The sequence below is a fragment of the Amycolatopsis solani genome (assembly GCF_033441515.1).
Taxonomy (GTDB): Bacteria; Actinomycetota; Actinomycetes; order Mycobacteriales; family Pseudonocardiaceae; genus Amycolatopsis; species Amycolatopsis solani.
This window is the reverse complement of record NZ_JAWQJT010000001.1, coordinates 3,631,949-3,688,449: the sequence shown is the minus strand read 5'-3', so window position 1 is coordinate 3,688,449 and position 56,501 is coordinate 3,631,949. Positions and strand designations below refer to the sequence as shown.

54 protein-coding genes (1 of these 54 cut by a window edge) are annotated in these 56,501 nt (G+C 71.3%); 36 read left to right on the top strand and 18 right to left on the bottom strand.

Going from position 1 to position 56,501, the window contains the following annotated elements; translation table 11 throughout:
• The first annotated feature begins 200 nt into the window (after window positions 1–200).
• Window positions 201–1,889, top strand: coding sequence for a bifunctional 3'-5' exonuclease/DNA polymerase (locus tag SD460_RS17580; protein WP_290057531.1), 1,689 nt, complete (start codon window positions 201–203; stop codon window positions 1,887–1,889).
• A 17-nt stretch (window positions 1,890–1,906) separates the two neighbouring features.
• Complete coding sequence (locus SD460_RS17575) at window positions 1,907–2,656, top strand: TIGR03084 family metal-binding protein (protein WP_290057530.1); 750 nt, start codon at window positions 1,907–1,909, stop codon at window positions 2,654–2,656.
• Window positions 2,657–2,659: 3 nt separating this feature from the next.
• Here the strand turns inward: SD460_RS17575 and hrpA are convergent, their stop codons facing one another.
• Together hrpA and SD460_RS17565 are read right to left on the bottom strand one after the other, a co-directional pair.
• Window positions 2,660–6,547, bottom strand: coding sequence for an ATP-dependent RNA helicase HrpA (hrpA, locus tag SD460_RS17570; protein ID WP_290057529.1), 3,888 nt, complete (start codon window positions 6,545–6,547; stop codon window positions 2,660–2,662).
• Window positions 6,548–6,675: 128 nt separating this feature from the next.
• Window positions 6,676–7,839, bottom strand: a complete 1,164-nt coding sequence (locus tag SD460_RS17565) for a lactate 2-monooxygenase (RefSeq protein WP_290057528.1) — start codon at window positions 7,837–7,839, stop codon at window positions 6,676–6,678.
• A 110-nt stretch (window positions 7,840–7,949) separates the two neighbouring features.
• Between SD460_RS17565 and SD460_RS17560 the strand changes: the two genes are divergently transcribed.
• From SD460_RS17560 to SD460_RS17550, 3 genes are all read left to right on the top strand, one after another.
• Window positions 7,950–9,110 carry a saccharopine dehydrogenase family protein gene (locus tag SD460_RS17560; protein ID WP_318306384.1) on the top strand — a complete coding sequence of 387 codons (1,161 nt, stop codon included), beginning with the start codon at window positions 7,950–7,952 and terminating at the stop codon, window positions 9,108–9,110.
• Window positions 9,111–9,294: 184 nt separating this feature from the next.
• Complete coding sequence (locus SD460_RS17555) at window positions 9,295–11,391, top strand: M4 family metallopeptidase (protein ID WP_290052741.1); 2,097 nt, start codon at window positions 9,295–9,297, stop codon at window positions 11,389–11,391.
• Between the two features lie 77 nt (window positions 11,392–11,468).
• The gene (locus tag SD460_RS17550; protein WP_290052738.1) at window positions 11,469–12,389 is read left to right on the top strand and encodes a hypothetical protein; all 921 of its coding nucleotides are present in this window, start codon (window positions 11,469–11,471) and stop codon (window positions 12,387–12,389) included.
• Between the two features lie 76 nt (window positions 12,390–12,465).
• Here SD460_RS17550 and SD460_RS17545 read toward each other — a convergent pair whose 3' ends face one another.
• Window positions 12,466–13,296 carry an SDR family oxidoreductase gene (locus SD460_RS17545; RefSeq protein ID WP_290052736.1) on the bottom strand — a complete coding sequence of 277 codons (831 nt, stop codon included), beginning with the start codon at window positions 13,294–13,296 and terminating at the stop codon, window positions 12,466–12,468.
• Window positions 13,283–14,755 carry a flavin-containing monooxygenase gene (locus tag SD460_RS17540; RefSeq protein ID WP_290052735.1) on the bottom strand — a complete coding sequence of 491 codons (1,473 nt, stop codon included), beginning with the start codon at window positions 14,753–14,755 and terminating at the stop codon, window positions 13,283–13,285. The genes SD460_RS17545 and SD460_RS17540 overlap by 14 nt, the downstream gene beginning before the upstream one ends.
• Window positions 14,756–14,821: 66 nt before the next feature.
• Here SD460_RS17540 and SD460_RS17535 point away from each other — a divergent pair, with 66 nt between their 5' ends.
• From SD460_RS17535 to SD460_RS17525, 3 genes are all read left to right on the top strand, one after another.
• Window positions 14,822–15,412, top strand: a complete 591-nt coding sequence (locus SD460_RS17535) for a TetR/AcrR family transcriptional regulator (protein ID WP_290052734.1) — start codon at window positions 14,822–14,824, stop codon at window positions 15,410–15,412.
• A gap of 426 nt (window positions 15,413–15,838) precedes the next feature.
• Complete coding sequence (locus SD460_RS17530) at window positions 15,839–16,678, top strand: chitosanase (RefSeq protein WP_290052733.1); 840 nt, start codon at window positions 15,839–15,841, stop codon at window positions 16,676–16,678.
• 39 nt (window positions 16,679–16,717) lie between these two features.
• The gene (locus SD460_RS17525) at window positions 16,718–17,359 is read left to right on the top strand and encodes a L,D-transpeptidase family protein (RefSeq protein WP_290052731.1); all 642 of its coding nucleotides are present in this window, start codon (window positions 16,718–16,720) and stop codon (window positions 17,357–17,359) included.
• Here SD460_RS17525 and SD460_RS17520 read toward each other — a convergent pair.
• The 3 genes from SD460_RS17520 to SD460_RS17510 are packed head-to-tail and all read right to left on the bottom strand — an operon-like array spanning window position 17,349 to window position 19,498.
• On the bottom strand, window positions 17,349–18,335 hold the full coding sequence (locus tag SD460_RS17520; RefSeq protein ID WP_290052729.1) for a PHP domain-containing protein: 987 nt from the start codon (window positions 18,333–18,335) through the stop codon (window positions 17,349–17,351). The genes SD460_RS17525 and SD460_RS17520 overlap by 11 nt on opposite strands.
• A 9-nt stretch (window positions 18,336–18,344) precedes the next feature.
• On the bottom strand, window positions 18,345–18,848 hold the full coding sequence (locus SD460_RS17515) for a metallophosphoesterase family protein (RefSeq protein WP_290052727.1): 504 nt from the start codon (window positions 18,846–18,848) through the stop codon (window positions 18,345–18,347).
• Window positions 18,845–19,498: a GntR family transcriptional regulator gene (locus SD460_RS17510; protein WP_318306383.1), complete on the bottom strand. Its 654-nt coding sequence runs from the start codon at window positions 19,496–19,498 to the stop codon at window positions 18,845–18,847. Before SD460_RS17510 ends, SD460_RS17515 begins: the two co-directional genes overlap by 4 nt.
• A 77-nt stretch (window positions 19,499–19,575) precedes the next feature.
• On the opposite strand from SD460_RS17510, the gene araD reads away from it, so the two are divergent.
• From araD to SD460_RS17495, 3 genes are all read left to right on the top strand, one after another.
• Window positions 19,576–21,288, top strand: a complete 1,713-nt coding sequence (gene araD / locus SD460_RS17505; RefSeq protein WP_290052725.1) for an L-arabinonate dehydratase — start codon at window positions 19,576–19,578, stop codon at window positions 21,286–21,288.
• 129 nt (window positions 21,289–21,417) lie between these two features.
• On the top strand, window positions 21,418–23,199 hold the full coding sequence (locus SD460_RS17500) for a VanW family protein (protein ID WP_290052723.1): 1,782 nt from the start codon (window positions 21,418–21,420) through the stop codon (window positions 23,197–23,199).
• Window positions 23,200–23,250: 51 nt separating this feature from the next.
• Window positions 23,251–24,441: an MFS transporter gene (locus SD460_RS17495; RefSeq protein WP_290052720.1), complete on the top strand. Its 1,191-nt coding sequence runs from the start codon at window positions 23,251–23,253 to the stop codon at window positions 24,439–24,441.
• Between the two features lie 32 nt (window positions 24,442–24,473).
• On the opposite strand, the gene SD460_RS17490 is transcribed toward SD460_RS17495, so the two are convergent.
• Window positions 24,474–24,731: a hypothetical protein gene (locus tag SD460_RS17490; RefSeq protein WP_290052718.1), complete on the bottom strand. Its 258-nt coding sequence runs from the start codon at window positions 24,729–24,731 to the stop codon at window positions 24,474–24,476.
• Window positions 24,732–24,941: 210 nt separating this feature from the next.
• Between SD460_RS17490 and SD460_RS17485 the strand changes: the two genes are divergently transcribed.
• Window positions 24,942–26,216 carry a diguanylate cyclase gene (locus tag SD460_RS17485; protein ID WP_290052715.1) on the top strand — a complete coding sequence of 425 codons (1,275 nt, stop codon included), beginning with the start codon at window positions 24,942–24,944 and terminating at the stop codon, window positions 26,214–26,216.
• 4 nt (window positions 26,217–26,220) lie between these two features.
• On the opposite strand, the gene SD460_RS17480 is transcribed toward SD460_RS17485, so the two are convergent.
• Window positions 26,221–27,573: a TrpB-like pyridoxal phosphate-dependent enzyme gene (locus tag SD460_RS17480; protein WP_290052713.1), complete on the bottom strand. Its 1,353-nt coding sequence runs from the start codon at window positions 27,571–27,573 to the stop codon at window positions 26,221–26,223.
• Window positions 27,574–27,638: 65 nt separating this feature from the next.
• Here SD460_RS17480 and SD460_RS17475 point away from each other — a divergent pair, with 65 nt between their 5' ends.
• The 4 genes from SD460_RS17475 (at window position 27,639) to SD460_RS17460 (ending at window position 29,971) form a co-directional block, all read left to right on the top strand.
• Complete coding sequence (locus SD460_RS17475) at window positions 27,639–28,499, top strand: arginase family protein (RefSeq protein ID WP_290052709.1); 861 nt, start codon at window positions 27,639–27,641, stop codon at window positions 28,497–28,499.
• Window positions 28,496–29,158, top strand: a complete 663-nt coding sequence (locus SD460_RS17470) for a dienelactone hydrolase family protein (RefSeq protein ID WP_290052700.1) — start codon at window positions 28,496–28,498, stop codon at window positions 29,156–29,158. The genes SD460_RS17475 and SD460_RS17470 overlap by 4 nt, the downstream gene beginning before the upstream one ends.
• A gap of 53 nt (window positions 29,159–29,211) precedes the next feature.
• Complete coding sequence (locus tag SD460_RS17465) at window positions 29,212–29,673, top strand: DUF8821 family protein (protein WP_290052697.1); 462 nt, start codon at window positions 29,212–29,214, stop codon at window positions 29,671–29,673.
• Window positions 29,674–29,794: 121 nt separating this feature from the next.
• Complete coding sequence (locus SD460_RS17460; RefSeq protein WP_318306382.1) at window positions 29,795–29,971, top strand: hypothetical protein; 177 nt, start codon at window positions 29,795–29,797, stop codon at window positions 29,969–29,971.
• Window positions 29,972–30,021: 50 nt separating this feature from the next.
• Here SD460_RS17460 and infA read toward each other — a convergent pair whose 3' ends face one another.
• Both infA and SD460_RS17450 read right to left on the bottom strand, forming a co-directional pair.
• Window positions 30,022–30,243, bottom strand: coding sequence for a translation initiation factor IF-1 (gene infA / locus SD460_RS17455; protein WP_086862560.1), 222 nt, complete (start codon window positions 30,241–30,243; stop codon window positions 30,022–30,024).
• Window positions 30,243–30,959 (bottom strand): GNAT family N-acetyltransferase, encoded by a 717-nt coding sequence (locus tag SD460_RS17450; protein WP_318306381.1) that lies wholly within the window; start codon window positions 30,957–30,959, stop codon window positions 30,243–30,245. Before SD460_RS17450 ends, infA begins: the two co-directional genes overlap by 1 nt.
• 426 nt (window positions 30,960–31,385) lie before the next feature.
• On the opposite strand from SD460_RS17450, the gene SD460_RS17445 reads away from it, so the two are divergent.
• Window positions 31,386–32,012, top strand: coding sequence for a VOC family protein (locus SD460_RS17445; protein WP_290052691.1), 627 nt, complete (start codon window positions 31,386–31,388; stop codon window positions 32,010–32,012).
• A 161-nt stretch (window positions 32,013–32,173) separates the two neighbouring features.
• Entirely contained in the window at window positions 32,174–32,968 is a 795-nt protein-coding gene (locus tag SD460_RS17440; protein ID WP_290052688.1) for an Fpg/Nei family DNA glycosylase, read from the top strand.
• Here the strand turns inward: SD460_RS17440 and SD460_RS17435 are convergent.
• Complete coding sequence (locus SD460_RS17435) at window positions 32,965–33,447, bottom strand: DinB family protein (protein WP_290052687.1); 483 nt, start codon at window positions 33,445–33,447, stop codon at window positions 32,965–32,967. The two genes, SD460_RS17440 and SD460_RS17435, sit on opposite strands and share 4 nt — an antisense overlap.
• Window positions 33,448–33,532: 85 nt before the next feature.
• Between SD460_RS17435 and SD460_RS17430 the strand changes: the two genes are divergently transcribed.
• Window positions 33,533–34,327, top strand: coding sequence for a PIG-L family deacetylase (locus SD460_RS17430; RefSeq protein ID WP_290052686.1), 795 nt, complete (start codon window positions 33,533–33,535; stop codon window positions 34,325–34,327).
• A 6-nt stretch (window positions 34,328–34,333) separates the two neighbouring features.
• Here SD460_RS17430 and SD460_RS17425 read toward each other — a convergent pair whose 3' ends face one another.
• Window positions 34,334–34,732: a RidA family protein gene (locus tag SD460_RS17425; RefSeq protein ID WP_290052684.1), complete on the bottom strand. Its 399-nt coding sequence runs from the start codon at window positions 34,730–34,732 to the stop codon at window positions 34,334–34,336.
• Between the two features lie 46 nt (window positions 34,733–34,778).
• Here SD460_RS17425 and mtnA point away from each other — a divergent pair, with 46 nt between their 5' ends.
• Entirely contained in the window at window positions 34,779–35,783 is a 1,005-nt protein-coding gene (gene mtnA, locus SD460_RS17420) for an S-methyl-5-thioribose-1-phosphate isomerase (RefSeq protein WP_290052682.1), read from the top strand.
• Here mtnA and SD460_RS17415 read toward each other — a convergent pair.
• Window positions 35,740–35,964, bottom strand: coding sequence for a ferredoxin (locus tag SD460_RS17415; RefSeq protein ID WP_438860830.1), 225 nt, complete (start codon window positions 35,962–35,964; stop codon window positions 35,740–35,742). The genes mtnA and SD460_RS17415 overlap by 44 nt on opposite strands.
• Window positions 35,958–37,148 carry a cytochrome P450 gene (locus SD460_RS17410; RefSeq protein WP_290052679.1) on the bottom strand — a complete coding sequence of 397 codons (1,191 nt, stop codon included), beginning with the start codon at window positions 37,146–37,148 and terminating at the stop codon, window positions 35,958–35,960. Before SD460_RS17410 ends, SD460_RS17415 begins: the two co-directional genes overlap by 7 nt.
• A gap of 175 nt (window positions 37,149–37,323) precedes the next feature.
• Between SD460_RS17410 and SD460_RS17405 the strand changes: the two genes are divergently transcribed.
• From SD460_RS17405 to SD460_RS17385, 5 genes are read left to right on the top strand one after another with little or no spacing between them, the layout of a single operon-like run.
• Window positions 37,324–37,833, top strand: coding sequence for a PadR family transcriptional regulator (locus SD460_RS17405; RefSeq protein ID WP_290052677.1), 510 nt, complete (start codon window positions 37,324–37,326; stop codon window positions 37,831–37,833).
• The gene (locus tag SD460_RS17400; protein WP_318306379.1) at window positions 37,830–39,044 is read left to right on the top strand and encodes a cytochrome P450; all 1,215 of its coding nucleotides are present in this window, start codon (window positions 37,830–37,832) and stop codon (window positions 39,042–39,044) included. The genes SD460_RS17405 and SD460_RS17400 overlap by 4 nt, the downstream gene beginning before the upstream one ends.
• Window positions 39,045–39,049: 5 nt before the next feature.
• Window positions 39,050–39,247, top strand: a complete 198-nt coding sequence (locus SD460_RS17395; RefSeq protein ID WP_318306378.1) for a ferredoxin — start codon at window positions 39,050–39,052, stop codon at window positions 39,245–39,247.
• 42 nt (window positions 39,248–39,289) lie between these two features.
• A complete protein-coding gene (locus SD460_RS17390; protein WP_318306377.1) occupies window positions 39,290–39,853 on the top strand; it encodes a TetR/AcrR family transcriptional regulator in 564 nt (187 codons plus the stop codon).
• A gap of 30 nt (window positions 39,854–39,883) precedes the next feature.
• Window positions 39,884–40,762, top strand: coding sequence for a phosphotransferase family protein (locus SD460_RS17385; protein WP_290052666.1), 879 nt, complete (start codon window positions 39,884–39,886; stop codon window positions 40,760–40,762).
• Window positions 40,763–40,794: 32 nt separating this feature from the next.
• On the opposite strand, the gene SD460_RS17380 is transcribed toward SD460_RS17385, so the two are convergent.
• Complete coding sequence (locus SD460_RS17380; RefSeq protein ID WP_318306376.1) at window positions 40,795–43,536, bottom strand: FAD-binding and (Fe-S)-binding domain-containing protein; 2,742 nt, start codon at window positions 43,534–43,536, stop codon at window positions 40,795–40,797.
• Between the two features lie 84 nt (window positions 43,537–43,620).
• On the opposite strand from SD460_RS17380, the gene SD460_RS17375 reads away from it, so the two are divergent.
• From SD460_RS17375 to SD460_RS17340, 8 genes are all read left to right on the top strand, one after another.
• Window positions 43,621–44,760, top strand: coding sequence for a GAF domain-containing sensor histidine kinase (locus SD460_RS17375; protein WP_290052662.1), 1,140 nt, complete (start codon window positions 43,621–43,623; stop codon window positions 44,758–44,760).
• Entirely contained in the window at window positions 44,757–45,380 is a 624-nt protein-coding gene (locus SD460_RS17370) for a response regulator (RefSeq protein WP_318306375.1), read from the top strand. The genes SD460_RS17375 and SD460_RS17370 overlap by 4 nt, the downstream gene beginning before the upstream one ends.
• Before the next feature lie 13 nt (window positions 45,381–45,393).
• Window positions 45,394–46,200 (top strand): PHP domain-containing protein, encoded by an 807-nt coding sequence (locus SD460_RS17365; protein WP_290052658.1) that lies wholly within the window; start codon window positions 45,394–45,396, stop codon window positions 46,198–46,200.
• A gap of 194 nt (window positions 46,201–46,394) precedes the next feature.
• Window positions 46,395–47,204 (top strand): ABC transporter ATP-binding protein, encoded by an 810-nt coding sequence (locus tag SD460_RS17360; RefSeq protein ID WP_290052657.1) that lies wholly within the window; start codon window positions 46,395–46,397, stop codon window positions 47,202–47,204.
• Window positions 47,201–47,974, top strand: coding sequence for an ABC transporter ATP-binding protein (locus tag SD460_RS17355; RefSeq protein ID WP_290052654.1), 774 nt, complete (start codon window positions 47,201–47,203; stop codon window positions 47,972–47,974). Before SD460_RS17360 ends, SD460_RS17355 begins: the two co-directional genes overlap by 4 nt.
• Window positions 47,971–48,849, top strand: a complete 879-nt coding sequence (locus SD460_RS17350) for a branched-chain amino acid ABC transporter permease (protein WP_290052652.1) — start codon at window positions 47,971–47,973, stop codon at window positions 48,847–48,849. Before SD460_RS17355 ends, SD460_RS17350 begins: the two co-directional genes overlap by 4 nt.
• A complete protein-coding gene (locus tag SD460_RS17345; RefSeq protein ID WP_438860567.1) occupies window positions 48,842–49,990 on the top strand; it encodes a branched-chain amino acid ABC transporter permease in 1,149 nt (382 codons plus the stop codon). Before SD460_RS17350 ends, SD460_RS17345 begins: the two co-directional genes overlap by 8 nt.
• A complete protein-coding gene (locus tag SD460_RS17340) occupies window positions 49,987–51,237 on the top strand; it encodes an ABC transporter substrate-binding protein (RefSeq protein ID WP_290052651.1) in 1,251 nt (416 codons plus the stop codon). Before SD460_RS17345 ends, SD460_RS17340 begins: the two co-directional genes overlap by 4 nt.
• Here the strand turns inward: SD460_RS17340 and SD460_RS17335 are convergent.
• Window positions 51,206–52,237: a Glu/Leu/Phe/Val dehydrogenase dimerization domain-containing protein gene (locus tag SD460_RS17335; RefSeq protein ID WP_290052649.1), complete on the bottom strand. Its 1,032-nt coding sequence runs from the start codon at window positions 52,235–52,237 to the stop codon at window positions 51,206–51,208. The two genes, SD460_RS17340 and SD460_RS17335, sit on opposite strands and share 32 nt — an antisense overlap.
• A 77-nt stretch (window positions 52,238–52,314) precedes the next feature.
• On the opposite strand from SD460_RS17335, the gene SD460_RS17330 reads away from it, so the two are divergent.
• From SD460_RS17330 to SD460_RS17320, 3 genes are all read left to right on the top strand, one after another.
• The gene (locus SD460_RS17330) at window positions 52,315–52,773 is read left to right on the top strand and encodes an Lrp/AsnC family transcriptional regulator (RefSeq protein WP_290052648.1); all 459 of its coding nucleotides are present in this window, start codon (window positions 52,315–52,317) and stop codon (window positions 52,771–52,773) included.
• A gap of 138 nt (window positions 52,774–52,911) precedes the next feature.
• Window positions 52,912–53,169: a hypothetical protein gene (locus tag SD460_RS17325; protein WP_290052646.1), complete on the top strand. Its 258-nt coding sequence runs from the start codon at window positions 52,912–52,914 to the stop codon at window positions 53,167–53,169.
• A 40-nt stretch (window positions 53,170–53,209) separates the two neighbouring features.
• Entirely contained in the window at window positions 53,210–53,776 is a 567-nt protein-coding gene (locus SD460_RS17320; protein ID WP_290052644.1) for a GNAT family N-acetyltransferase, read from the top strand.
• A 45-nt stretch (window positions 53,777–53,821) separates the two neighbouring features.
• Here SD460_RS17320 and SD460_RS17315 read toward each other — a convergent pair whose 3' ends face one another.
• Window positions 53,822–56,501, bottom strand: partial view of a GH92 family glycosyl hydrolase gene (locus SD460_RS17315; protein ID WP_290052643.1) — the 3' portion only. 32 nt of this gene lie beyond the right edge of the window; the window shows 2,680 of its 2,712 coding nt (coding positions 33–2,712); the start codon falls outside the window, past its right edge; it ends in the stop codon at window positions 53,822–53,824.

The window sequence follows — 56,501 nt, the reverse complement described above, 5'->3', positions numbered from 1 at the left end:
TTGCTGCGGGGAAGAGAGCCCACGCCGACGGCGGCGTACCGGCGGTATGGGAGCTACTGGAGAGTAAACCAACCCTAGGCCGAACGCACCACCCGCGAGCGCGCGGAAACTGTCGGTGTCATCTGGGGCTTCGCCCCAGGACGGGGGCTCCGCCACCCGAACCCCCGAAAAATGTCGGTGGTGGTCGGCACAATGTCTACGTGCAGGTGATCGCGGGGCGTGAGGAGGACGGGAGCTTCACCGTGCACACGCCGTCTTCGACGTCGACAGGGCTGGACGAAGCGGGTTTCGCCAGGTCGGCGCGGGAACTGGAGGCGTCGGCCGAGCCGCGGTGGGTGTTCGCGTCGGCGGAGTCGACGTACCCGGTGCTCGTCGCGGCCGGGGTGCGGGTGCGCCGCTGCTACGACGTCGCGCTGGCGGAGGGGCTGCTGCTGGCGTACGAGGGCACGGAGGAGCAGTCGCGGAGCCTGCGCGCGGCCTGGGCCAGGGCGAACGGCGAAGAACCACCCCCGGATTCGGCGGCCGTCGAGCTGGCGCAGCCGACGCTGTTCGAGACCAGGGTGCCGACGCTGCCCGAGGGCGTGACGGTCGTCACGGCGATCCGGCGCGTGCTGGCCGAGCAGGAGCGGCGGGTGGCCGCGACCGAGCACCCCGACCGGATGCGGCTGCTGCTGGCCGCCGAGTCGGCGAGCGCGCTGGCCGCGGCGGAGATGTCGGCCGACGGGCTGCCCTGGCGGGCCGACCTGCACGAGGCGCTGCTGGTTTCCCGGCTCGGCCCGCGGGTGCGCCCCGGCGAGCGGCCGAAGGCGCTCGTGGAGCTGGCCGCGAAGATCAGCGAGGCGTTCGGCGGACGGCCGGTCAACCCGGACTCGCCACCGAGCGTGGTCCGCGCGCTGGCGCGTGCCGGGATCGAGGTGCCGGCGGCGCGGAAGTACCTGCTGAAGGGCATCGACCACCCGGCCGTGGCGCCGCTGCTGGAGTACAAGGAGCTCTCGCGGCTGTTCACGGCGAACGGGTGGGCGTGGCTCGACGAGTGGGTCGCCGACGGGCGCTTCCGCCCGCACTACGTCGTGGGCGGGGTGGTGTCCGGCCGCTGGGCCAGCCGCGGCGGCGGGGCGCTGCAGATCCCGAAGGTGCTGCGCACGTGCGTCCGGGCGGATCCGGGCTGGAAGCTGGTGGTGGCCGACGCGGCCCAGCTCGAACCGCGGGTGCTCACGGCGTTGTCGGGCGACCGGCGCCTGGCCGACGTCGCGGCGGCGACGGACCTGTACGCGCGGCTCGGCGAGGCGCTGTTCTCGGGCGCCCGCTGGGTCCCGCCCGCGGGCGACGACCGCGACGACCGGGCGCGCGCGAAGATCGCGATGCTGTCGGCGATGTACGGCGGCACGTCCGGCGAGGCGGGCCCCCTGCTCGGGCTGCTGCGCCAGCGGTTCCCGGACGCGGTGTCCTATGTGGAGCACGCCGCCCAGGCGGGCGAGCGCGGCGAGCGCGTTCGCTCCCGGTTGGGCCGAACGTCCCCGGCGCCATCGGCCGCGTGGCGCGCACTGACCGGCGGGCTGGCTTCGGACGAGGCCGCGGAGCTGAAAGCCCGCCGTGCGTCGCGCGGCTGGGGCCGCTTCACGCGCAACTTCGTGGTCCAGGCCAGCGCGGCCGACATGACAGCGGTCATGCTGGCCACGCTGCGGCAGCGCCTCCCGGCCCCCGCGCACCTGGTGTTCTTCCAGCACGACGAGGTCATCGTCCACACGCCGGACAAGCTGGCGGAGGAGGTGACGACGGCGATCACGGACAGCGTGACCGAGGCGGCCCGCATGCTGTTCGGCCCGGCCTGCCCGGTGCGGTTCCCGCTGCACATCGCCCCGGTGGAGACGTACGCCGACGCGAAGTGATTCCGGTAGCCTGAATCGTGATCGACTACGGGCTCGACCTCTCCACGGTCCCGCGCGAACGCGCCCTCCCCGGCCTGATCGCCGAAGGCGACGAGCTCGACGCCTTCGTGAGCGCGGCACCCGACTGGTCCCGGCCGACCCCGGCCGCGGGCTGGACGATCGCCCACCAGATCGCGCACCTCGCCGCGGCCGACGCGAACGTGCTCACCGCCATCCGGACGCCGGAAGCGTTCGACGCCGTGCCCAAGGACGCCGACCTCGACGCCGCCGCGGGGGCCGCTGAACCGCGCTCGGATTTGCTGGAACGCTGGCGCACCGGCCGGGCTGAGCTGGCGGCCGCGCTCGGCGACGTGCCGCTGGACCACGCCTTCCCCTGGTTCGGTTCCCAGGCGACCGCCGTCCTGATGGTGCCGCTCCGGCTGATGGAAACGTGGGCGCACGGCCAGGACGTCTTCGACGCACTGGGCGCCACGCGCCGGCCGACCCCGCGGCTCCGGCACATCGCCGCTCTCGGCGTGGCCGGACGGCCGCTGTCGTTCTCCGCGGCGCAGTCGCCGATGCCGGCCGAGGAGTTCCGCGTCGAGCTGACCGGGCCCGAAGGCGAACTCTGGACGTGGGGTCCCGAAGCCGCCGCACAACGCGTGCGAGGCACGGCGCTCGACTTCTGCCTCCGGGTCACCCACCGCCGGTCCCGCGCCGAAACCGCCCTCACTGCAACCGGCGAGGACGCCGGCCGGTGGCTGGACATCGCCCGCGTCTTCCTCTGAGCGTCACGCCAAAGCGTCGTCGATCGCCTTCGTGATCCGCTTCAGCGACACCGGATGAGCCGTCCCCAGCGTCTGCGCGAAGAACGACACCCGCAGCTCCTCGATCATCCACCGCACCTCGCGCAACGCCGGGGACGACGTGCCCGGGGGGAGCGAAGCCAGCGCGTCGGCGTACTCGGCCTGGATCCACGCGATGTCCGCGGTGCGCTGCAGGTCGCGTGTCGGCTCCGTCGGCAGCTTCTCCAGCCGGCGGGAGATCCCCTGCAGGTACCGCACGACGTTCCGCAGCCGCGAAGCGCCCGTCTCCGTCACGAAACCCGGGTAGACCAGCGCGGCGAGCTGCGCTCGGATGTCGGCGAGCGACTCCGCGGGACCGCGGGTGGCCGGCAGCTGGACCTCGACGTCGTTCGCCGCGCGGAGGATCTTCTCCACTTCGGTCAGCACCCCGAGGACCTCCGGGTGCAGGCCCGCGCGGACCTTCTCCAACAGCACCTTGAACCCCGTCTCGTCCCAGACCGGGCCGCCGCCTGCCGCCATCAGGGCGTCGACCGCGCAGTCGACGCAGTCCTCGAGCAGGGCCGCGACGCTGCCGTGCGGGTTCCGGTTCAGCACCAGCTTCGACGAGTTCGTCAGCGACCTCGTGATGAACTTCATCGGCGAGTTCAGGTTCAGCCGCAGCATCCGCCGGGTGCCCGCCCACATCGCGTGGGCCTGCTGGCCCGGGGTGTCCAGCATGCGCACCGCCACCGACGCGCCCTCGTCGACCAGTGCCGGGTACGCCTTGACGTCGTGGCCGCGCTGCGTCGACTCGAACACCTTCGGCAGCGAGCCGAACGACGGCTTCGTCAGCCCGGCCTTCTCGAGGGTGTTGGCCGCCTTGGAGATCGTCGCGCGGACCTTCGGCGCCAGTTTCCGTTGCAGGGCTTCGACGTCCTTGCCTTCGGCGACGCGCCGGCCGCCGTCGTCGACCACCCGGAACGTCATCTTGAGGTGCTCGGGCACCGAAGCCGGGTCCCAGTCCGCGTACGGCACCGTGATCCCGCGCAGCGCACGCAGCTCGCGGCCCAGCACCTCCAGCAGCGGACCGTCCGAAGGGGACACTCGCGAAAGGACGTACTTCGCCGTGTCCGGCGCCGGGACGAAGTTGCGCCGCAGCGCCTTCGGCAGCGACTTGATCAGCTGCGTGACCAGCTCTTCGCGCAGCCCGGGCACCTGCCAGTCGAACCCGTCCGGCGTCACCTGGTTCAGCACCGGCAGCGGGATGTGCACGGTGACGCCGTCGGCATCCGCGCCCGGCTCGAACTGGTAGGTCAGCTTGAAGACCTGCGTGCCTTGGGTCCACGAGTCGGGGTAGTCCGACTCGCGCACGCCGCCCGCGGTCTCGTTGATGAGCATGGACTTCTCGAACGACAGCAGGTCCGGCTGCTCGTGCCGGGTCTTCTTCCACCAGCTGTCGAAGTGCCGCACCGAGACGACATCGGCCGGCACCCGCTCGTCGTAGAACTCGTACAGCGTCTGGTCGTCGACGAGGATGTCGCGCCGCCGCGCCCGGTTCTCGAGGTCCTCGACCTCTTCCAGCAGCGCCCGGTTCTCGGCGAAGAAGTGGTGGCGCGTCTGCCAATCGCCCTCGACCAGCGCGTGCCGGATGAACAGCGCCCGCGACAGTTCCGGGTCGATCCGGCCGTAGTTGACGCGGCGGTCGGCGATCAGCGGGACGCCGTACAGCGTCACCTTCTCGGTCGCCATCACCGCGCCCTGCTTGCGTTCCCAGTGCGGCTCGGAGTAGGTCCGCTTGACGACGTGCTGGGCGAGGGGCTCGACCCACTCGGGCTCGATGCGCGCGTTGACCCGCGCCCACAGCCTCGACGTCTCGACCAGCTCGGCCGACATCACCCAGCGCGGCTGCTTCTTGAACAGCGCCGAGCCGGGGAACACGCCGAAGCGGGCGCCGCGTGCACCCAGGTAGTCGCCCTTCGCCGGGTCCTTGAGCCCGATGTGCGAAAGCAGCCCGGCGATCAGCGACGTGTGCACGCGCTGCGGGTCGACCGGGGACGCGTTCGTGTTCAGCGAGATGCCGAGCGGCTTGGCCAGCTGGCGGAGCTGGCTGAAGATGTCCTGCCACTCCCGCAACCGCAGGTAGTTCAGGTACTCGGTGCGGCACATGCGGCGGAACTGGTTGCCGGACAATGCCTTCTGCTGCTCGGCGACGTACTCCCACAGGTTGAGGTAGGCGAGGAAGTCCGACGTCGGGTCGGCGAAGCGCGCGTGCTGGGCGTCGGCCGCCTGCTGCTTCTCCGCCGGCCGCTCGCGCGGGTCCTGGATGGACAGTGCGGCGGCGATGATCATGACCTCGCGGACGCAGCCGTTCTTCGCGGCTTCCAGCACCATCCGGCCCATCCGCGGGTCGACCGGCAGCTGCGCGAGCTTGCGGCCGATGTCGGTCAGCGTGCGGTCACCCCCGGCGCTGTCGAACGCGCCGAGCTCCATCAGCAGGCCGACGCCGTCGGTGACCTGGCGGCGGTCGGGCGGCTCGACGAACGGGAACGCGGCGATGTCGCCGAGGCCCAGCGAGGTCATCTGCAGGATGACCGACGCCAGGTTGGTCCGCAGGATCTCGGGGTCGGTGAACTCCGGCCGGCTCTCGAAGTCCTCTTCGGAATAGAGCCGGATGCAGATGCCGTCGGACGTGCGGCCGCAGCGGCCCTTGCGCTGGTTCGCCGACGCCTGCGACACCGGTTCGATCGGCAGCCGCTGCACCTTGGTCCGGTGGCTGTAGCGCGAGATCCGCGCGGTGCCCGGGTCGACGACGTACTTGATGCCCGGCACGGTCAGCGACGTCTCGGCGACGTTGGTCGCGAGCACCACCCGGCGTCCGGTGTGGGACTGGAAGATGCGCTGCTGCTCGGCCGAGGACAGCCGCGCGTACAGCGGCAGGACCTCGGTGTTGCGCAGGTTCGCGCGGTTGAGGACGTCGGCGGTGTCGCGGATCTCGCGCTCGCCGGACAGGAACACCAGGATGTCGCCGGGCCCTTCGGCGCACAGCTCCTCGACGGCGTCGAGGATGCCCTGGGTCTGATCGCGCTCCTCGGCGTCCTCGGAGGGGTCGTCGGGGTCGACGAGCGGCCGGTACCGGGTCTCGACCGGGTAGGTCCGGCCGGAGACCTCGACGATCGGCGCGTCGTCGAAGTGCTTCGAAAAGCGCTCCGGGTCGATCGTGGCCGAGGTGATGATGACCTTGAGGTCGGGACGGCGCGGCAGCAGCTGCTTGAGGTAGCCGAGGATGAAGTCGATGTTGAGGCTGCGCTCGTGGGCCTCGTCGATGATGAGCGTGTCGTACTGGCGCAGCGAGCGGTCGGTCTGGATCTCGGCGAGCAGGATGCCGTCGGTCATCAGCTTGACCAGCGTGTCCTGCCCCGACTGGTCGGTGAACCGCACCTTGTAGCCGACGGCGTCGCCCAGCTCGGTCTTCAGCTCGCTCGCGATCCGGTCGGCGACCGTGCGCGCGGCGAGCCGGCGGGGCTGGGTGTGCCCGATCTGCCCGCGGATGCCGCGGCCGAGCTCGAGGCAGATCTTCGGCAGCTGGGTGGTCTTGCCCGACCCGGTCTCCCCCGCGACGATCACGACCTGGTGCTTCTCGATCGCGGCCGCGATCTCGCCCTTGAGCTTGCTGACCGGCAGCTCTTCGGGGTACTCGATCTTGGGCACGCTCTCGCGCCGCGACTGCACGCGCAGCTCGGCCTTCTCGACGTCGGCGGAGATCTGCGCGAGAGCGGCATCGCGGTCACGGGACTTGCGGGCACCGTCGAGCCGGCGGCGCAGACGGAGTTCGTCGCGCGGCATCAGCTCGGGCAGGCGCGCCCGCAGGGCGGCGAAGGGGGATGGCGTGGACATGCTTGGTCCCAGGATAGCCGTGCGTGACGAACCCGGCCTCCGAATATCCCGCTCGCGTGACGGGGCGCACGCCAAGCGCCCCGATGTGGCCTTGGGGCGCTCGGGACCGACGTCAGCCGGGCTGCACCTCAGCTCCGCTGGAGCGAGTCCGGGCCCAGGTCCGCCAGCGTGCGATGCCCGGACAGCCCCATGGTCAGGTCGAAGTCCGCCAGCAGGCTCCGCAGCACGTGGCGGACGCCGTCCTCGCCCGCGTGGGCCAGGCCGTACACCCACGGGCGGCCGACCAGGACCGCCCGCGCGCCCAGTGCCAGTGCCTTGAGGACGTCCGAGCCGGTGCGGACGCCCGAGTCGAAGAGGACCTCCAGCCGGTCGCCGACCGCCGCGACGATGCCGGGCAGCGCCTCGAGCGCGCCGATCGCGCCGTCGACCTGGCGGCCGCCGTGGTTGGACACCACGATGCCGTCCATGCCGGCCTCGGCCGCGCGGCGCGCGTCGGCCACGTGCTGGATTCCCTTGAGGACGATCGGGCCGTCCCAGTGCTCGCGCAGGAACGGCAGCTGGTCCCACGTGCGGTCGGTGCCGGTGATCATGCCGAGCCAGGTCAGGATCGCGGTGCCCTTGTCCTCCTCCGGCGTCTTCTCCAGCCGGGACAGGAACACCGGGTCGGTGAACGGGACGGCGAGGCCCTCGCCGCTGAGGAACGGCAGGTAGGACTGGTCCAGATCGGACGGTCGCCAGGCCAGCGTCCACGTGTCGAGCGTGACGACCAGCGCCGTGTACCCCGCGCTCTTCGCCCGGGCCAGCAGGCTCGCGCAGACGTCCGGGTCGCCCGGCCAGTACAGCTGGAACCAGCGCGGGCCGTCGCCGTTCGCCGCGGCGACGTCCTCGATGCCGGTCGACGACGCCGTGGACAGGATGAACGGCAGGCCGACCGACGCGGCGGCGCGGGCGGTCGCGGACTCGGCGTCCGGGTGCACGATCGACTGGACGCCGACCGGCGCGACGGCCACCGGCGCGGGCAGCCGGGTGCCGAGCACCGTCGTGGCCAGGTCGCGGTCGGTGGCGCCGGTCAGCATCCGCGGGACCACGCGCCAGCGGTCGAACGCCTCGCGGTTGGCGCGCGCGGTCGCGCCGGACCCGGCCGCGCCGGCGACGTAGGAGAACGGGCCGGGCGCCATGACCTCGCGGGCCGACGCCTCGAGCTGGGTCGCGTCGGTCGAGCACGGCGGCAGCTGACCACCGAGTCCCTGCAGGTAGAGCTCGTTCTGATAGCTGCCGAAGCGTTCGGTCACGGGTTCCTCCTCGCGTTCGAGGGGGCACTGTACTCGCCGGTACTTTCACCCGGCGCCCCGAAGTGACCGGCGGGTAACCTGAGCGGGCCGACGGCGGAGAAGGAGACGAGATGCGCGCGCACGACGTGGTCCTGTTCGGGGCCACCGGGTTCACCGGCGGGCTGACCGCCGAGTACCTGGCCCGCCACGCGCCCGCCGGCCTGCGCTGGGCGCTGGCCGGGCGCAACCGCGGCAAGCTCGAAGCCGTCCGAGCGCGGCTCGCGGCGATCGACGACCGGTTCACCGCGCTCGACCTGCTGATCGCCGACTCGGCGGACCCCGCGTCGCTGAAGGCCGTCGCCGAATCGGCGAAAGTGGTCATCACGACCGTCGGGCCGTACCTGACGCACGGCGAACCGCTGGTGGCGGCGTGCGCCGAGGCGGGCACCGACTACGTCGACCTCACCGGCGAGCCCGAGTTCGTCGATCGGATGTACCTGGCGCACGACCGGCGCGCCCGCGAGACCGGCGCACGGCTGGTGCACTCGTGCGGCTTCGACTCGATCCCGCACGACCTCGGCGTCCGGTACACCGTGAAGCAGCTGCCCGAAGGCGTTCCGCTGAAGGTAGACGGCTACGTGCGGGCCGGCGGCATGCCGTCCGGCGGCACGTTCCTCAGCGCGCTGACCATCATGTCCCGGCTGCCGGCCGGGGCCCGGGTCGCGAAGGAACGCGCGGCGGCCGAGCCGCGGCCCGCCGGCCGGTTCGCCCGCGCCCCGCTCGGGCGCCCGCACCGGGTCGCCGGCCCGGGCTGGTGGGCGGTGCCGCTGCCGACCATCGACCCCGAGGTCGTGCGCCGGTCCGCGGCCGCGTCCGAGCGCTACGGCCCGGACTTCACCTACCGGCACTTCGCGGCGGTCAAGCACCTGCCGATCCTGGCCGGTGGCGTGGCGGGCGCCGGTGCCCTGCTCGCCGCGGCGCAGATCCCGCCCGCCCGGCGCGGGCTGTCGCGGCTGCTGGCGCCCGGCAACGGCCCGAGCCCCGAACGCCGCGCGCGGTCGTGGTTCTCCGTGCGGTTCATCGGCGAGGGCGGCGGCGAGCGGGTCGTCACGGAGGTGTCCGGCGGCGACCCCGGCTACGACGAAACGGCGAAGATGCTCGCGGAATCGGCGTTGTGCCTGGCGACCGACGAACTCCCGGAAACCGCGGGCCAGGTGACCACGGCCACCGCGATGGGCGACGCCCTCATCGACCGCCTCACCAAAGCCGGAATGCGCTTCACCACCCTCTGACCGCCCGCCCCGGTCGTGAGTGATAAGTCGGGTTAGAACCCTACTTTTCACTCACGAGGCAGTTTCACGGTTTCACAGCGGCGGGCGTGAAAATCCGGTGCTGTGATGGAGCTTCTGGCGCCCCTGCTCCGCGATTAGCGTCGATCGGGTTCTCCCCTCCCCTTCGCGTTTTTCAAGGAGCGTCATGAGATTGCCGCAACGGTTCGCCGCGCTCGGCGGCGCCACGGCGGCGGGCATGGTGGTGGTCGGCATCGCCGTCGCCGCGCCCGCGCAGCCCGCCCCCGAACCGCCGCCCTCCGCCGCGCAGGTGCAGGCCAACGCCACCGGCGCCGCCGCGAGCCTGGTCGCGGCCCGCCCCGCCGCGCTGTTCACCGGCTCGCACGACAAGTTCGTCCAGCGGGACGTGCGGTCCGCCGGCGGCCTGTCGTACGTCGTCTACGACCGCACCTACGACGGCCTGCCCGTGATCGGCGGCGACCTGGTCATCGCCACCGACGCGGCGGGCACGGTCAAGACCACGTCCGTCGCGCAGCAGCAGCCCCTCGGCGACCTCGACGTCCACGGGGCGAAGCTGACCGCCGCGCAAGCCGAAGCCTTGGCACGCAAGCAGGTCCGCGGGCCGAAGAGCCTGCCCGGCGGGAAGCTCGTCGTGGTCGCCGACGGCAGCGGGCGGCTCGCGTACGAGAGCAACGTCGAGGGCACCGACGAACACGGCGAGCCGAGCAGCCTGAGCGTTTACGTCGACGCCGCCGACGGCCGCGTGCTGCGGACCGTGCAGCACGTCGCCGCGGGCACCGGTACCGGCAAGTGGAACGGGCCGTCGCCGCTGGCGCTGAACACGACGAAGTCCGGCAGCACGTACTCGATGGCCGACCCGAACACGGCCAACCTGGACTGCCGCAACTACAGCAGCGACTCCGTCCTCACCGGACCGGACGACAGCTGGGGCAACGGCACCGGCACGAACATCGAAACCGGCTGCGCGGACGCGCTGTTCGTCGCCCAGACCGAAAAGAAGATGCTCTCGGAATGGGTGGGCCGCAACGGCTTCACCGGCAACGGCGGCGCGTGGAAGATCCGCGTCGGCCTCGACGACGAAAACGCGTACTACTACAACTCGCGCCCGGCGTACGTGAACCTCGGGCACAACCCGAGCGGCGAATGGGTCGGCTCGCTGGACATCCTCGGCCACGAAATGGGCCACGGCATCGACGACTACTCCGGCTCCGGCGGCTTCTCCGGCGGCGGCACGCAGGAGTTCGTCGCCGACACCTTCGGCACCGCGACGGAGTTCTACGCGAACGAGCCGTCGCAGTACGACCCGCCGGACTACGCGATCGGCGAGGAGGTCAACCTCGTCGGCACCGGCGCGATCCGGTACATGTACGACCCGTCGAAGGTCGGCGACCCGAACTGCTACTCCAGCTCGACCCCGAACGCCGAGGTGCACAAGGCAGCCGGGCCCGGCGACCACTGGTTCTACCTGCTCGCCGAGGGCAGCAACCCGACGAACGGGCAGCCCACGAGCTCGACGTGCAACAACACGACGGTGACCGGTCTCGGCATCCGCAAGGCGATCAACATCATGCACGGCGCCGTGCAGCTCAAGACGTCCGGCAGCAACTACCTGCGCTACCGCACGTGGACGCTGCAGGCCGCGAAGAACCTGTACCCGAACAGCTGCACGGAGTTCAACACCGTGAAGGCGGCGTGGAACGCGGTGAGCGTGCCGGCGCAGTCGGGCGACCCGACGTGCACGGACGGCCCGCCGACGACCACGACGACGCCGCCGACCACGACCACACCGCCGACCACGCCGCCGCCGGGCGGGTGCAGCGGTCAGCAGGTGCAGAACCCGGGCTTCGAGTCCGGCCAGGCGTCCTGGACCGACCCGAACACGACCATCGGCCAGTGGGGCAGCCAGGCGCCGGCGCGCTCGGGCAGCTACGACTCGTGGCTGGGCGGCTGGGGTTCGGCGCACACCGACACGGTTTCGCAGTCGGTGACGATCCCCGCGAACTGCCGCGCGAGCCTGACGTTCTGGCTGCGCGTGTGGACCGGTGAGACCGAGAACGTCGCCTACGACAAGCTCGTCGTGTCCCTCGGCTCGACGACGCTGGCGACGTACTCGAACCTCGACCGCACCTCGGCGTACGTCCAGAAGACGATCGACGTGTCGTCGTTCGCCGGGCAGACGGTGACGCTCAAGTTCGCCGGGACCGAGGACCAGTCCCTGCAGACGTCGTTCGCCGTGGACGACACCGCGCTCACGGTCAGTTGATCCCCCGGCGAGGCCTGTCACCTACTTTGGTGGCAGGCCTCGTTGCGCGCTGTTCGGGGAGAATTCATGCTTACCCGATGGAAGCGCTGCCGTCCGAAGTCGCCACCGCGGTCCGGGAAGGACCGTTCGACGTGGCTTTCGACGCGGCGATCCGGCACCGCGGGCTGAGCTTGGAAGCCCTGCAGCGGCGGATGGCGACGCACGGCGCCCAGGTCAGCTTGGCAACCCTGAGCTACTGGCGCCGCGGCCGGCGTCACCCGGAAGGGCACCGCTCACTGCACGCGGTCGGCGTCGCGGAAGGCTGCCTCGGCCTGCCGGCGGACGCGTTGACGAGCCTGGTGGCGCGCCCCCGCGAGCGCTCGCCGTGGCCCGGCGGGGTCAGCCTGGCCAGTGCACTGGGTTCCGAGCCGACGGAGCTGGCCTCCTGCGACGGCATCGACCTCGACGGCAACGCCCGCCTGGCGCTGGCCTCGGTCCACCAGCGCGCGACGCTCGGCCCGGACCGCACCGAGCGCTCGGTCCGCTCGGAGCTGGTGGTGACCAGCCGCGAGGACGGCGTCGACCGCTGGGTCTCGTTCTTCCGCCCCCAGACCGGCGGCGGCCACCAGCCGGTCCTGCGCTCGGCGAACTGCTGCCGCCCGGGCCGCGTCCGGCGCGACCCGGCGTCCGAGCTGATGGCCGTCGAGCTGCGCTTCGACTACCCGCTGCGCGCGGGCGAGACGTACGTGTTCGACTTCGAGTTCGGGTACGAGGGGACGCCGCCGGAGACGAGCTACCTGCAGTTCGGGGTCCGCGCCCCGGCCCGGCAAATCGTCTTGCAGGCCAGCTTCGACGCGGCGGCGGTGCCGGTGCGGTGCTACCGGTACCACCGTCCGCGGGAGGGTCCGCCTGACGGGGAACGGTCGCGGGAGCTGCCGGTGGGGCCGAGCCTGACCAGCCACATCGCGGTGCTGGACGCCCAGCCGGGCGTCTACGGGATGGTCTGGGAGTGGGACTGAGCCACGCCTGGCCGCCGGTTGGGTGTGTGGCCGGGTGGTCGTGAGTGTTTAGGACGGTTCTAACCGTCCTAAACACTCACGACGACCCCGCGCGCGACCGCACCTGCGCCGAGACCCGGCCCACGTAGGCCGCCCGGCCCGCGGGGTCCAGTTCGGTCAGCGCGCGGTCGTCGCCGATCAGGCCCCGGGCCCACGTCATCAGCGGTTCCGGGGTGACCGCCGCCAGCAGGTCCCAGCCCGCCAGCCACCTCGGGACCGTGGTCTCGGCGCGCCGGGTGCGCAGCGTGTCCGCGATCGCCTTCGCCACGTCTTCCGGGTCCACTGTGGGCAGTGCGCCGCCGAGCCGCACGCCCGAGGACAGCTCGGTCCGGACCGCGCTGGGCAGCACCGCGCTGACGCTCACCCCGGTCGCCGCGTACTCGCGGCGGACCGCCGCCGTCAGGCCGAGCGCCGCGAACTTGCTCGCGTTGTACACCGCCATGCCCGGCAGCGGGATCTTCCCCGCCATCGACGCCACGTTCACCACGTGCCCCCGCCCGCGCGCGATCATCCCCGGCAGCACCGAGCGCAGACCGTGGACCAGCCCCTGCACGTTGACGTCCAAAGTGGTCCGGCCGACGGCGTCCGGTTCCTCGAGGAAGTCCCCGAGCGGCATCACGCCGGCGTTGTTGACCAGCACGTCGATCCGCCCGAACCGCGAAGTCACCTCGGCGGTGAACGCGTCGAAGGACTCCCGCACGGTCACGTCCAGCGGGAAGCCGTCCGAGTCCAGGTCGCCGACGCACACCGTGGCCCCGCGCGCGGTGAACTCCGCCGCCGTGGCGCGGCCGATCCCCCTGGCCCCGCCGGTGATCGCGACGACCGCACCGCGCGGGTCGATCGCCGGGTAGCCGTTACCGAACCGCATGGATCCTCCTGATTTCGTAGTCCGCCTCGTCGAACGAACCCACCTGCGACCGCAGCCGCCCGGTCGAGAACGGCCAGCTGAAACTGTTGCGTCCGTTGACGTCCGTGTAGTAGCTCGAACACCCGCCGGACTGGTAGACCGTGCCCGGCAGCGCCGCTTGGACGTCGGCGTTGAACGCCTCCTGGACGTCCGCCCGCACCGACACCGAAGCCCATCCCGAGCGCAACGTCCGGGTCACCACCGCCACCGTGTGGCGCAGCTGGGCCTCCATGATCATGAACGCCGACGAGTGCCCGGTGCCGAGGCTCGGGCCGAGCAGCAGGTAGAGGTTGGGGAAGCCGGCGACCGTCGTCCCGAGGTACGCCCGCGGGCTGCCTTTCCAGTGGTCGTCGAGGCTGCGGCCGTCGCCGTCGAACACGCGCGCGGACACCGGCATGTCGAGGATGTGGAAACCGGTGCCGAAAATGATCGCGTCGACCTCCGCCGACGAGCCGTCCGCGCCGAGCACACGACCGTCCCGCACCGCCGAAACCCCGGTCGCGTGGACGTCCACATGGGACGCGGTGAGCGACCGGTAGTACGTGTTGGACATCAGGAGCCGTTTGCACCCCAGCGTGTAGTCCGGCGTCAAAGCTCTGCGCAGCAGGGGATCCCGCACGGTCAGCCGCAGGTGCGCGAGCCCGATCTTCTGCACCTGCCGCAGCAGCCACGGGTGCCGGAAGCCGAACCCGAGCGTCTCCATCGCGCCGTATTCGGCCCCGCGCAACGCCCGCTGCAACGCCGGGAAGCGCCGCAGCAGGAACCGTTCGACGCCGGGGACGTGGTGGTCCGGCTTCGGCAGCACCCACTGCGCGGTCCGCTGGAACAGGTGCAGCTCCGCGACCCGGGGCACGATCTCGGGAACGAACTGCACCGCGGACGCGCCGGTGCCGATCACCGCGACCCGCTTGCCCGCCAGGTCGTAGTCGTGGTTCCAGCGCGCGGAGTGGAAGACCTCGCCGGGGAAATCGGCGAGGCCGGGCAGATCCGGGATCTTCGGCTCGTGCCACGGCCCGGTGCCGGCGACCAAGACCCGCGCGGTGTACGGCCCGGCCGTGGTCTCGAGTTCCCACAACGATTCCCGCGGGTTCCACTGCGAGCGCGTGACCTCGACGCCGTACCGGATCTTCTCCGTGACGCCGAACCGCTCGGCCGTCTCGCGCAGGTACGCCCGGATCTCCGGCTGCCCGGCGAACGCGCGGGTCCACCCGGGATTGGGGGCGAAGGAGTACGAGTACAGCGCGGACGGGACGTCGCAGGCGCAGCCGGGGTAGGTGTTGTCGCGCCAGGTGCCGCCGAGCGCATCCGCCTTCTCCAGCACGGCGAGGTCGGTGACGCCGGCCTGGCCGAGCCGGATGGCGGCACCCAGCCCCGACGCCCCGGCTCCGACGACGAGGACTTCGAAGTGGCGTTGGTCCATTTTCGGAGACTAGCAGTATCTCGATACCAACGGTACCCCGATTCCGGACCTGGCTAGAGTGCACGCATGGCCCGACTCACCCGCGCGGAAAGCCAGGCGCGCACCCGGCAGCAGCTGATCGACACCGCCAAACAGCTCTTCCTGCGCGACGGCTACTCGGTGACGTCGCTGGAGAAGGTCGCGGACGAGGCCGGGTATTCGAAGGGCGCGGTGTACTCGAACTTCCGCAGCAAGGACGAACTCTGCCTCGCGGTGCTCGACCGGATCCACGACGACCAGGTCGCCCTGATCGCCGAAGCCCTTTCCGGCGCGGACGGGATGGAAGGCCTGCTCACGGCGTTCCAGGCGTGGGCCGAGCGCAGCATCGGCGACGAGGCCTGGACCGCGCTGGAGGTCGAGTTCGCCACGAACGCCCGCCGCGACCCGCACGTGCGCGCCGAACTGGCCGCGCGGGACAAGGCCATCCGCGCCACCATCGCCGACCTGCTCACGGGGTACGCCGAGCGCTTCGCGATCACGCTCCCGATGTCGGCCGACGACGCCGCGACGGCGTTGCTCAGCCTCGGCATCGGCCTGGGCGTGCAGCGGGCGATCGACCCGACGATCCCGGTGAACGTGCTGCCGGACGTCATCCGCCTCTTCGCCGGGGTCCGCTGACCGTCCCGTCCCGGCCCCGCCCCGCCCGCCGCCCGCCCGAACGTCGCGAATGACTCATTCGGGACCTCTGGCGTCCCCAATGACTCATTCGCGACCCCCGACTCGGCACCGCGCGCGCCGGGCTGTCACGACCGCCGCTGACCATCTGCCCCACGCCCGAACGTAGTGAATGACTCATTCCTGTCGCCCGACGACTTGAATGAGTCATTCACGACATCGCGGCACCGGCGGACGGCGAGCACCCCGGCCGACTGGCACCGTCCTTTCCGGACCGTGGTCTGGACCCGTTCACGAACATGAACAAATTCCGCCTCTTGTGGAGCCTGCTGACTCTTCGCTACCGTGTCGCTACGCCGCAGCTCCACCCTCATCACCCGTACCCGCCGTGATCCCCCACGGCGCACCCCGCGGAAAGGGTCTCCACCCATGAGCAAGAAGTTGCGGCCGGTCCTCGTCGGCGCGCTCGGCGCGGCCTCCGTGGCCGCCCTCGTGATCACCACTCCCGCGATCGCCGCGAACGAAGCACCGAACACCACCAGCGCGAGCGTCCGAGCCGCCGGTGATCTTTCGGTGGCGGCGAAGAAGGAAATCGCGATGAAGCTGGTCTCCAGCGCGGAAAACTCCTCCCTGGACTGGAAAGCGCAGTACAAGTACATCGAGGACATCGGTGACGGCCGCGGGTACACCGCCGGCATCATCGGGTTCTGTTCCGGCACCGGCGACATGCTCGAACTCGTCGAGGCGTACACGAATTCCGTGCCGGACAACCCGCTCGCGAAGTTCCTTCCCGCGCTGCGCAAGGTGAACGGCACCGACTCGCACAGCGGGCTCGGCTCGGCCTTCGAGAGCGCGTGGAAGCAGGCCGCTGCAACCAGCGCGTTCCAGACCGCGCAGAACAACGAACGCGACCGCGTCTACTTCAACCCCGCGGTCAGCCAGGGGAAGTCGGACGGCCTGAGCAACCTCGGCCAGTTCGCCTACTACGACGCGATCGTCATGCACGGCCCCGGTGACAGCTCCGACAGCTTCGGCGGGATCCGCAAGGCCGCGATGAAGAAGGCGAAGACGCCGGCGCAGGGCGGCAGCGAAACGACCTACCTCAAGGCGTTCTTCGACGCGCGCAAGGTCATCATGAAGCAGGAAGAGGCGCACGCCGACACCTCCCGCGTCGACACCGAGCAGCTGGTGTTCCTCAACGCGGGCAACTTCGACCTGCACACGCCGCTGAAGTGGAAGGTCTACGGCGACTCCTACACCATCAACTGAGCCCGGCGCGCCCAGCGTGGCACCGTTAGGCTCTCCGGTATGCGCAGGAGATCCCTCGGTGCCACGCTGGCCGCGGCCGCACTGCTGACCAGCGGCGCCGCCTCGCCGGAGCCGGGACGGCCGGAGCCGGAACAGCGCATCACCGTCCGCGCCGACTCCGCGGGCGCGACCACCGCGACCCTCACGGCGTGGCAGCGCACCGGGAGCGAGTGGACGAAGGCCTACGGCCCGGTTTCCGCGCACGTCGGCCAGAACGGCGTCGGGCAGGCGAGCGAGTCGACCTCCCGCACGCCGGCCGGTGTTTGGCCGCTGACCGAAGCCTTCGGCATCGAGCCCGCCGAAACCCGGCTGCCCTACCGGAAAGTCACCACCTCGGACTGGTGGGTGTCCGATGTCGCTTCCCCGCACTACAACACGCACTTCGCGTGCGCGCCCGGCACGTGCCCGTTCGACGAGGCGGCCGGTGAGAACCTCGGCAAAGCGGGTCCGGTCTACGCCAACGCGGTCGTCATCGACTACAACCGCTCCCCCGTCGTGCCGGGTGCCGGCTCGGCGTTCTTCCTGCACGTCACCAACGGCAAGCCGACCGCGGGCTGCGTCGCGATTCCCGGCGCGGACCTGACGGCGCTGCTGCGCTGGCTCGACCCGGCGCGCCACCCGGTGATCGAGATCAGCGGCTGACCAGCTCGTTGGCCGTGCGGGTGTTGAGGATCCGCTCCGGGCCGATCCCCGCCTTGATCGCGCGTTCGCAGCCGTAGCCCAGCCAGTCGAGCTGGCCCGGCGCGTGCGCGTCGCTGTCGATGGTGAAGTCGCAGCCGATCTCCGCCGCCAGCCGCAGCAGGCGCATCGGCGGGTCGAGCCGCTCCGGGCGGGAGTTGATCTCGACCGCGACGCCGTTCTCGCGGCACGCGGTGAACACGGCTTCGGCGTCGAACTCCGACTCGGGACGGCCGCGGCCGACGACCAGCCGTCCGGTGCAGTGCCCGAGCACCCTCGTGCGCGGGTTCCGGACCGCCGCCACCATCCGCCGGGTCATGTCCCTGGCCGGCATCTTCAGCTTCGAGTGCACGCTCGCGACGACGAAGTCCAGCTGCCCCAGCAGGTCGTCCTCCTGGTCGAGGGAACCGTCGTCGAGGATGTCGACCTCGATCCCGTGCAGCAGCCGGAACGGCGCCATCAGCTCGTTGGCCTTCGCGACGATCTGCATCTGCGTCCGCAGCCGGTCCGGCGAGAGCCCGTTCGCGACGGTCAGCCGCGGCGAGTGGTCGGTCAGCACCATCCACTCGTGCCCCAGGTCCCGCCCCGCGACGGCCATCTCGCCGATCGAGCTGCCGCCGTCCGACCAGTCCGAATGCGTGTGGCAGTCCCCGCGCAGGGCCGAGCGCAGCGGCTCGCCGTCCGGCAGCTTCTTTTCGACGAGCTTGTCCCGGTACGCCGGATCGCGCCCGGCCAGCGCGTCCTCGATGACGCTGGCGGTCGCCTTGCCGATCCCGGGCAACGAGGTGAGTGTGCCGTTCTCCGCCATCGAGGCCAGCTGCTCGGCGGGGGTCTTGTCGACGGTCGCGGCCGCGTTCCGGAACGCCCGGACGCGGTAGGTCGGTTCCCCCGCGCGTTCGAGCTGGAACGCGATCTCCCGCAAGGCCCATGCCGGATCCATGGGACCTGTCTACCCCCTCGGGGGCAGTCGGTGCAGCTCGACGTCCACCAGCACGCCGTTTTCGACGCGCGCGGTCTGGTACGTGCAGTGCGGCTGGCGGCGGCGATCGGTCGGCGAACCGGGGTTGAGCAGCCGCAGCCCGGACGGCGCCACGGTGTCCCACGGGATGTGGCTGTGCCCGAAGACGAGCACGTCGGTGTCGGGGAACTTGGCATCGCAGCGCTGCTCACGGCCCTGCTTCGCGCCGGTTTCGTGGATCACGGCGAGCCGCACGCCGTCGAGCTCCGCCCGCGCGATCTCCGGGAGCCGGGCTCGCAGGTCGGCGCCGTCGTTGTTGCCGTAGACGCCGATCAGCCGCTTGCTGCGGGCTTCCAGCTCGTCGAGCAGGCCGATCTCGACCCAGTCGCCCGCGTGCACGACCACGTCCGCGGCCGCGACCTCGTCCCACACCTGCGAAGGCAGCTCGCGGGCGCGGGCCGGCAGGTGGGTGTCCGAGATCAGCAGGAGCCTCATCCGATGGCCTTGAGCACCCGCTCCAGGAACCCGCCGATGTGGTCGCGCAGCAGCGCCGCGGCGCCCTCGGCGTCGCCCTTCTTGGCCGCCGCGAGCACCGCCTTGTGCTCGTTCCACTCCTTCTTCCAGCTGGGGTTGGCTTCCCAGCCGACGACGCTGATCAGCGCCGCGCGGTCCTTGAGGTCGTCGAGGATGCTGACCATGAGCGGGTTGCCGCAGCCGCGGTAGAGCGCGCGGTGGAACCGGCGGTTCAGCAGGCTGAGCGCGGCCTGGTCCTTGTCCGCGATCGCCGCCGACGCCTCTTTCAGCGCCTCCGCCGCGTCTTCGAGCAGGGCGGGGTCGCGCTGCTCGACGGTCCGCCGGACGGCTTCCGGTTCGAGCACCGTCCGGACGTCGTAGACGGACTTCGCCAGCTCGGCGTCGACCGTGACCACGGAAGCGCCCTTGTACGGGCTGAACGTCACCAGCCCGGAGTTGGAAAGCACCTTGAGGGCCTCGCGCACCGGCGTCTTGGACACGCCGAGGCGCGCGGCCAGCTCCGCTTCGACCAGCGGCTGGCCGGGCACCAGCTCCCGGGTGAGGATGCCGCGGCGGATCTCCTCCAGGACCACTTCGGTCCGGGAGGCCGGCAAGCTGAACGTCCCGGTCATGGTGCGCTCCCTAGCTAGTGTCGGAACCCATTCAACCAGGCCCGCGAGATCATATATCAGATGCCATACTGGATCGCATGAAGACGCCCGAGGAACTCCGCAGCCACCGCTGGTTCGGCGGCGGCGAACTGCGCGATTTCAGCCATCGCGCCCGCAGCCGCCAGCTCGGCTACAACCCGGAAGAGCACCTCGGCAAGCCGGTCATCGGCATCCTCAACACGTGGTCCGACATCAACCCGTGCCACATGCACCTGCGCGAACGCGCCGAGCAGGTCAAGCGCGGTGTCTGGCAGGCCGGCGGTTTCCCGCTCGAGTTCCCGGTCGCGACGCTGTCCGAGACGTACCAGAAGCCGACGCCGATGCTCTACCGCAACCTCCTCGCCATGGAGACCGAGGAAATCCTGCGGTCCTACCCGATCGACGGCGCCGTGCTGATGGGCGGCTGCGACAAGACGACGCCGGCGCTGCTGATGGGCGCGGCGAGCGCCGGACTGCCCGCGATCTTCGTACCCGCCGGGCCGATGCTGCGCGGGCACTGGCGCAATGAGGTCCTCGGCAGCGGCACGGACATGTGGAAGTACTGGGACGACAAGCGCGCCGGCCTGATCGGCGACGCCGAAATGTCCGAGTTGGAGCGTGGTCTGGCCCGCTCGCCGGGGCACTGCATGACGATGGGGACGGCGTCGACCATGACGTCGGCCGCCGAGGTGCTCGGCGTGACGCTGCCGGGTGCCGCGTCGATCCCCGCCGTCGACTCGGCGCACCACCGGATGGCCGCGGCCAGCGGGGCGCGGATCGTCGGCATGGTCTGGGAGGACCTGACCATCACGCAGGTGCTGGACAAGCGCGCGTACGCCGACGCGATCACGACCGTGCTGGCGCTGGGCGGCTCGACCAACGCCGTGATCCACCTGATCGCGATGGCCGGGCGCAGCGGGATCCCGGTCTCGCTGGCCGACTTCGACGCCCTCGCGCGGCGCGTGCCGGTGCTGGCGAACATCCGGCCCGGCGGCGACTGGCTGATGGAAGACTTCTACTACGCGGGCGGCCTGCCCGGGCTGCTGTCGCGGCTGACCGACCTGCTGCACCCCGACCGGCTCACCGTCACCGGCCGCACCCTCGGCGAGAACCTCACCGACGCGCGCGTGCACAACGACGACGTGATCCGGCCGCGGGACAACCCGGTGGCGGCCGAGGGCGGGGTCGCCGTCCTGCACGGCAACCTGGCGCCGTCGGGGGCGGTGATCAAGCACATCGCCGCCGAGCCGCACCTGCTCACGCACACCGGCCCGGCCGTCGTTTTCGAGGACTACGCGGACCTGAAGAAGCGGATCGAAGACCCGTCGATCACCGCGGACTCCGTGCTGGTCCTGCGCGGCTCCGGCCCGCTCGGCGGCCCCGGCATGCCCGAGTACGGGATGCTGCCGATCCCGAAGCACCTGCTCGCGGCCGGGGTGCGGGACATGGTCCGGATTTCGGACGCGCGGATGAGCGGCACGAGCTACGGCGCCTGCGTGCTGCACGTGGCCCCGGAGTCGCACGTCGGCGGCCCGCTCGCGCTGGTCCGCGACGGCGACCCGATCACCTTGGACGTTCCCGCGCGCGTGCTGCGGCTCGAGGTGTCCGATGAGGAGCTGGACCGGCGCCGTGCGGAGTGGACACCGCCGGCGCCGCGGTTCGAGCGTGGTTACGGCGCGCTCTACAGCGAACACATCACTCAGGCGGACGAGGGCTGCGATTTCGACTTCCTGGCGCGAGCGGGGCACAATCCGGAACCCGACGCGCGTTGAGGTTGCTTCGATTAACCGTTCCGTGACCGGTTCATCCCCCGTTAGGGCGAGTCGTACGGCTTGTCCGGGTGCCCCGTACGCTGATCTCGTCACCGGCGCAAACCGGTGCCGCGTTGAAGGGGTGGAGAGTTGCCGTACGAACCGCGCTGGCCCGAGTCACACGGTGAGCAGACGGACGTCCTGCCGGTCGTCCGGCCCGAACCGGAACCCACGCCCCCGAAGCAGCGCAACCTGCGCAAAGCCGGCTGGATCGCCGGCGGGGTGTTCGGCTTCCTCGTCGTCGTCTACGGGGTCGACCTGCTGGTCAGCCAGGGCAGCGTGCCGCGCGGGGTGACCGTGGCCGGCGTCGACGTCGGCGGGATGGACCGCGATGCCGCCGAGCAGGAGCTGCGCGGCAAGATCGAGCCGCGGCTCACCCGTCCGCTGGCCGTGACGGCCGGCGACGTCCAGGGCACGCTGTCGCCGACGCTCGCCGGGCTGAAGCTCGACTGGCCGCAGACCCTCGACCAGGCCGGCGAACAGCCGCTGAACCCCTTCACGCGCCTCTCGTCGCTGTTCTCCAGCCGTGAGGTCGGCGTCGTCAGCCACGCCGAGGACGCCAAGCTCACCACCGCGCTGGAGCAGCTGCGCGGCCAGGTCGACCGCGACCCCGTCGAAGGCACCGTGAAGTTCGACGGCGCGAACCCGGTCGCCGTGCCGCCGAAGGCCGGGCAGAAGCTCGACGTGCCGGCCGCGAGCGCCGCCGTCGTCGAGCACTGGGCGCGGGGCGAAACCCTCGCGCTGCCGGTCACGAGCACGCCGGTCCGCACCACCCCCGAAGGCGTCCAGGCCGCTTTGGACCAGTTCGCGCGGCCCGCCGTTTCGGGTCCGCTGGTGGTCAAGGGCGAGGGCAAGAACGCCACCGTGAAGCCGGAGGCGATCGCCGCGGCGATCACGTTCGAGCCGGGCGAGGGCGGCGGGCTGAACCCGAAGATCGACAACGCCAAGATCGTCGAAGCGGCCGGGCCGCAGCTGAAGTCCACCGAGAAGGAGGGCAAGGAGGCGACCATCGTCTTCGAGGGCGGCAAGCCCACGGTCGACCCCTCCACCGACGGCCGGACCATCGACTGGGACCCGAGCCTCAAGCCGCTGCCCGAGGTGCTGAAGAAGACCGACGGCCGCGAGGTGCCGGCCATCTACAAGGACGCGCCGGCCAAGGTGACCACCGAGCAGGCGAACCAGCTGGGCGTGCAGGAGGTCGTCGGCGAGTTCACCACCGGCGGCTTCGCGGCCGACTCCGGCACCAACATCCGGGTCGTCGCGCAGAAGGTGAACGGCGCCATCGTCAAGCCCGGGGAAACCTTCAGCCTCAACGGGTTCACCGGCCCGCGCGGCAAGGCGCAGGGGTACGTCGAGGCGGGCGTGATCAAGGACGGCGCCCCGGGCCGCGAGGTCGGCGGCGGCATCTCGCAGTTCGCGACCACGCTGTACAACGCGTCGTACTTCGCGGGCATGAAGGACGCGGGGCACAAGGAGCACAGCTACTACATCAGCCGCTACCCCGCCGCGCGCGAGGCGACGGTGTTCCAGAACCCCAACGGCTCCAGCGTCATCGACCTCAAGTTCACCAACGACTCGCCGACCGGCATCGCGATCCAGGCGATCTGGTCGCCGTCGTCGATCACCGTGAAGCTGTGGGGCACCAAGCGCTACACCGTCGAGTCGATCCCGGGCGGCCGCTCGAACCCGAGCGACCCGCAGGCGAAGCCGGGCCCGGCGGAGAACTGCCACGCCTCCAACGGCGCGCCCGGGTTCACCACGACCGACACCCGCGTGCTCAAGGACGCCGCGTCCGGCCGCGAGGTCAGCCGCTCGACGCGGACCGTCCACTACAACCCGCAACCGAAGATCACGTGCGGCGAAGGTCAATGACCACCTAACGGACGTTCACGCTGGGCGTCCGCGCGGGTACCCTGAGTGCTCATGGCGGCACGCGCGGTCGGGTTCCGGGACGTCCTCGGCGTGACCGAGTTCCGGGCGCTGTTCTCCGCCCAGCTGGTCTCGGTCACCGGTGACCAGCTGGCGCGCGTCGCCCTGTCGATCCTGGTGTACGACCGCACGAACTCGCCGGGCTGGGCCGCGCTGACGTACGCGCTGACGTTCCTGCCGGACCTCGTGGGCGGGCCGCTGCTGTCCGGGCTGGCCGACCGGTACCCGCCGCGCACGGTGATGGTCGCGGCGGACGTCCTGCGCGCGGTCGCGGTGGCCGTGATGGCGGTGCCCGGCCTCCCGCTGCCGTCGGTGGCGGCGCTGCTGGTCGGCGTCCAGCTGGTCAACCCGGCCTGGAATTCGGCGCGCGCGGCGCTGCTGCCGCAGGTGCTGCCCGGCGAGAACTTCGTGCCCGGCATGGGTTTGCTGATGATGCTGGTGCAGGCGGGCCAGGTCGCGGGCTTCGCGCTGGGAGGGCTGCTCGTGGCGGCCGTCGGCACCAGCGGAGCGCTGCTGGCCGACGCGGCGAGCTTTGCGGCTTCGGCGCTGTTCCTGAGCGCCGGCGTCCACGCCCGCCCGCCCCGCGCATCCTCCGGCGTCCACTGGTGGCGGCACGTCCGGGCGGGTTGGACGGTCGTGGTCGGCGACCGGCGGCGGCTCGCGCTGGTGGCGCTGGGGTGCGTGTCGGGGACCTACATCGCGGGCGAGGCGATCGCCGCGCCCTACGCCGCCGAACTCGGGGGCGGCGCGGTGGTGGTCGGGCTGCTGCTCGGGGCGTACGCGCTGGGGAACGTGCTCGGGATGGCGGCGGTGTCGCGGATCCCGCCGCCCCGGCGAGCCCGCTTGCTCGGGCCGCTGGCGGTGCTCGCGTGCGCGGCCCTGCTCGGCTGCGCGCTGCGGCCGGACCTCGAGGGCACGCTCGTGCTGCTGACGCTGTCCGGGGTGGCCAGTTCGTACAACCTGATCGCGAACACGACGTTCGTCCAGCTGACCCCGGACGCCCAGCGCGCGCAGGCGTTCGGTTTCGCGCTGACGGCGTTGCGGGTGTCGCAGGGACTGGGCGTGGTGCTGGCCGGGGTCGCGGCGGAACACGCGGCACCGCACGGAGTCGTCGCCGGCGCGGGCGCGATCGGCGTGGTGGCGGCACTGGGTGCGGCCCGGCTGTGGCACCGGGCTCCCCGGTGACCGGCTCGATCAGCCGGTCACCGGGGTACGGCTCAGGGCCGCGTCCAGTCGGTGGGGCACTCCGGCAGCGGTGACGAGACGCCGGGGCGGGTCCAATCCGTCGGGAGCTCGCGGACGGTCCAGTCGGTGGGCAGTTCGCGCGCGGTCCAGTCGGTCGGCAGCTGCCGCGGGGTCCAGTCGGTCGGGATCGCGCGGGTCCAGTCGGTGGGGAGCTGCCGCGTCCAGTCGGTCGGCCGCTGCGCGCGGCGGCGGGACGGGACGATGTTGTTCGAAGGCAGGAAGTGCGACATGGTTTCTCTCCTGTTCGTGAGGGATCTTGCACGGTGCGTAACCGGACGGTAGCCTGACCGGCCTAGTGACACACCGCGTTCATTCGATTACAGTGACGATTTCCGCGAAGAGTTCCGTCCTGAGAAGAGGGGCGTTTCGTGGGATTGTCCGGGTCCCAAGGGCGAAAGCCCAGCTCAGAACGTCCACGATCGGGTCTCCGTACGTGGGCGATGTGGAAGCTGGCCACTCCGGTGTTCGGCTACGTCCTCGTCGTCGACGCGCTGGCGCTGATCGCGGTCGCCGCGACCGCCGCGCTGGTGCCGATCACCGCCCAGTCGATGCTCTGGTGTGGACTGATCCTCGCCGGTGAGATCGTGCACCTCGAAGCGGCGCAACGCATCGAGCGCATCCGCGAGCTGGCCGCCGACGGCCGGCCGCACATGCACCTCCAGTCGATCTGGATCTTCGCCGGGCTGCTCCTGCTGCCCCCGCCGCTGGCCACCCTCGTCATCGTGGTCAGCTACGTCCATTCGTGGGTCCGCGTTTACCAGCGACGCGGCGTGATTCACCGGAAAGTGTTTTCCGGGGCCACCGTCATCCTCGCGTGTTTCGCCGCGGGCGCCGTCCTTTGGGTGGGCACCGGGCACCTCGCGCCGTACGTCCCCTATTTGGACGGCTTCGGCGGCATGACGGCGCTGCTGGCGTCCGGACTCGTGTACTTCGGGCTCAACTACGTGCTGGTGATCCTCGCGATCCTGATGAGCAACCCGGGCAAGCCGCCGCGGCAGGCGTTCGGCAACCCGTCCGACGTGCTGATCGTGCTGGCCGCGGTCGGCGTCGGCTGCGGCATCGCGCTGGTGATGACGGTCCGGCCGTGGCTGCTGCCGGTGCTCATGGTGACGCCGGTGGCGCTGCACGTCGGGCTGCTGCTCCCGCAGTTCCAGGCGGCCGCGCGCACCGACTCGAAGACCGCGTTGCTGGCGCCGGAGTTCTGGGTCCAGCTGGCCCGCAACGAGCTGGCCCGCGCGGCGGAGCTGTCCTCCACGGCGGGCGTCCTGATGATCGACATCGACCACTTCAAGGCCATCGACGACGGCAACGGCCACCTGGCCGGCGACGAGGTCCTCCGCGCGATAGCGGCAGCGATCCAGGGCTCCGTCCGCGGCGGCGACTACGTGGGCCGCTTCGGCGGCGACGAGTTCGTCGTCCTCCTCCCGGGCACGACGAGCGCGGAGATAGCGGCCATCGCCGACCGCATCCGGACGGCGATCGCGCGCATCGAGGTCGCGGTCCCGGTGATCCGCCCGGGCAAACCCGAGGTGATCACCGGCCTGACGGCCTCCATCGGGGCGGCGGTCTACCCGGAAACGGCCACGGACTACACGATCCTGCTGCAGGCCGCGGACGACGCGGTGTTCGAGGCGAAGGCGTCGGGGCGGGATCGGGTGGTGCTGGCGGAGGCGCGCAGCGAACTCACCCGTCCCGAAATCCCCGACGTGCTGTGAAGCCCTACGGCAGCGTGGCCAGCGACGCTTCGAGCGCCGAGTCCGGGAGCTCGTTGTCCACCATGTCCCCGGCGAGGTAAGCGCCGTACGCGGGCAGGTCCAGGTGCGCGTGCCCGCACAACGCCGTGAGGATGACCTTCTCCTCACCGGTTTCCTTGCACCGCAGAGCTTCCTGGATGCACGCCGCGAGCGCGTGCGTCGGCTCCGGCGCCGGGATGATCCCTTCGGACCGCGCGAACCGCACGCCGGCCGCGAAGCACTCCTGCTGGCCGATCGCGATCGCCTCGATCAGGCCCAGCTCGTAGATGTGCGAGATCAGCGGCGACATCCCGTGGTAGCGCAGGCCGCCCGCGTGGATCGGGTCCGGGATGAAGTCGTGGCCGAGCGTGTGCATCTTGAGCAGCGGCGTGAGGCCGGCCGTGTCGCCGAAGTCGTAGGCGTACTTGCCGCGCGTCAGCGTCGGGCACGCGGCCGGCTCGACCGCGCGGATCACCGGGTCCATCCGGCCGGCCAGTTTCTCGCGCAGGAACGGGAAGGCGAGCCCGCCGAAGTTCGAGCCGCCGCCGGTGCAGCCGACGAGCACGTCGGGCGTATCGCCGGCCAGCTCGAACTGCTTCAGCGCTTCTTCGCCGATGATCGTCTGGTGCAGCAGCACGTGGTTGAGGACGCTGCCCAGCGCGTACCGCGTACCCGGGTCCTGCGCGGCCTGCTCGACGGCCTCGCTGATCGCGATGCCGAGGCTGCCGGTCGAGTCCGGGTGCTCGGCGAGGATGGCCTTGCCGGACTCGGTCAGCTCGGACGGGCTGGGGTGGACGGTCGCGCCGAACGTCTCCATCATCAGCTTGCGGTAGGGCTTCTGGTCGTAGGACGCCCGGACCTGCCAGACCTCGCACTGGATGCCGTACTGCGCGCAGGCGAAGGCGAGGGCGCTCCCCCACTGGCCGGCGCCGGTCTCGGTGGTCAGCCGGGTGACGCCCTCCTGCGCGTTGTAGAACGCCTGCGGCACCGCGGTGTTCGGTTTGTGCGAGCCGACCGGGCTGACGCCTTCGTACTTGTAGTAGATCCGCGCCGGGGTGCCGAGCGCCTTCTCCAGCCGTCGCGCGCGGAACAGCGGCGACGGGCGCCAGAGCCGGTAGACCTCCCGGACCTCCTCCGGGATGTCGACATAGCGATCGGTCGTCACTTCCTGGGCGATCAGCGCCTGCGGGAAGAGCGGCGCGAGGTCGTCCGGCCCGACCGGCTCGCGGGTGCCGGGGTGCAGCGGCGGCGGTGGCGGCTCGGGCAGGTCGGGGATGACGTTGTACCACTGCGTCGGGAGATCGTTTTCGTCCAGGATGTACTTGGTGCGTTCGGCCATCGCGCCTCCTAGGTCGGCCTCCCAACTTAGGTCGCGACCGCCCGCGGAGCCAGTACGGTGACCCGGTGGGGAACTTGGTGCTGCTCGACGCTCCGTCCAACCTGGGCCTCCGGCCGCCGTCCGAAGGCGCGGTGCCCGGCTGCTACAAGACGCCCGGCGTGCTGCGTGACCTGGGCATCCTGCGACGCCTGGGCGCGTCGGACGGCGGCGTCGTGACGCCGGGGCGGTACGTGGGCACCTGGCAGCCGGGCGACGGCGTCCGCAACGCGGCGGCGATCGCGTCCTACACGCGCGCGCTCGCGACGCGCATCGCGTCGGTGCGCGCCGGCGGCGGCTTCCCGGTGGTGCTGGGCGGCGACTGCTCGATCTCGCTGGGCGCGATGCTGGCGCTGCGGCGGTCCGGCCGCTACGGCATCGCCTACCTCGACGGCCACGACGACTTCCGCCACCTGCCCGCGGCCGAGCACGTCGGCGCGGCGGCGGGCGAAGACCTGGCGATCATGACCGGCCGCGGCGCCGACGATCTCGCCGACATCGACGGGCTCCGGCCGTACGTCCGCGACGAAGACGTCCTGGTGCTGGGCGTGCGCTCCGCCGAGTCCGCCCAGCTCGCGGCGGCGGGCATCGCCCACGTGACGTCGGAGACGATCATGGCGTCCGGCGTCTCGGTGGAGTCGGCGTTCGCGGGCCTCGACGGTTTCTGGGTCCACGTGGACATCGACGTCCTCGACCCGGCGCACGTGTCCGCAGTGGACAGTCCCGACCCCGGCGGCCTGGATCCCGCGGCACTGGTTTCGGTACTGCGCGACCTGCTGGCCCTGCCGGGCGCGGCGGGATTCGAGCTGACTGTGTTCGACCCCGACCTCGACCCGGACGGCCACCAGGCCGCGCTGGTCGCCGACATCCTGGAAAGGACGCTGCGATGACCGACCTCCCGATCTGGCACCCCCCGTCCGGCCGCGGCCCCGGCCTGGTGCTGATCCAGGAGATCTTCGGCTTGGACGACTACCTGCGCTCGGTGGCCGCGGACCTGGCGGCGGCGGGTTACGTGGTGGCGATCCCGGAGCTGTTCCGCAGGATCGCCCCGGGCTGGTCGTCGACGCACGACGAGGCGGGCGTCGCGGCGTCGATGGAGGTGGCCGCGTCGTTCGACCCGGAGCTGGGCCTGGCGGACGTGCTGGAGACGGTGGCCCACCTGCGTGCGCTGCCGACGGTGACCGGCGGCGTCGGCGTGCTGGGCTTCTGCCTGGGCGGGTCACTGGCGTTCGCGGCCGCGGCCGAAGGCGCCCCGGACACGGCGGTGTCGTTCTACGGCTCGACGGTGGCAGCGTCGATCGGCGAGCTTTCCCGGGTGACGTGCCCGATCCAGTTCCACTTCGGCGGGAAGGACCCGTACATCCCGCGCGCGGACGTGGCTGTCGTGGAGTCCGCGGTGGCTGCGCACCCGGGCGCGGAGATCCACGTGCAGGAGGAGGCCGGCCACGCGTTCCACAACCACGTGGCCCCGATGTTCCACCACCCGGAGGCAGCCGCCCGGGCATGGACCCTGACCACGGAGTTCTTGCGGCGCACGCTGCCGGCGTGACCGGCTTGCGTCGTGGTCTACCTTCGTCACACCGAGACTTGGAGGATCCCGCCATGCCCCACACCGTCGACTTCGGCACCGTATCGACCACCGGCCTGGAGTCCTCCCCGGTCGCGGACGCCCTCGCCGGCCTGCGCGCGAACGAGGCCCGGTACTTCAAGAACAAGTACGACCACGTGTTCACGGTGGACCCCGCGAGCGAGGTGCCCTCGACGGTCGAGTGGGTGCACCGGATCCTGTCGGAGGAACGCGGGATCGTCGTTTCGTCCCCGGCTCTCGAGGCGACCGAGTTCGAGGTCGACGGGATCCGGATGGCGTACGTGTTCTACGAGAGCGGGCTGTCGATCAACGTGATGTACACGCTCGAGGAGTCCGGGAAGCGGGCGGTGGGGTTCAAGCTTTCGGAGGGGATGGAGGTGCCTTCGGAGCTGGAGTCGTTCAAGTTCGCGCGGCAGAAGTCGAAGCTGGCCGGAACCATCCGGGGGTCTTACTTCGTGATCAAGAACGAATACTGACGCCGGGATCGATTCCGCGTCGGCTTGAACGACGTTCTGTAACAACGCATCCGCGGCACCCGACCTAGTCCGGTCGAATCACCGAGGAAAGGGCCGGACGATGTCGTTCAACCAGGTCGAAATGACGAACGGGACCACCTACCGCGTGCTCGTCGAGTTCCGCAAGCTCGTGCAGCTGGTGGACAACGCGCTCAAGACCGACGGGCTGATCACCCTCCCGATGGGTTTCAAGCAGCCCGGCAATCCGCGGACGATCAACCCCCAGCACATCGTGAGCGTCGTCGAAGGGATGCACTGAACCAGCCCGGTGGCGCCGTCGCCAGGCCGGAGCCCGGCGACGGCGGCGGCTCAATTCCGGTACCTGAACAGGATCCGCCCGCGGTTCAGGTCATAAGGGCTCAGCTCCACCAGCACCCGGTCGAACGGCAGGATCTTGATGTAGTTCTTCCGGATCTTCCCGCTGATGTGCGCGAGCACCTTGTGCCCGTTCTCCAGCTCCACGCGGAAAGTCGCGTCCCGAAGGCACTCCAGCACCGTGCCCTCGACCTCAATCCCTCCCTTGCCGCCCATCAGCGCACCACCAGTTCGACGGTGCTGCCCACTCGGCGTGCCCCGGCACCGTCAGCCAACGCCATCGCCGCCGCGTTGGTCGAATCGACCTCGAAAGAAACCGACGAGACTCCCTTACCCCACAGGAAATCCAGCACGAAGGTCGACAACGCCCGCCCGATTCCGCGACGCTGGCAATCCGACCGGACCACGAGCAGCCCGATCCGGGTCTGGTGGCGCACCGGTCCCAAACGGACCAACCCGACGTACCGGCCGGACTCCGAAGCCACGACGTACTTCGACAAGTCAAGAAAACCCGGGCGCAGCACCTCGGCGGGCATCGAACTCCACCCGACCGAAGCCGCCACCTCCGCACGGACGACGTCGTCGAGGGAGCGCAACAGGTCCGGGTCGGTCGCCGGCGAGATGGTCACCCCCGGCGGGAGAGACGCCGATGAAGTGGGCACGACGTACTCCCACTCACGCCGCCGGGTCGTGAAACCGGCCCGCTCCCAGTGGGACTTCAACTCGCCGTCGGCCTCGTCGACCACCGTGTACAGCGGCCGAGGCAGGGCGGGGAGCATCGCACCGGCGAGACGCGCGAAATCCGCGTCGTGCCATGTGTCGATGCTGAGGAACAACCGGCCGTCGGGGCGCGGGGATGCTTCGCCGCGGCCGACCACGCGGTCGTCCGACAGTGCGTGCCATTGGTGCTCCGCCACCCGCGTGATCACCACCGCCGGTTCGGAATGCAGAGAATCCATGAGAAAGCCTTTCGGGAGTGCATCTTCACAGCGCTCCCGGCGGCCCCTGCGTCAGCCGCCAGACCGTGACAACGAGGGGAGCACCCACAACGATCCAACGTTCACGGGTCCCACCTCCTCGGGCAAAATCACGGTTCGACGGCAAGCTACCAACCCTTCGCGACACCGTCCAACGCTTTTTCAGGGTGCTCGTTCAGCCAGCGGGTAGCGGTGGCCTGCGAAGCCGCGATCCGACGGGCGGTACCACGCCGCGCCGCACATGGAGCCCAGCAGAGGAGGTCCGCGCCGTCGTTGATCGGCTTCTCGATCTCGCCTCGAGCAGCTTCGGCTTCGGCATCGCGAACGACCGGTCAGGAATCGAGAAGCGCCGGCCACGGGGGCGGACCTAGCGTTACCGGCATGACGAACATCGACACCATCACCCTCGAGGTGGCCGACCCCGCGGCCGCCGAGCGCTTCCACACCGCCGCCTTCGGGCCCGCCGTCCCGCTGCGCTTCCGCGCCGGGCAGGAGCCGTCGACCGGCTTCCGCGGCTTCACCCTCTCCCTGGTCGTCGCCCAGCCCGCCGACGTCGACTCGCTGGTCGGGACAGCGCTCGAAGCCGGCGCGACGACGCTCAAGGCACCCGCGAAGTCCATGTGGGGCTACGGCGCGGTCGTCCAGGCCCCGGACGGGACGATCTGGAAGATCGCGACGTCGGCGAAGAAGAACACCGGCCCGGCGACTCGCGAGTTCGGCCAGGTCGTGCTGCTGCTGGGCGTCGCCGACGTGGCGGCGAGCAAGCAGTTCTACGTCGACCACGGCTTCACGGTGGGCAAGAGCTTCGGCCGCATGTACGTGGAGTTCGACACCGGCTCGAGCCCGGTCAAGCTGGCGCTGTACCGGCGCAAGGCCCTGGCGAAGGACGCGGGCGTCTCCCCGGAGGGCGCGGGCTCGCACCGCATCGCGGTCGGCGGCCCGGCCGAGCCGTTCACCGACCCGGACGGCTTCGCGTGGGAGTCGACCGCGGCGGCCGAGCTGTCCTGACCCGGCGTCCAGCGGCTGATCCTCGACAAGGTCTTGGCCGGACGGCCGCCCTTCGCCCGGAGTACGGCGGCGAGCCGGACCACGTCGAGATAGCCCTCTTCACCGGCACCTGGACCGCCTGACTTCTGCGGATCGCCGCCGCGGTCGGCAGACTGGGCGGCGTGCCCGAACTGCCCGAAGTGGAACTCGCCCGTCAGGTCCTCGCCGGGGCGCTCGGCCGGAAGATCCGGGACGTCGACGACCACGACGATTGGGTCTGCCGTCCGCACGCGCCCGGTGAGATCCGCAGCGCACTGCGCGGTGGGCGGCTCACCGAAGCACATCGGCGGGGCAAGACCCTGTGGTGTGAAACCGAAAACAGCCGCGGGAAGGCCGGCCCTACGCTCGGCCTGCACCTCGGGATGGCCGGGCAGCTGCGGTTCGCCGGCGAGAGCGGGCCGCCCCGGCGGCGGCGTGACCGGGACGAGAAACCCGAGTGGTTCCGGTTCGGGATCACCTTCGCCGACGGCGAACAGCTGCGGTTGTTCGACACCCGGCGGCTGGGCCGGGTGCGGCTCGACCCCGATCTCGACGCGCTCGGGCCCGACGCCGGCGAAATCTCGCGGCCGGACTTCCGTGAGCGCGTCGGGCGGGGGCGCGCGCCGCTCAAGGCGCGGCTGCTGGACCAGTCCGTCGTCGCCGGGATCGGGAACCTGCTGGCCGACGAAACCCTCTGGCAGGCACGGCTGAACCCCTCGCGGCCGGTCAACGACCTGAACGACGACCAGCTCACCACCCTCCACAAGGCGCTGCGGAAGTCGTTGCGCGCCGCGATCGAGCACGGTGGCGTGCACACCGGCGAGATCATCGGCCACCGGCGGGCGGGCGACCACTGCCCGCGCTGCGGCGCCGAAATGGCGCACGGCACCGTCGGCGGGCGGTCGACCTGGTGGTGCCCGGAAGAACAAGCCGGCTAGCGCGGCCCCAGCCCGGTGCGGCCGTCGAGCAGCTCGCGCACCACGTCGAGGTGGCCGGCGTGGCGGGCCGTCTCCTCGATGACGTGCAGCACCACCCCGCGCAGGTCGGTGATCTCCGCGCCCAGCGGGCCGGGGTGCCGCGCACGCGGCGGCGCGGACAACGGTGTCGCCGCGAACACCTCGTCGGATCGGCGGCACTGCTCGCGGTAGAACGCGAACACCGCCTCCGGACGCCGTGGCGTGGTCAGCGGCGGGTCGTCGTCCGGCCAGGGCAGCGGATCCGCCGCGCCGGTGACGATCTCCTGGAACCAGTGCCGTTCGGCGCACCCGAGGTGCTCCACCATGCCGAGCGGCGTCCAGCCGGACGGCAGGACCGGCCTCGTCAACTCCTCCTCTCCCAACCCGTCGAGGATCGCCAGGACGCTTTCGCGCTGCGCCCGAAGGAAACCCAGCAGTGTGCTCTTCTCGTCGCCGGCCACGTCCGGGGACGTTAGCGGCACCCACCGACAGAAACCGCACGGCGGCGATCGGTTTTTGTCGGACCCGTTCGGTAGCGTCGCGGACATGGCAACACTGGTCACCTTCCACGCCCACCCGGACGACGAGTGCCTCCGCACCGCGGGCGTCATGCGCAAAGCCGTCGAAGACGGGCACCGGGTCGTGCTCGTCGTCGCCACCAAGGGCGAGGTCGGCGAGGTACCCGAAGGCTTCCTGGCCGAGGGTGAAAAACTCGAGGACCGGCGGGTCCAGGAGGCGCACGCGGCCGCGGCGATCCTCGGCGTCGAGCGCGTCGAGTTCCTGGGCTACCGCGACTCCGGGATGATGGGCGAGCCGACGAACGACGACCCGGCGTGCTTCTGGCGCGCCGACGTCGAGAAGGCGGCCGAGCAGCTCGCGGCGATCCTGCGCGAGGAGTCGGCCGACGTCCTGACGGTCTACGACGACAACGGCGACTACGGGCACCCGGACCACATCCAGGTCCACCGCGTCGGCGTCCGCGCGGCCGAGCTGGCCGGCACGAGCCGCGTCTTCCAGGCGACGTTCAACCGCGAATTCATGCAGCGCGGCTTCGAGGCGGCGATCGAACAGGGCCTCATGCCCCCGGAAGCGGCGCCGACACCACCGGAGGACGTCGAGTTCGGCAAGCCGGAAGCGGAGATCACCGCGGCCGTCGACGTGGCGAAGTACTCCTCGATCAAACGCGCGGCGATGCGGGCGCACCCCAGCCAGATCAGCGAGGAGATGTTCATGCTGGCGATGCCGGACGACGCGTTCGCGTTCGCCTTCGGCACGGAGTGGTTCATCCGGTCGGGGCAGGGGCCGGGGATCACGGAAACGGACCTGATGGCCGGACTCTGAGCGCCTTCAGTCCAGCGCGGCCGTCACGTCCAGCTCCACCAGCTGGCCTGGGTACCCCAGCTGGGCGACACCCAGCAGGGTGCTCGCCGAGCTGAACGCCGGGCCGAGCGCCGACGCGGCCAGCCGGGCCCACACGGCCGACAGGGTCGCGCGGTCGTCGGTCACCACGTAGATCACCGTGCGCACGACGTCGGCCGGTCCGGCGCCGGCGAACTCCAGCGCGGCCGCCGTGTTGGCGACCACCTGGTCGGTCTGGGCGAGCACGTCCCCGTCGACCACCGCGCCGTCCGCGGTGAGCGGGCACTGGCCGGCCAGGTGGACCGTGCGGGTCGCCGAGGTCACCGTCACGTGGTGGTAGCCCGGCGGCGTGTGCAGGCCGGGCGGGTTCTGCCGTTCAATGGTCACAGCCGCATCTTCACCACCGCGGCAACCGGATTTCGCGGGAGGGGTCGTGCGCAGGAGCATCGACTGGACGGACGGCGCCGTCGTCATCATCGACCAGACCGCGCTGCCCGGCGACTACCGGCTGCTCGAATTGCGGACAGTCGGTGAGCTCGTCGACGCCGTGAAACGGCTCGCCGTCCGCGGGGCGCCGGCGCTCGGGGCCGCCGGGGCGCTGGGGGTCGCGCTGGCCGCCCGGCTGGGCGGCGACGTCGAGGCGGCGGCCGAGCTGATCGCGCACGCGCGCCCGACCGCCGTCAACCTCGCCTGGGGCGTCCGGCGGGCGCTCGCCAAGCTCGATCAGGGCGCCGAAGCCGTCCTCGCCGAGGCGCTGGCGTTGCTCGACGAGGACGAAGAACTCAACAAGACCGCGTCCGCGCACGCCGCCGAGATCGTGCTCGCCGAGTGCCCGCGGCGGCCGTTGCGGCTGCTGAGCCACTGCAACGCCGGCCACCTCGCGACGGTCGGCTGGGGCAGCGCGCTCGGCGTCGTCTGGCACCTGCACGAACGCGGGCTCGTCGAAGAAGTGCTCGTCGACGAGACGCGCCCGCTGCTCCAAGGCGCCCGGCTGACGGCGTGGGAGCTGGCGCGGGCCGGCGTCCCCCACCGCGTCCAGCCCGACAGCGCCGCCGCGGCCGCCATGGCGCGCGGGATGGTCGACTGCGTGCTCGTCGGCGCCGACCGGATCGCCGCGAACGGCGACGTCGCCAACAAGATCGGCACCTACGGCCTGGCGCTCGCCGCGCGGCACCACGGCGTCCCGTTCGTCGTGGTCGCGCCTTCGTCCACTGTGGACGAGCAGCTCGCGGACGGCACGGGCATCACCATCGAGGAACGCGACCCCCGCGAGCTCACCGAGCACGCCGGCATCTCGGTCACGCCGCCGGGCACCGAGGTGTTCAACCCCGCGTTCGACGTCACCCCGTTCGGCCTGATCACGGCGGTGGTGACCGAACGGGGGCGCCTGGCACCTAGGGCCGCGGGCCGATCTCGCGCCCGCCGTCGAGCACCGTGATCGCCATCGCCGGGCACGAGTCCGCCGCGTCGAGCACCGTTTCGTCGCCGTCGACCGACGACGTCACCGTGTGCGCGACGGCGCCGTCGAGCACGAACACCTCCGGCATCAGGGCCGCGCACATCCCCGACCCGATGCAGGTGTGTTCGTCGATCCGTACGTCCCAGCTCATCGTCACCATCCGATCGGCATCGACCGCGGTCCGCGGACGAGCATCTGCGTCTTCCACACGATATCGCCGGCCAGGTGCAGGCCCGGCAGCTCGGTGACCAACGCGCGCAGCGCCTCCTGCAGCTCCAGCCGCGCCAGGGGCGCGCCGAGGCAGTGGTGGACGCCGTGGCCGAAGCCGAGGTGGTGGTTGTCCCCGCGGTCGAAGCGCAGCTTCTCGGCGTCGTCGAACTGCAGGCCGTCGCGGTTGGCCGCGCCGACCGCGACCAGCACCGGCTCCCCCGCGCGCACGAGCACCCCGCCGACCTCGACGTCTTCGGTGGCGTAGCGGGCGAACCCGGCGCCCGCGCCGAGCGGGACGAACCGCAGCAGCTCCTCGACGGCGGCCGGGATCAGGTCGGGGTCGGCGACCAGCCGGTCCCAGTGCTCGTGCTGGTCCTGCAGCGCGTAGACGAAGTTGGGGATCTGGCTCGCGGTCGTCTCGTGCCCGGCGACGAGGATGCCGACGCAGAGGTCGACGAGTTCCAGCTCGGTCAGCCGGTCGCGAACGTCGCGGGCCTCGATCAGCGCGGTCATCAGGTCGTCCTGCGGCGCCGCGCGGTGCTCGGCGATCAGGCCGCGCATGTAGTCACGCAGCTCCTCGCGGTTGCGCTCGAACTCCTCCGGCGTGAGCCCGCTGGTCGACAGCGCGGCATCGCTCCACACGCGGAACTTCGGCCGGTCGCCGACCGGGACGCCGAGCAGCTCGCAGATCACCGCGACCGGGTTGGGCAACGCGTAGGCGTCGACGAGATCGGCAGGCGCCCCGGTGGCCTTCATGTCCGCGATCAGCTCGGCCGCCAGCGACGCGACCCGCGGCCGGAGCAGCTCGACGCGGCGCATGGTGAACGCCTTCGCGACGAGCGTCCGCAGCCGCGTGTGGTCCGGCGGGTCCATCTGCAGGATGCCGCCGTCCCGCTGCACGGGCGAGCGCCGCGGCGCGTCCTTCTCCTTCTCCATCGCCCGCGAAAACCGGCGGTCGCCCAGCACGAGCCGGGCGTCGGCGTACCGGGTGGCCAGCCAGGCCGGCTCCCCGTAGGTCATCTTCACCCGGACCATGCCCTCGGCTTCCCGAGCGGCCGCGTAAGCCTCGTTGAGGTCGAGACCCGCCTCCTCGTTGAAGGGGTACGAGACCGGCTCGGTGTGGGTGACTGTCATGCGGAACCCCCGTGCTCCAGGTTTGTAAGCAGCTGCTTACAACGCTACACACGACGCTGGCTCACGTCGAGCGCCGATCCGATCACGGGACGTCACCGCGGTAACGGAAAGTTTCCGTCCACATGTCACCGTCAGCCATTGCCGGGTCACCAAGTACTAGGTTACGGTGACCTAGGTGTGGATCGAGATCCTCCTGCTGTCGAAGCTGGCCCGGGAACCCATGCACGGCTATGAACTGCGCAAAGCCGTGGAGGCGTCGACCGGCCACACCCTGTCGAACAACTCGCTGTACCCCACGCTTCGGCGCTTCGTCGACGCCGGGGCGGTGAGCCGCAGTGCGGAGGAGCAGGAGGCCAAGCCGCCGCGGCACGTGTACACCGTCACCGATGTCGGGCGGGAGCTGTTGCACGACCTGCTCGCGGACTTCCCGCCGGAACTGGCGCTCAGCCAGGAGGAATTCCTGGCGCGTGTCGGGAACTTCGGGTGGCTGCGCCCGGACGAACGGGCGCGGGTGCTCGAAATCCGGGAGCGGGCACTGACCGCCGAGCGAAAACGGCTGGCCGAGCTCGCCGCCGGGCAGGCCGATCCGTGGAGCCGCGCCGCGCTGCGCCACGTGCTCGGCCGCTTCGACGCCGAACTCCGCTGGCTTTCCGAGCTGAACCGCGACCCCAGGAGCGACGCATGACCACCACCGAACAGACGCCGCGGCTCCCCTTCAGCCGCGGCAACGCGCTCGAGATCGCCCCGGACTACGAGGCGCTCCGGCGGGAGGCGCCGGTGAGCCGGGTGCTCACGCCGGCCGGCGACCCCGCCTGGCTCATCACCTCCTACGAGGCAGCCAAAGAAGTCTTCCGCGACCGGCGGTTCGGGCGGTCGCACCCGGCGCCGGAGCAGGCGTCGCGGATTTCCTACGCCGCGGTGCAGGACGGGCCGAGCGGGGACTTCGAAAGCGAAGAGCGCGAACACAAGCGGATGCGCCGGATGCTGGCGCCCGCCTTCTCCGCGCCGCGCATGCGCGCCCTCGGCGACCGGATCGCCGAGCTGACCGACCGGTGCCTCGACGACCTGCAGGCCGCGCGCGACGCCGACCCCGGCGCGCCCGTCGACCTCACCGACTTCCTCGCGTTCCCCCTGCCCGTGCTGGTGATCTGCGAGCTGCTCGGCGTGCCCTACGAGGACCGCGAGAAGTTCCGCGGCCTGTCCGAGCGGATCGCCAGGATGGACGGCGGCGAAGACGCGCAGGCCGCCATGACCGAGTTCAAGGCCTACATGACGCAGCTGGCCGAGGCCAAGCGCGCGGACCCGCAGCCGGACGTCATCTCCGACATGGTCGCCGTCCAGGCCGACGACCCGACCTTCACCGACGACGACCTCGCCCGGATGGGCGCCGGGCTGCTCTTCGCCGGCCACGAGACGACGTCGACGCGGATCGCGATGGGCACGTTGTTCCTGCTCACCGACACCGCCCGCCGCGACCGGTTCGCCGCCGACCCCGAGGGCCAGGTCGCACAGACCGTCGAGGAGATCCTGCGGCTGACCGCGACCAGCGGCACCGGCCTGCTGCGGTACGCGCACGAGGACGTCGAGATCGCGGGCACCCGGATCGCCCGCGGCGACGCCGTCCTCATCTCCAGCGACGCGGCCAACCGCGACGCGGCCGTGTTCGCCGACCCCGACGAGTTCGACCCGGACCGGACGCCGAACGTGCACCTGGCCTTCGGCACCGGCGCCCACGTCTGCATCGGTGCCAACCTCGCCCGCACCGAGCTGCGGACGGTGTTCCCGAAGCTGTTCGAGCGCTTCCCGGGCCTGCGGCTCGCGGTCGGGCTCGACGAGATCGCGGTCCGCACGAACCGCGTGGCCGGCGGCGTCGACCGCGTCCCGGTGGAGTGGTGAGGCCGGTGAAGATCACCGCCGACACCGACAGCTGCGTCGCTTCCGGACAGTGCGTGCTGCTCGCGCCCGGAACGTTCGACCAGGACGAGGAGACCGGCTCGGTCGTCCTCCTCACCGACGAACCGGCGGCGGGCGAGGAGGACGCGGTCCGGCAGGCCGAGCTGACCTGCCCGGCCGCCGCGATCCGGCTGGCCGGCGCCTAGGGCGACCGCACGGACGTCCGGTTTGCCGGTTAACCTGCACCGGTGAGCGAACAGCCCGGCCGGAAGCGGGACGCGGCCGCGACGCGGCTGGCGTTGCTCGACGCCGCCGCGAAGCTGTTCGCCGAGCGTGGGTTCGACCGGACGACCGTGCGGGACATCGCCAAGCTGGCCGGGGTCAACCAGTCGCTGCTCTTCCGCTACTTCGGCAGCAAGGAAGCGCTGTTCGAGGCCGTCATCGCGCGCAACGGGCGCGAACAGCTGGCCACCACGCCGCCCGAGCGGCTCTTCAGCGCTTCCTTGCTCAGCATGCTGGCACCGGAGGGTGCGGGGAACCGGACGCTGGAGACGTACCTGCGCTCGTCGGGCAGCGACGGCGTCGCGGCCGCGATCCGGCAGGAGATCGGCGAGGAGTACGCGCGGGTGCTGGCGACGCTGACCGACGCGCCGGACGCCGAACTGCGCGCCGACCTCGCGCTCGCCTGGCTGATGGGCATCGCGCTGGTCCGCGAGATCTCCGGCAAGGAGCCACTGGCCAGCGCCGATCCCGAGGAGGTCTGCCGGCTGGTGCTGAGCGCGACCAAGACGTTGCTGGAGCGCAGCGAATAACCGCTGGACGGCCGTCCTACCGTCGAGGTCATGGTGCCCTTCCCGCCCGCGGCGACCGAGGCCGGGTTCGGCGCGCTCACCCGCGCCGGCCTGCTGCCCGCGGTCACCGGCCTGCTGGGCCGCGACGACGTCGTCCCGTTCACCGAAGGCTCACTGCCGGTGTACGCCGTCGGCGACGACCTCGTCCTGAAGCTGTACCCGCCGCTCTACCGCGACGAGATCGCCACCGAACACACGATGCTCGAAGTGCTGTCCGGCACCCTGCCGGCGCCGGGGCTGAAGGACGCGGGCGAGCGCGACGGCTGGGGCTGGCTCCTGATGGAACGGCTCCCCGGCCGCACTCTCAAGGAGGCGTGGCCGTCACTGTCCACTGAGGACAAGCAACGGCTCATGCCCGAGCTGGGCGAGCTGCTGGCCACCCTGCACGCGATCGACGACCCGCGGCTGGCCGTCATCCCGCCGGCCGACTGGACCGAGTTCGTCGCCGAGCAACGGGAAAAGGCCGTCGACCACCACCGCCGGACCGGACTCGACGAAGCCTGGGTGGCGCAGATCCCGGGGTTCCTCGACGCCGTCGACCTCGGGACGCCGCCGGTCGTGCCGCTGCACACCGAGTTCATGCGCGACCACATCATGCTCGACGACGGCCGCATCACCGGCCTGTTCGACTTCGAACCCGCGATGCGCGGCGCGGCGGAGTACGACTTCGTCGCGGTGGGCCTGTTCGTGACCAGCGGCGACGGCGACCTCCTGCGCCGGTTCCTCGACGGCTACGGGCAGCCGATCGACGAACGCCGTTGCCTGGCCTACGCGCTACTGCACGTCTACAGCAACTTCCCTTGGTACCTCAAGGAACTGCCGCCGGCGCCGACCCTGGACGCCCTCGCGACCGCCTGGTGGGGGTCGTGAGTGTTTAGTCGGGTTCTAACCCGACTAAACACTCACGACGGGGGTAGGGCGCGGCGCAGGAGTTCGGCCAGGTGCACCGGACGGCGGCCCGACTCCTGCTCGATCTGCGTCCGGCAGCTGAAGCCGTCCGACACCACCACCGTCTCCTCCGAAGCCGCGCGGATCGCCGGGAGCATCCGGTCCTCCGCCACCGCCTTCGAGACGTCGTAGTGGCCGCGTTCGAAGCCGAAGTTGCCTGCCAGGCCACAGCAACCCGAGTCCAGCGTCGTGTTGCGGACACCCGCGGCCGCGAGAGCCGACTCGTCGGCGCCGAAGCCCAGGACCGCGTGCTGGTGGCAGTGCACCTGAGTGATCGCGTCGACGTCCAGCGCCGCGAACGGGATCGGCGCCCGCTCGAGGAGTTCCGCGAACGTGAACGTCCGGGAAGCCAGCAGCGAAGCACGCGCGTCACCCGGCATGAGCGCGGGCAGGTCGCCGCGGAAGAGCGCCGTGCAGCTCGGCTCCAGCCCGGCCACCTCGTAGCCGTCTTCGAGGTAGGGCGCGAGCACGTCCAGGGTCCGGTCCAGCACGCGCCGCGCCACGCCGAGCTGGCCCGTCGACACCCACGTCAGTCCACAACAGACTCCCCGGTCCGGGAGCACGACGTCGTAGCCCGCCGCGGTGAGCACCTCGTACGCGGCGTCGAGCACCGACGGCGTCAGGTAGTTGTTGAACGAGTCCGGCCACAGCACCACCCGCCGCTCCCCTGACGCCCGGCGCCGAAGATCCGCCCGCGACGTCGTGAACGGCGAGGAGGCGAACGTGGGCAGCGAGCGTTCGCGCGCGATCCCGCCCAGCCGTTTCACCAGACCCGCCAACCGCGACCGCCCGACCGCGTTGGCCAGCCGCGGCGCCCGCGCGCTGAGCCGCAGCCACAGCGGGAGCCAGCCCATCGAATAGTGCGACGGCGGGCGCGGCCGCCGCCGGTAGTGCTGGTGCAGGAACTCCGCCTTGTACGTCGCCATGTCGACGTCGACCGGGCAGTCCGACAGACATCCCTTGCAGGACAGGCACAAATCGAGAGCGTCGTGCACCTCGGACGAACGCCAGCCATCCGTGATGACTTCGCCGTTGATCATTTCGGCGAGCAGGTGCGCGCGCCCGCGCGTCGAGTGCTGCTCCTCCCGCGTGGCCCGGTAGCTCGGGCACATCACGCCGCCGCCGCCGGTGTTGCGGCACTTCCCGACGCCGACGCAGCGCCGCATCGCCTGCCCGAAACTCCCCCGGTCTTCCGGGTAGCCGAGGAAGACCGGGTCCTCGAAGGACGGTGACGTCGCCCGCACGCGCAGGTCCGCGTCGATCGCCCGCGGCGCCACCAGGATGCCGGGGTTCATCCGCCCGGCCGGGTCGAAGATCCCCTTGAACCGCGCGAAAACCGCCATCATCTCCGGGCTGTACATCCGGGACAGCAGCTCGGAGCGAGCCTGCCCGTCGCCGTGCTCGCCGGAGAGCGAGCCGCCGTGCTTCGCGACGAGGTCCGCGGCCTCCTCCAGGAACCGGCGGAAGCCCGCCACGCCGGGCGCCGACAGCAGGTCGAAGTCCAGCCGCAGGTGCAGGCAGCCTTCGCCGTAGTGGCCGTACACCACGCTGCGCCGCCCGTGCGCCCGCATGAGCTCCTTGAACTCGCGCAGGTACGCGCCGAGCCGCTCGGGCGGGACGGCGGCGTCTTCCCAGCCGGGCCACGCCTCCGAGCCGTCGGCGAGCCGCGTCGCGAGCCCGGCGCCCTCCTCGCGGATGCGCCACAGCCGCCGTTGCGCGGCCGGGTCGTCGAGGATCGCGAAGCCGGTGAGGTCGAGGGACGCGGCCAGCGCGCGGGCCCGCTCGGCCGGCTCGTCCCCGGCCAGCTCGACGAACAGCCACGCGCCGCCCGGCGGCAGGTCACCCGACCGGCCCGGCAGCATCGCGACCAGCTCGGCGTCCACGCCTTCGACGGTCAGCGGCGACCAGGGCAGGATCGACGGCACCGCGTCGGCCGCCGCGATGTCGGAGGGGAAGCCGAGCACGGCAAGCACTCGACGACGAGGCAGCTCCGCGAGCGAAACGGTCGCCTCCAGGATCGTCACGCACGTGCCCTCGCTCCCGACGAGCGCCTTGGCGACGTCGAACCCGTTCTCCGGCAACAGGTGTTCGAGCCCGTACCCGGACACGCGGCGCGGCCACGTCGAGAGTTCCTTGCGCAGCAACGCCAAGTTGTCGCGCACCAGCGCGCGCAGCTCGTCGAAGATGCGACCCTCGGTGGGCTCGCCGGGCCCGACCCGCAGCCGCGTGCCGTCGTAGAGCAGCACGTCCAGCGAGCGGACGACGTCGACCGTGCGCCCCCACGCCACCGAGTGCGAGCCGCACGCGTTGTTGCCGATCATCCCGCCGAGCGTGCAGCGGCTGTGCGTCGACGGGTCCGGCCCGAACCGCAGGCCGTGCGGCGCCGCGACCGCCTGCAGGTCGTCCAGCACGGTGCCGGGCAGCACCCGTGCGAGCCGGGTCTCCGGGTCCAGCGAGAGCACCCCGCCGAGGTGGCGGGACGCGTCGATCACCAGCCCGGGCCCGCACGCGTTCCCGGCGACGCTCGTGCCGCCGCCGCGCGCGATCACCGGCAGGTCGCGGGCACGGGCCTCGGCGACCGCGGCGACGACGTCTTCGACGGTCTCCGGGAGGACCACGCCGCGCGGCACGTGGCGGTAGTTGGACGCGTCGGTGGTGTAGAGCGCGAGCGTGCCGGCGTCGGTGAGGATCTCCACACCCCCATTCAAGTCGACCGGGCGCTCGCGTACCTCTCCAGCCGGGTATGTCCGAAACCACAGTCCGTGTGCGATCGTGGGCGCGTGACGGCAAAGGAGCACGTCGCCGAGTACAGCGCGGTGCTGGGCGAGCTGCTGCGCGAGCGCGAAAAACTGCTCGGCACGCTCGACCGCGTCGCCGCGCTGCACGGAACCGCGCGCCTGATCCGGGAAGCGGTCGGGGCGAAGGCCGGGTTCGTCGGCGAGCTCACCGAGCCCGGGCTGGCGGTGATCCGCTGGATGTCCGGCAACCGCACGGACGCCCTGCAGGACCTCGAGGTGTCGACGGGCCAGGGTGTCGGCGGGCGAGTGCTGGCGCTGGGCCGCCCGGTCCGCGTCACCGACTACGTCAGCGCGCCGACGATCACCCACCACTTCGACGTCCAGGTGCGCGGCGAGGGCCTGGCCGCGTTACTCGCCGTCCCGATCGTGGCGCGCGGCGAGACCGTTGCCATCGCCTACGCCGCCATGCGCGAGCCCGCCGACTTCGGTGACGACGCCGTCCGGCGGATGGAGGAAGTCGCCTGCCAGGCCGGGGCGGCTTTGCACCTGGCCAGGGTGGCCGAGACGGACCGCGCGGCCGCGGTGGCCGGCGAACGCCTGCGGATGCAGAGCGCCCTGCACGACTCCGTCGGCGCGCTGCTGTTCTCCATCGGCGTCCAGGTGCGCGACCTGACCGCGGACCTGCACGGCAACCCGGGACTGGCCGCGCGGCTGCAGCGGCTGGAAGGCGACGTCTCGGCGGCCGCCGGGGCGTTGCGCGAGTCGCTGCTCGCGCTGTCGGAGTCCAGTCCGGAGCGGGCGCTGCCGGTCGAGCTGGCCGAGCACTGCCGCTCGTTCCAGGCGCGCTGCGGCGTGCCGGCGCGGTTCGTGCAGCTCGCGGCGGTGCCGCCGCTGGACGCCGAACGGACGGCGCTGCTCGTGTCCGCCGTCCGGGAAGGCCTGCTCAACGTCGAGAAGCACGCCAGGGCGTCGTCGGTGATCGTCAGCCTGCTGCCCAGCGAAGACGGCGTCCAAGTGGTCGTCGCCGACGACGGCACCGGCGCGCCGGGCGTCCCCGGCACCGGGGTGGGCCTGCGGGCGCTGACCGGGCGAGCGCTGCGGCTCGGCGGGCGGGTCAGCCTGGTCCGGGACGACGACGACGGCTGCACGCTGCGCGCGTGGGTGCCGCTGGTGCGGCCGTGACGCCCGCGACCGTGTTCGTCGTCGACGACCACCCGGTGGTCCGCGACGGGGTGACGCTGCTGCTGCGCTCCGACCCGTGCCTGCAGGTGGCCGGCTCGGCGGAGTCCGGGCGGGCGGCGATCCAGCGGGTCGGGCAGCTGCGGCCCGACCTCATCCTGCTCGACCTGCGGCTGCCGGACATGCTCGCGCCCGAGGTGATCGCGGAGCTGCGGCACGTCCACCCGGCCGCGCGGATCGTGGTGTTCACCGCGCACGGCGACCACCAGGGCGTGCTGGCCGCGCTGGACTCGGGCGCGCACGGCTGCCTGCTCAAGGACGTCGCGGGCACCGACCTGGTCGCGGCGCTGCGGCGGGTGCTGCGCGGCGAGCGCGTCGTCGACCCGCGGATCTTGCCCGACGAGGGGCAGCGGTCGGACGCGCTGGCCCGCAGCGGCCTGACCCGCCGGGAGTACGAAGTGCTGCGGCTGGCCGCGCAGGGCCAGACCAACCCGGAGATCGCGGAGTCCACGGGGCTGGCGCGCAACACGGTGAAGACGTACCTGCAGTCGGCGCTGCACAAGCTCGGCGCGCGCAACCGGGTCGAGGCGATCGGCAAGGCCAGCGAAGCCGGGCTGCTGTGAGATCGTCCCTCGGGTGACGATCGACCTGCACGCGCACAGCACGGCCTCCGACGGGACGACACCGCCGTCGGAACTCCCCCGGCTGGCCGCCGAAGCCGGGCTGACGGTGCTCGCCCTCACCGACCACGACACCTTCGCGGGCCTGGCCGAGGCGTCCGCCGCGGCGGACATCGAGCTGGTCCCGGGTGTCGAGATCTCCTGCCGGCTCGACGACGCCGAGGTGCACCTGCTGGGGCTGTTCGTCGACCCCGGGCACGCGGCGTTGCGGGCGGAACTCGAGCTGATCCGCACCGACCGGGACCGGCGCGGGGTGCGGATGGTTGAGCGCTGCCAGGAGCTGGGCGCGCCGATCACGCTCTCGCAAGTTCGGGAGATCGCCGGGGGTGCGTCGCTCGGGCGTCCGCACATCGCCGCGGCGCTGGCCGCCGTGGGTATCGCGGACGCCTTCACCAGCGACTGGATCGCCGACGGCGGGCGCGCCGACGTGCCGAAGCACGTGCTGGCCACGGTGGACGCGATCGGGCTGGTCCGGGCGGCCGGGGGTGCCGCGGTGCTGGCGCACCCGCGGTCGGTCAAGCGCCGCGCCTCGGTCTCGGACGCCCAACTGGGCGCGCTCGCCTCCGCCGGGCTCGCCGGGGTCGAGATCGACCACCCCGAGCACCCCCCAGAGGTCCGCGCGCGGCTGCGGGACGTGGCGACGTCCCTCGGCCTGCTCGCGACGGGGTCCAGCGACTTCCACGGCGACCGCAAGCCGGTCCGCCTCGGCGAGTGCACCACTTCCCCCGAGGTCCTGGCCGCCCTCCGCCCCCGCCGGTCGTGAGTGATAAGTCGGGTTAGAACCCGACTTATCACTCACGACCAGCCGCGGCAGACCGCTTTCCGTGTCCGTTTTGTGTCCGGAGGGGTCTCCAGGTGGGGGTGTCCGAGGCCCGCGCCTGACCGCAGGATGACCGCCACCGACCGTGACTCACGTCACACGAGTGGAGGAGGCCTCTTGCGTCCTGGAGTGAGTACGTGCTGACCGTGCGTGGCCTGCGGGTCCGGTACGGCCGGTCCACGGCCGCCCTGCACGGTGTCGACCTCGACGTTTCCGCCGACGGGGTGCTCGCCGTGCTCGGCAGCAACGGGGCCGGGAAGTCCACCTTGCTCCGGGCCGTCTCCGGCACCCTCCGCATGCACCGGGGCTCGATCGACAGCGGCGAAATCCACTACGACGGCCACGCGCTCGGCAAGCTCGACCCCGCCCGGATCGTCCGGCTCGGTGTCGTCGGCGTGCCCGAGGGGCGGCAGGTCTTCGCCCGGATGACGGTCGAGGAGAACCTGCGCGCCGGTGGCATCGGCGCCCGGACCGCGGCCGAACGGGTGACCGCGAGGAAGCGGGTCGACGAGCTGTTCCCCGTGCTGGGTGAACGCGCCAAGCAGCGCGCCGGGCTGCTCTCCGGCGGCGAGCAGCAGATGCTGGCGATCGGGCGCGCGCTGATGTCCGCGCCGAGGCTGCTGCTGCTCGACGAGCCGTCGCTCGGGCTGGCGCCCAAGATCGTCGAGCAGATCGGCCGGACCATCCGCGAGATCCACGAGCAGGGCACCGCCGTCGTGCTGGTGGAGCAGAACGCCGTGATGGCGCTGAACGTCGCCGACCACGCCGTGGTGCTGGAGGTCGGCCGGGTGGCGCTGGCCGGGACGGCGGCCGAACTCGCCGCCAGCCAGGACGTCCAGCGGCTCTACCTCGGCGGGCACGCCGAGTCGCAGGAGACCGCCGAAGCCGAGGCCGAACGCGCGCGAGAGCACCTCGCGGGCCGGACCCTGTCGAGGTGGGCCGGATGACGCCGCCAGAACTGCGGGTCGAGAACGTGTCCCTGCGCTTCGGCGGGATCCGCGCGCTCGACGACGTCAGCTTCACCGTCGCGCCCGGCTCGCTGCACGCGCTGATCGGGCCCAACGGCGCCGGGAAGTCCAGCTGCTTCAACGTGATCAGCGGCCTCTACCGGGCCAACGCCGGCCGCGTCCGGCTCGGCGACACCGAGCTCACCGAGCTCGCGCCGCACAAGCTCGCGCGCCTCGGCGTCGGCCGGTCGTTCCAGAACGCCGCGCTGTCGGCCGGCTCGACCGTGCTGGACAACGTCATGCTCGGCCGGCACGCGCTGACCCGCGGCGGGTTCCTCGAAATCGGGCTGCGGCTGCCGTGGACGGTCCGCGCCGAACGGCGGCACGCCGAGCGCGCGCGGGAGATCTGCGCGTTCCTCGGCTTGGGCGCGGTCGTCGGCTCACCGGTCGGCGCGCTGCCCTACGGCGTCGTCAAGCGCGTCGACCTCGCCCGCGCGCTCGCCGTCGAACCGGTGCTGTTGCTGCTCGACGAGCCCGCGGCCGGGATGAACGCGGCCGAAACCGCGGAGCTGGCCGGCACGATCAGCGGGATCCGCGCCGAGCTGGGCATCTCGATCCTGCTCGTCGAACACGACATGGGCCTGGTGATGGGCATCGCCGACCGGGTCACCGTGCTCGACTTCGGCCGCCGCATCGCCGACGGCACCCCCGCGGAAGTCCAGTCCGACCCGGACGTCATCAAGGCCTACCTGGGCACGGAGGCGGCGTGAACACTTTCCTGCAGCTCGTGGTGAACGGCCTCGGCAAGGGCGCGGTGTTCGCGCTGCTCGCGCTGGGGTTCGTGATCATCTTCAAGGCCACCGAGGTGGTCAACTTCGCGCACGGCTCACTCGTGCTCTTCGGCGGCTACCTCGTCGTGGTGACGCGGGACGCGCTCGGCTGGGTCGGCGCCTCGCTCGTGGGCATCGTCTCGGCCGGACTGCTCGCCCTGGCCGTGGAACGGCTGCTGCTGTCCCGGTCCCGGCACGCCGACGCGAACAGCCTGGCGCTGCTCACCATCGGCGTCGACGTCATCGTCACCGAGGAGATCGTGCGCCGCCTCGGCGTCACGCTCCCCTTCCTCGGCGACGCCTGGGACGCGAAGCCGTTCCAGCTCGGCGGGATCACGCTGTTCCGCACCCACCTGGTCGCGCTCGGCGTGGCCGCGGTGCTGATCACGGCGTTCTGGCTGGCCTTCAAGTACTCGAACTGGGGCGTGGCCATGCGGGCGCAGGCGGAGAACCGGGAAGCCGCCGCGCTGATGGGCATCCGCAGCTCCCGCGTCACGGCGACGGCCTGGCTGGTCGCCGGGCTGCTGGCCGGCGTGGCCGTGCTGTTCATCGCGACGCAGGACTTCTCCGGCGCCGGGCTTTCGCGCGGGACGCACTCGATCGCGCTGGCCGCGTTCCCCGCGGCGATCCTCGGCGGGCTCGACTCGACGGCGGGCGCGGTGGTCGGCGGGCTGGTGGTCGGGCTCGTGGAAGCGCTGTCCGCGCAGTACGTCTCGTTCGACTTCTCCAAGAGCGCGGTGTTCCTGGTGATGCTGGTCGTCCTGGTGGTGCGGCCCTCGGGGCTGTTCGGCACGAGGGAGCGAACCCGTGTCTGACAGCGCTGTGTCCGAAGTGGACGCTCCAGCCGAACCGCAGTCACCGCCGCGGCCCCGCCGCGACCTGGCGAAACCGGTGCGCGCGGTGGCGTGGCTGGCCCTGCTGGTCGTCCTGCTCGCCCTGCCGCTCTACCTCGACGCCGCCTGGCTGAAAGCCGGGCAGTACATGATGATCGGCGCGGTCGGCGCGATCGGGCTGACGCTCGTGGTCGGGCAGGCCGGGCAGCTTTCCCTGGCGCACGCCTTCTTCCTGCTCGCCGGCGGCACGGCCTACAGCGTGCTGTCCGGGCCGACCGGGGACGACCGCGTGGTCGGGTTCGGCCTCGACCCCGGCCTCTCACTGCTCGGCGCGGTCGTCGTCGCGGCCCTGCTCGGCCTGGCCTTCGCGCCCGTCGCCGGGCGGCTGCGGGGGATCTACCTCGGCGTCGCCTCGCTCGCGCTGGTGTTCCTCGGCCTCTACTTCGGACAGTCGGCGGAAGAGCTCACCGGCGGGACGTCGACCGGGCGGACGCCGGCGCCGTTCTCGCTTTTCGGCTTCCCCTTCACCAACGACGGCCCCGAAATCAGCCTGCTCGGCGTACCGATCCGGCAGGCCGAACGCACCTGGTACCTGTTCCTGCTGCTGACCGTGGTCGCGTTCGTGGTCGCCCGCGGCGCCGTCCGCGGCCGGGTCGGGCGGTCGTGGCGGGCGGTGCGCGACAACGAAGCCGCGGCCGCGGTGATGGGCGTCAGCGTCATGCGGGCGAAGGCGGGCGCGTTCGCGGTTTCCTCGGCGTACGGCGGGCTCGCCGGCGCGATGACCGTGCTGTGGTTCGACATCCTCAAGCCGGACGAGAGCGAGTTCGGCACCTACGGCATCAACGTCTCCATCGCCTACCTGGCGATGGTCATCATCGGCGGGCTCGGCTCGGTGTCCGGCGCGCTGGTCGGCGCGCTGATCGTCAACGGGCTGCCGCAGGTCCTCGCCCTGTACTCCGCCGATCTGGGCTGGTTCTCCGGCACCGGCGACGGCGCGCTGACCCCCATCCTCGTCAGCTCGTTCGTCTACGGCGCCGCGATCGTCCTCGTCGTGCTCTTCGAGCCCGGCGGGCTCGCCGCGATCGGCCGCCGGATCACCCGCAAAACCCAGGAGGAGAAATGAAGCGAACACACCTGGCGGCGGCGCTGGCGGCCGTCCTCGTCCTCTCGGCGTGCAGCACGAAGGCGGGCGACGCCGGCTCGTCCGGCTCGGACAGCTCCGGCGTCAAGACCGGCAAGGGGGTGACGGCGACCGAGGTGACGCTCGGCGTGATGACCGACAAGTCCGGCGTGTTCAAGAACCTCGGCCTCGGGGTCACGCAGGGCAACGAGCTGTGGGCCAAGGACTTCAACGCCGCCGGCGGCGTCTGCGGCCGCCAGGTGAAGCTCGAAGAGGTCGACCACGGCTACAAGGCCGACACCGCGAAGACGCTGTACCCGCAGATCGAACCGAAGGTGCTCGGGTTCGTGCAGCTGCTCGGCTCGCCGGTGGTGGCCGCGCTCAAGCAGAACCTCGCCACCGACAAGACCGTCGCCGCACCCGCGTCGTGGTCGTCGGAGCTGCTCGACAACCCGTACGTGATGATCGTCGGCACCACCTACGACCTGGAGATCATCGACGGCCTGTCGTACCTGCAGGAGCAGGGCCTGATCAAGGACGGCGACACCATCGGGCACGTCTACATCGACGGCGAGTACGGCAAGAACGGCCTGCGCGGCTCGCAGTTCTACGCCAAGAAGCACAACCTGACGGTCAAGGAAGTGAAGATCACCTCGACCGACAGCGACCTCACCAACGTCGTCACCGGCCTCAAGGGCGCCGGGGTCAAGGCGATCGTGCTGACCACCACGCCCGCCCAGACCGGGTCCGCGGCCGCGACGAACAAGGCGCTCGGGCTGAACGTGCCGGTGCTGGGCAACAACCCGACGTTCGACCCGGCGCTGCTGAAGAGCCCGGCCGCCGGCGCGCTCGACAAGCTCACGATCGTCGCCAGCAGCGTGCCGTTCTCCGCGGACCTGCCGAAGGCCAAGGACGTCGCGGCGAAGTTCAAGGCCGCGTACAAGGAAACGCCGAACGGCGGTGTCCCCTACGGTTACGCCGTCGGCGAAGTCTGGGGCGCGGTGCTGAAGAAGGCTTGCGACAACAAGGACCTCACCCGCGACGGCATCGCCGCGGCCCTGAAGCAGACGACGTCGGCGAGCACGGACAACCTGGTCGCGGCGCTCGACTTCTCCAAGCCGGGAACGCCGGCGACGCGCCAGGTGTACGCGGCCACCCCGGACGCCTCCGCCGAGGGCGGCGTCAAGTACGTCAAGCCGCTGTTCGAAGCGCCCGAGGCTAAGGAATACGTGGCGCCGCACCAGAAGTGAGCCGGCGTCCGGCCAGCGCGGCCGCCTCGTGCAGCGGGGTGGTCGCGTTGGCCTTCGCGGCGTCCAGGAGGTCCGTGACCGTCTGCTCGATCGTTTCGACGCGGGCGAGCGCGGCCTCGTGGTCCAGGCCCTCCGCTTCCCGGGAAAGCGTGTAGAGGATGCCGCCCGCGCTCGCCACGTAGTCGGGGATCCACCGCACGCCGCGCGCGGCGAGGTCGTCGGCGACGGCGTCGTCGGTGAGCTGGTTGTTGGCCGGGCCGACGACGAGCTGGGTGTCGAGCCGGGCCACCGTCTCGGGACTCAGCACGCCACCGACCGCGGCCGGGATCACCACGTCGGCGGTCAGGGTGAGCGCTTTCTCCGGTTCGGCCCAGGTCAAGCCGCTCTTCTCGGCGCCCGCGCGCTTGGCGGGGTCGATGTCGGACACGACGACGTCGGCGCCCGCGGCGTGCAGGCTCGCGGCCAGGTGCGCGCCCACCGAGCCGTAGCCGCTGATCACCACCCGGCGCCCGGTCAGGTCCGCCGGGCCGGCCGCCCGGAGCGCGGCGAGCACGCCGACGGCGGTCGGGCCGCTGGAGGAACCGGTTCCGCCGGCGGACTCCGGCGTGCAGAACGCCCACGGCGAGGCCTCCCGGAGCACCAGCATGTCGGCCGGGCCGGTGCCCACGTCGGGGCCGGCCCGGTACGCGCCGCCGAACTCCGCGACCAGGTCGGCGTGGTCGAGCAGGACGTCACGGCGCTCTTCCGGCGAGAGCACGCGGCCCGGCTCCGGCGCGATGACGCTCTTGCCGCCACCGAACGCGAGCCCGGCGACGGCGCACTTCGCCGTCATGGCGGCCGAGAGGCGCAGGACGTCGCCGACGGCGTCTTCGAGCGTGGGGTAGGGCTTGAACCGGCAGCCGCCGACGGCGGGGCCGAGCGCGGTCGAATGGATCGCGACCATCGTGGGGACGCCGGATCGACGGCCCCGGCGGACGACGAGCTGTTCATGTGCGGTCATGGCGACCGAAGTTAGAGTGATCGTCGGTGGCGTGGACGTCACGCCGAACGAAATTCGGTCCCGACGAGGAGGTCACGGTGCTCGACGAACTTGATTCGGCGATCGTGCGGCACCTGCAGGAAGACGCCCGGCAAACCAACCGGGACATCGCCCGCAAGGTCGGCATCGCGCCCTCGACGTGCCTCGAGCGGATCCGGCTGCTGCGCGAGCGCGGCGTCATCCGCGGCTACCACGCCGACATCGACCTGGCGAGCCTCAACCGCGGCGTCCGGGCCCTGGTCACGGCGCAGGTGCGGCCGCTCAGCCGCGCGGTCATCGACTCCTTCCAGCGGTCGATCGCCGAACTGCCGGAAGTGCTTTCGGTGTACGTGACCGCGGGGAGTGACGATTTCCTGATCGAAGTCACCACGCCGGACATCGACGCGCTGCACGCTTTCCTCACCGACCGGCTGGCGCTGCGCCGCGAGATCGTCGGGTTCCGCACGTCGATCGTTTTCCGCCACCTGCGCAAGACGACGCTTGAACCGCTCTCGTAGGGGTATCCGGGGATCACCCGGAAAAGCGCGACACGCCACCCCTACGTGAACCCCTGAAATACCCGGGTTCGCACGCTGAGAGGCGGAAACTGTCGGTGGTGAGGCGTCTAATGGGCACGACGGGAAGGAGGCACCGCCATGATCACCGAATTGAACCATCGTGAGCGGGCCACGTTGAGAGCCGTGGCCGGGGGCCACGCCGAAATCAGCTGCAGCTGCGAGCCCGACCTCTTCATCGACGGCCTGAGCTGCTGCGACCAGTCCACCGTGCACCGCCTCGCGCGGCTCGGGATGATCGCACCGGCCCACCCCGGCAAGTGCGGCGAGCGCGTGCCCGCCCTGCTGACCGAGGCCGGCGCATCGGCACTCGGCGAGGTCCTCGCCGTAGCCGCGTAATTCGGTAGTCACACACTGGGGTCAGTGCCAGCATCACCCGATGCACGTATTCCTCGAAACCGAGCGGCTGATCTTGCGCCGGTTCACCGAGAACGACGCGGACGCGCTGTTCGAGCTCTACGACGACGCGGCCGTGATGAAGTACCTCAATGGGGGCCTGCAGGCCGACCGCACGGAGATCGTCGAGAAGGATCTCCCCGCGTTCCTCGGTTACTACGAGCGTTACCCCGGTTACGGGTTCTGGGCGGCGATCGAGAAGCGGACCGGCGATTTCCTGGGGTGGTTCCATTTCCGCCCGCGCCCGCAAGACCCGCCGGACGAGCCGGAGCTGGGGTACCGGCTGCACCGGAAGGCGTGGGGACAGGGCTACGGGACCGAAGGCTCGGCGGCGCTGCTCGCGAAGGGCTTCACCGAACTGGGGGTCACCCGCGTGACGGCGTCCACCATGAAGGTGAACGAACGGTCGTGGCGCGTGATGGAGAAACTGGGGATGACGTTCGTCCGCGCGTACTTAGAGGAGTTCCCCGAGCACGAGCGGGCCCCGGGCAGCGAACACGGCGAGGTCGAGTACGCCATCACCCGCGAGCAGTGGTCCAGCCGGTCGTGAGTGTTTAGTCGGGTTAGAACCCGACTAAACACTCACGACCGGGGATCAGCGGTAGGCCTCGAACTCGTAGATCCGGGCCGCGCCGTTGCCGTTGTTCGTAGGCGTGGTGAGGTTCAGCTTCACGTACCGGGCCGATCGGGTCGTGATCGGGTGGTACGTGCGGCTGGCCCGCGAACCGGACACGTTCGCGACGGTCGTCCACGTGCTGCCGTCGGTCGACGTCTGGATCGTGAAGGCGCCGGTGTTCCAGCCCGTGGTCTCCCCGCCGAGGCCGGCGTGCTTGACGACGAACGAGGACACGTTCTGCGCCGACCCGAGGTCGACCTGGAGGAACTTCGTCGCGGCGGTGCTGCAGAACTTGCTGTTGTTCGCCAGGCTGCCGTCGACGGCTTTGTCCGCGGTCTCGGCCGAGTTGCACGACGCCGAGCCCGTGGCCGCCTTGCCCTGCGCCAGGTTCGTGCCCAGTTCCGGCGCGGCGGCCGGCGGCGTGAACCCGTCGTTGTACGACGGCGGGACGTCCGCGGTGCTCGTGCCCCAGCTGCCCGGCGACGAGCCCATCGTGTAGTTCAGGCTCGACGCGACCGCGATGTCGCCGTAGCGGATCCACGACTTGGTCGTGGCGGTCCCGTTGACGCTCAGGTTCTGCACGAACTGGGCGCCCTGGCCCGCGCCGGAGCCGGTGATCTGGATCGTCCCGCTGGGCCGGATGATCGAGGCCGACGGGAACAGCGGGCCGTGCAGTGCCAGGACGTCCGCGCCCGGCGTCGCCGGGTACATGCCCAGCGCGGCGAAGACGTACCACGCCGAAGTCGCGCCGAGGTCGTCGTTGCCGGGCAGGCCGCCCGCGCCGGTGGTGAACGACTCGTTCATCACGCGCCGCACCGCCGAACTCGCGCCCTGCGGGTAGGCCGCGTAGTTGTACGCCCACGGCACGCCGTGCTCGGGCTCGTTGCCGATGTAGAAGTACGGCTGGGTGAGGCCGCCGTTGAGCTGGGTGAAGTGGTGGTCCAGCCGCTGGACGGCGGTCTTGCGGCCGCCCATCAGGTTGATCACGCCCTGGTAGTTGTAGGGCACCATCCACGTGTACTGCGACGGGTTGCCTTCGGTGTAGCCGCTGTCGCTCGACGGCACGACCGGCCACGCCCAGTTCCCGTCGCTGCCGCGCGGCTGGACGTAACCCGAGTCGGGGCCGAACACGTTCTGCCACCACTGGGCGCGCTGCATGTAGGTGTTGTACTTCGTCGTGTCGCCGACCGCCTTCGCGAACTGCGCCACCGCGAAGTCCGAAGCCGAGTACTCGAGCGAATCCGAGGGGTCCTCGGTGACGTAGTGGCGGCTGACGTAGCCGGACTGGCGGCCGCGGATCGCCTGCCCCTGTGCGGTACCGCCGTTGGAGCTCTTGTCCATCAACGTGAGCGCCGCCGCGGTGTCGAAGCCGCGGACCCCGAAGGCGTACATGCTGCCGACGATGATCGGCCCGGGGTCACCGGTCATCACGAAGTGCTCGTTGCTGTTGTGCGACCACTTGGGCAGCAGGCCGCCTTGCTGGCCGTCCAGCACCATCGACTTCGCGATGTCACTGGCCTCGTTCGGCGCGACCAGCCCGATCAGCGCGGCCCACGACCGGTAGATGTCCCAGCCGGAGTAGTTCTGGTAGACGGTGTGGGACGCCGTGTGGATCGCCTGGTCGAACCCGCGGTACTGGCCGTTGGTGTCGCTCGCGATGTTCGGGTTCTGGAACACGTGGTACAGCGCGGTGTAGAACTTCTGCAGGTCGGCGGCCGCGCCCCCGGTCACCTGCACGCGGTTGAGGACGTCGTTCCAGCTCGTGTCGGCCGCACCGCGGACGCCGGCGAAGTCGAAGCCGGGGTTCTCCGCGGCGAGGTTCGCCTGCGCGTTGGCCAGGCTGACGAACGAGATGCCGACCTTCGCCTGCACTTCTGCGTTGCTCGAGGTGTCGAAAGTGACGTAACCGCCGGAGTTCGTGCCGCTGGTGCTCGCGGACCCGGCGCTCACCGTGCCGCCGAGCCAGGTGCCGAACCCGCTGGGCGCGCGGTCGAACTGGATCACGTAGAAGATCTGGTAGGTCTTCGACGAGCCGCAGAAACCACCGCCGGTCACCGAACCGGTGAGCTGGCTGCCGCTGATGCTGATGGACCCGCTGCGGTTGCCGGTCGCGCTGCGGCCGGTGTTCACGAGCAGCCGCGCGGACGTCGTGTTCGGGTAGGTCAGCTTCATCGAGCCGGACCGCTTGGTCGCCGACAGCTCGACAGTGGTGTTGTAGTTGTCGAGCTTGTTCTTGTAGTAGCCGGGCGCGGCCGATTCGTTCGCTTTGGTGTAGCGCCCCGCGTACCCGGTCCAGCCGGTGCCCGGCGAAGTGCCGATGGCGCCGGTGATCGGCAGCAGGCCGAGGTCTTCGTTGTTGGGGCAGCCGGCGCCGTTGAAGTGGGTCAGGCTGAATTCTTCGATGCTGGTGTCGCTGTAGCGGTACCCGGACGGCGACGCGGTCGGGGTGTCCGGGCTGAACTGCACCATCCCGAACGGCACGACGGCGCCCGGGTACGTGCTGCCGCCGGCGCCGCCGGGCACGGGGTTGGGCGAGTTGCTGTTGTCGGTGCCGATGAACGGATTCACGTACTGCGTAAGGGCCAGCGTCGCGCCGGCAGCGGGTGTGGCGGCGAGCCCCGCGCCGACGAGCGCGGCCGCGAGCAAAGCCCCGCGCAAC

Bases quoted from the DNA above. Each gene is read 5' to 3' on its own strand.
- SD460_RS17510 (WP_318306383.1), bottom strand. From the start codon at position 19,498: ATGACCGGGACGTTCAGCTTGCCGGCCTCCCGGACCGAAGTGGTCCTG.
- SD460_RS17325 (WP_290052646.1), top strand. From the start codon at position 52,912: ATGATCACCGAATTGAACCATCGTGAGCGGGCCACGTTGAGAGCCGTG.
- SD460_RS17320 (WP_290052644.1), top strand. From the start codon at position 53,210: ATGCACGTATTCCTCGAAACCGAGCGGCTGATCTTGCGCCGGTTCACC.
- SD460_RS17525 (WP_290052731.1), top strand. From the start codon at position 16,718: ATGCGCAGGAGATCCCTCGGTGCCACGCTGGCCGCGGCCGCACTGCTG.
- SD460_RS17470 (WP_290052700.1), top strand. From the start codon at position 28,496: ATGACCGACCTCCCGATCTGGCACCCCCCGTCCGGCCGCGGCCCCGGC.
- SD460_RS17485 (WP_290052715.1), top strand. From the start codon at position 24,942: ATGTGGAAGCTGGCCACTCCGGTGTTCGGCTACGTCCTCGTCGTCGAC.
- SD460_RS17400 (WP_318306379.1), top strand. From the start codon at position 37,830: ATGACCACCACCGAACAGACGCCGCGGCTCCCCTTCAGCCGCGGCAAC.
- SD460_RS17535 (WP_290052734.1), top strand. From the start codon at position 14,822: ATGGCCCGACTCACCCGCGCGGAAAGCCAGGCGCGCACCCGGCAGCAG.
- SD460_RS17480 (WP_290052713.1), bottom strand. From the start codon at position 27,573: ATGGCCGAACGCACCAAGTACATCCTGGACGAAAACGATCTCCCGACG.
- SD460_RS17550 (WP_290052738.1), top strand. From the start codon at position 11,469: ATGGAAGCGCTGCCGTCCGAAGTCGCCACCGCGGTCCGGGAAGGACCG.
- SD460_RS17410 (WP_290052679.1), bottom strand. From the start codon at position 37,148: ATGACAGTCACCCACACCGAGCCGGTCTCGTACCCCTTCAACGAGGAG.
- SD460_RS17465 (WP_290052697.1), top strand. From the start codon at position 29,212: ATGCCCCACACCGTCGACTTCGGCACCGTATCGACCACCGGCCTGGAG.
- SD460_RS17355 (WP_290052654.1), top strand. From the start codon at position 47,201: ATGACGCCGCCAGAACTGCGGGTCGAGAACGTGTCCCTGCGCTTCGGC.
- SD460_RS17495 (WP_290052720.1), top strand. From the start codon at position 23,251: ATGGCGGCACGCGCGGTCGGGTTCCGGGACGTCCTCGGCGTGACCGAG.
- SD460_RS17520 (WP_290052729.1), bottom strand. From the start codon at position 18,335: ATGGATCCGGCATGGGCCTTGCGGGAGATCGCGTTCCAGCTCGAACGC.
- SD460_RS17430 (WP_290052686.1), top strand. From the start codon at position 33,533: ATGGCAACACTGGTCACCTTCCACGCCCACCCGGACGACGAGTGCCTC.
- araD (WP_290052725.1), top strand. From the start codon at position 19,576: ATGAAGACGCCCGAGGAACTCCGCAGCCACCGCTGGTTCGGCGGCGGC.
- SD460_RS17540 (WP_290052735.1), bottom strand. From the start codon at position 14,755: ATGGACCAACGCCACTTCGAAGTCCTCGTCGTCGGAGCCGGGGCGTCG.
- SD460_RS17340 (WP_290052651.1), top strand. From the start codon at position 49,987: ATGAAGCGAACACACCTGGCGGCGGCGCTGGCGGCCGTCCTCGTCCTC.
- SD460_RS17335 (WP_290052649.1), bottom strand. From the start codon at position 52,237: ATGACCGCACATGAACAGCTCGTCGTCCGCCGGGGCCGTCGATCCGGC.
- SD460_RS17490 (WP_290052718.1), bottom strand. From the start codon at position 24,731: ATGTCGCACTTCCTGCCTTCGAACAACATCGTCCCGTCCCGCCGCCGC.
- hrpA (WP_290057529.1), bottom strand. From the start codon at position 6,547: ATGTCCACGCCATCCCCCTTCGCCGCCCTGCGGGCGCGCCTGCCCGAG.
- SD460_RS17415 (WP_438860830.1), bottom strand. From the start codon at position 35,964: ATGGTGACGATGAGCTGGGACGTACGGATCGACGAACACACCTGCATC.
- SD460_RS17385 (WP_290052666.1), top strand. From the start codon at position 39,884: ATGGTGCCCTTCCCGCCCGCGGCGACCGAGGCCGGGTTCGGCGCGCTC.
- SD460_RS17555 (WP_290052741.1), top strand. From the start codon at position 9,295: ATGAGATTGCCGCAACGGTTCGCCGCGCTCGGCGGCGCCACGGCGGCG.
- SD460_RS17445 (WP_290052691.1), top strand. From the start codon at position 31,386: ATGACGAACATCGACACCATCACCCTCGAGGTGGCCGACCCCGCGGCC.
- infA (WP_086862560.1), bottom strand. From the start codon at position 30,243: ATGGGCGGCAAGGGAGGGATTGAGGTCGAGGGCACGGTGCTGGAGTGC.
- SD460_RS17460 (WP_318306382.1), top strand. From the start codon at position 29,795: ATGACGAACGGGACCACCTACCGCGTGCTCGTCGAGTTCCGCAAGCTC.
- SD460_RS17530 (WP_290052733.1), top strand. From the start codon at position 15,839: ATGAGCAAGAAGTTGCGGCCGGTCCTCGTCGGCGCGCTCGGCGCGGCC.
- SD460_RS17545 (WP_290052736.1), bottom strand. From the start codon at position 13,296: ATGCGGTTCGGTAACGGCTACCCGGCGATCGACCCGCGCGGTGCGGTC.
- SD460_RS17515 (WP_290052727.1), bottom strand. From the start codon at position 18,848: ATGAGGCTCCTGCTGATCTCGGACACCCACCTGCCGGCCCGCGCCCGC.
- SD460_RS17560 (WP_318306384.1), top strand. From the start codon at position 7,950: ATGCGCGCGCACGACGTGGTCCTGTTCGGGGCCACCGGGTTCACCGGC.